This is a genomic window from Actomonas aquatica, assembly GCF_019679435.2.
Taxonomy (GTDB): Bacteria; Verrucomicrobiota; Verrucomicrobiia; order Opitutales; family Opitutaceae; genus Actomonas; species Actomonas aquatica.
Map to the genome: position 1 here is coordinate 1094980 of NZ_CP139781.1, position 57671 is coordinate 1152650.

Consider the following 57671-nt stretch of genomic DNA (forward strand, 5'->3'; position numbering starts at 1 on the left):
AACAATATCCCCAAAACCTCATTAATGAGTAACTCATCATGACCGGCTAGTACAACCTCGCGGCGATCAAACCGAATAAAAATTTGGCTTTGTTTACGCCATACCCAGCCCCTAGCGTGCAAAAGCTCTGTTAACATGCTTAAATTGCTCGGAACGCTTGAACCGAAATCCACCTTCTCGCCCCCCAAAAATTGGCCAAAATAAGCTTCCCGACTATCGCCACTCTTCTCGAAGACCCGATACTCTAACGAGTTAATAGAAGTTTGCGCATCATTCGGCACCTTCCAATCATCGACCCTAATGGATTTCCAACCTGATTTCACCCAACAATTATCTGGGGTGTGAAATGCGACACTTCTCGGCGATTCGCGACCAGGACTCCAATAAGTTATAAAAATATGCAGGTCAGACTCTGAATCAACAAAACGACCATACAAAACGTCGGTATACTTCAAAGTGTTCCTAACCTTTGACTCCATAAACTCTGTATCGCCTATACTTAATGGAACGAATCCTCGTATCTCACGAATGCGCCTCATTTTTTCTAAATACGCTTCGTTGCCCACTCCACCTACCTCAAAGCCAAGCACCGTCGGAACCGCTACCGTTACTATCACAGTTAAAACCAACAGGCCTGCCCCACAATAAACCAGAAAAAATTTAGTTAATCGCTCATTCATTTTTAAACCATCTAACGCAATGTTTTTGGACAAAAACCTTATACACTGCCTGCAGACGATTTCGCACACCAAGTGGAAATCTGTTTAGCAATTAAACTTCTGAACCTTTCCGGAGCAAACTGCTCTGATCTTCGACGACATTTTACCGATGATATACCGTGAAGACCCGATTCGAACTTCTCAATTTCCGAATTGAGACTTACAACACTTGATTCATGAAAAAACAAACCCGTTTCATTTTCGACAACAGTCTCCAAAACTCCACCTTTCCCAAGAGCAATTACCGGAGTCCCAGAGGCCATCGATTCTAACGGAGTTATTCCAAAATCCTCTATTCCCGGAAATATGAAGGCTTTCGCCCTGGAATAGATATCTATCAAATTTTCATAACTTACTCTTCCAAGAAACTCTATTGAATTACCGGCTCGATTTTGGAGTGATTTTCTCTCGGGACCATCACCTACGACGAGTAACCTACGCCCGGAAGCCGAAAACGCATCAACGGCGAGATCAATTCGTTTATAAGGAACCAACTCCGACACCACCAAATAAAAATCTTCCTTATCATCTCTGAATCTAAAGTCTGTGATCTCAACCGGTGGATGAATGACTACCGACTCCCGCTTGTAACATCGAGCAATTCGGCTGGCAACAAAATCTGAATTTGCAATAAAATAATTAACCTGCGACGCAGACCACTTATCGAAACTCCTGAGAAAGGGGACGAGCAGACGGAAAGCAACTCTACCAAACACACCTAATTCAGTTGATTTACTGACATATTCATCTTGTTGGTCCCACAAATACCGAGGAGGAGAATGACAATAACAAATATGGACAACCGACGAGCTCACCCGAACTCCTTTAATTAATGATGCGTCAGAACTAATTAATATTTCAGCATCTCCGCTCACGCGCAATAATCTAACGGCAACCGGAAAAATCGGAAGTAATTTTCTGTAGTAGGTCCCCACGTTCGGTAGAAAGTTCAGAACGGAAGATATGACCTCATGACCATGCATCCAAGGCTCCCAACGGGAACGATCTTCAAACAATGTATAAATTCTGGCCCCTGGAAACATGAGCGAAAACTCCTTAAGGACCTTTTCGCCCCCCCGGTAACCATTAAGCCAATGATGAGCTAGTGAGACTTTCATACTATTCTTGATCAAACCAATGATCCACTGGACGTGGTAACAACGCTCTATACTTAGTGTAATCGTTCATAAAAAGTCCTCGTAACCACGACCTATCTTCATTATTCAACTTCGGCTTCCCGCTTGCTCCATACTCACGGTAAAGAATTCGCTGCAGAGGGCCGCGTTTCAAAATCCCAACTATTTCATCCATTCCCCAATCGCGTACTTTATTTGCCGTATGTGTTACAAATCTTGACAACAATTGATTCCGGGCTGTTGCCGCTCCCCTTGTTACCCCAGGTATATACCCACAATTCTGCAAACCAAGATACCTTTGCAACTCTTCTGCGAAATAAGCCGAGTTACCGACAAGGTCATCGAATAAAAATATTCTAAAATTCTCTGACGGAAAGGTATTCACATATCGCGGTAGATGCTCTCCATACATACTATTTTCAACCAATTGCCCCCACCTTCCTGCAACCGCCTCCTGTAGAGATTCACTAACAAGCCCTTTTCGACGTAAATAGAGATAATGCGAGAAAGTGCGCTCAATAGGATTTCGCAAACAACAGAATACCTTTACACTGGATCCTAGGCATTCGAGAATTCGACCAGCGGCATTAGTGTCAAATAAGTAATCGTGTGACAACTCACCTACGGCTTTATGATGTGAACTAGCCCCTTTAAACTTCCCATAATACCATTCCTTGCCGCGCGAATAATAGCGGTCAAAAAAATACAAATCCTTGGATATAGGAATGTAACACTGAGGATTTCGCGCTAGAAGTTCATACATCCATGATGATCCAGCCTTATCAGGGCCAATAAAAACAAAATTCGGGACATTCACTATTAAAGCCTTTCTATTGCTGAACAAAACTCATCCACTGCGGTTAATCGGAAGAACTCGTTCAGTACTGACCTGTCTACATGAAATCCCATATCGCTATCCGCATAGCTAGCAATTTTATTTACAACATCCTGCGGCTGATCGAAATCGATCAAATTGTCGGCCGGCAAAAGTTTACCTGCAATTCCTACATTAGTTGATAAAACAATTCGTTCCGCACGAATAGCCTCTAAAAGTACTAGCTGCGATGCCTCAATTCTGGATGGCAGTAAAACACAATCAAACTTTTTCCAGGTTTTCATATCCAACTTCACGAATCCATGAAAAACGACGTGCTTACCGATCCGCGATCTATTGCATAGCACCTCCAGTCGGTCTCTATCTCGCCCATCGCCAATGAAGTGAAACACCATATTTGCCCTAGAAACTTCTCCAAGTCTTTTAATTATACTAATCAAGCGATCCTGTCCCTTCTGACGAAAATCGATTCGACCGGGCACAACTACATTAAAACACTCGTAATCGACTTGAATAGTACTCGTCGATTCTATGCCGAATTCGTCCGAATCAAAAAAGTTTTCTACATAATTCCCGGTTTCAGGAACCCAGCCCCATAGTGGCAATGATTTCTCCTGATTAGGCAGACTAACTATATTCTTCACTCCCCCTACCAACAGGCGAACACCAACACTCCGAATATATCCAAGAAACAAGCGGTGATGATGGGGTAGCGCCAAGAAGGGGGTATATACTATAAATTGCGCACGTAAGATCCTTCCTAAAGTCGTAATTGACACAGCCTGCTCCAGCCCCCCCGCAATTACCAAAGTCTTATCATGCGAAAATATTCTTTTTCCTCTAAAGAACTTCCACAAAAGATACGCGAGCTCCACGGGAAACGATAATCCTTGATATCGCCCTAGACCCGAAGAACAGGCAATTAAATTCACCTCCACACCTTTTATTGCATAAAGATCATCCAACAGAACTGAATTATACGGAGATACATAGCAAACCACCTTACGATAACGCGAAACTAAACCACGTACATACTTTACCGCCATTTTTTCATGTCCGCCATAGGTCTTTCTACTTAGAAAAACGCAGCCTAGATCGTTCGGATTATTCATTTGTTTCAAATAAGAATTTTACGACCTGCAATGCCTCGTTAGACGCATCCGTCTTAGCATTTTTCCGGCGATCGTCCAAATAACTTACATTGTTTTCAGGAAACTCCTCAATTTGCCTGATTAAGGCACTTTTTAAAGCGCCAACATGGCCCACCGGGAATACTTTATCACCAGAAGTCAAAGTTTGACGTGCGCCAACAGCCGATGAAGAAATAATAGGAATTCCGTAGGCTAGCGCCTCCGTAACCACATGACCCCATGGCTCCTCATATGAAGGAACGACCAATATATCGGTGCACATAAAAAAATCATGTTTCCTTCGCCCATCAACATATGAGATATAGTTAATTCTACGGTCCACTTCCGACGCTGCTTCAACTGAGGGAGCCAACTCCCCCTCTCCGGCTATTTGCAATATTATGCTAGGTGTATTTATTTCTGAAAAGACATCAATCAGATCCATTACTCCTTTTCTCGAATTAAGCGCCCCTATATAAGATATCACAATACAACGCTCATCGCCCCTGTATGTTCGGAACGGTATATCCCCCCCCCCATTAATTAAATTCCTTGGAAAAACTTGCCCTCCAACAAACGTACGTGCACCAGGCCGATAAGCTAAAACAAAGTTTCGTGAATCGTTAGAATAGCATAAGTATTTGGATACAGACTTGTAGAATAATCGGAACCAAAATTCTCGAAAAAGTCTCAGAAGGACACTGCTCTTTCGAATACCGACCACATTGTGACCGACCCACCCCACAAATGGGACTCCATTTCTTTGAGCATGGTGCCTCAACCATAAGTTTCCATAAAAGTTATCCAAGCCGTTATCGAGTGACACTATACAGTCTAGCGGCATCTCAACCATGGGTCGCGCAAATCTACTACCTTTACGTAAAACCGGCACCTCGTTAAACTTCCAGTCCTCTCGGTTTTGGGACCATTTTCTCCCTGCCAAGGTCTCTTTATAAAACGCAACATAAAGGCAAACGAAGTCGGATAACGCATTGAAAAATGGTATACGATAAGGCGCAGGAAAATTAGTGAATATCAAAACCTTTTTCATACCCATTGCACATATTGTATATTTCCGAGTGCTTGAAACCTATCGCCCCCCAACTAAAGTTTTTTGCAAGCTGGATCCCCCTTTTTAACCGAAGCTCAAGCTCATCATCATATTCAAAATCTAAAATACTTTGTGGTGGATTCTCCCAATCATCAAAAACGCCAACTACATCGTCTAGACCTCTCGGGCTCTCTTTCCCGATCGTGGTAAAGATAGGACATCCATGTCCGAGTGCCGCCAACAATGTCCCACGAGTATAGTTCGCGCCATCACGATAAGGAAGTAACACAGCTCTCGCAGTTAATAGTTCCGTAGATACGACCTCCTCAGTCGCGTCGAGCACGAGTCTTATTCCGAGTGCCTCACATTCCCGTTTGACAAACTCGCCATATGCTTCCTGCCCTTTCATTATGCGCCCCATGATACAAAATTGCTTATCGGATCCGGAAACGCGGGCTTCACGAACTAGATTTAGAAATCCAGCTAAACCTTTAGTATGATTCAAAAGGCCAAAGTATAAAAATTCGTTTCCGCGCTCACGAAGGAACCGATCAGCCGATTCAGGATAATTGATATTCGAACCTATTGGCACAACCACCATATTAGTATTTAAACCTAGTGCGGAAGTCCTATATTTTACTTTCTCAGCTTCGGTTGTGAATATAATACATCGAGCAGTTGAGAAAAGCATCAGAGAAAGCTTTCGCAGCAGATGCAACCGAATAAATCCATGTATTGTCACATACGCACGCCTCGAGAATATGACTGAAACTAAGTGAGGAATCAAACTCCATCCGTATGCAGCAGACGGATACTGAATATGAACAATATCTGGGTGCTTCCTCCAAACCATTGACAACCATTTTGTAACTTTCCTAAAACCCCATTCCGATCCAGAAACTATATGCACCTCATGCCCCTCATTGGACAATGCCTTATTTAGGCACTGAGAATAGTCGCCGACACCACAGGCATCTGGAGGATAACTTCCTGCAAATAGAATAATTTTCATTTGAATCTGTGTGCGGTGTGTAGGACTATGTGTGTGAGTGTGTGTGTGGGGGGGGGGCCGGGGGAACTAACGCCAAATCTTAACCTCTTCTTTGCAACGCAAACCGAAAACTTTATGTATTCTCTTTATGCGTTCTATAAATTTAATTGCATCATCAAACTCCGCCCCCCCTCGATTGCATAGCGTCCCATTTTTGAAATACAACCCACCGGATTTATACCCATCAAATAACTTCATTACCCAACGATTAGAATATTTAAATAATGACCCGCAATTCGGATATTGATATGGACGCTTGGCAACTACTGAAAGCCTATGACGAATTTCACTATCAACGGTTGCCTTCTCGCATTCCCGCAAGCGCAGTACCGCACCTAGAACTATACAATTCCCAAGATGTTGTAATTTAGTAAAGCGATAAGCCGCTTCCAAGTCACTTCTGCTCAACTCATGCAGCTTCACACCATCATGAACAATTACAGTTTCAACAAAATCGGTAAATCCCCGCACACTACCACAACCTGCATTCATTAATATGGCTCCGCCAACTGTAGCCGGTACAGAGAATAGATCTGAAATCCCACCAAGTCCGCTTTTAGCTAAATACCTAATCAACTTTTGAAGACGCACTGACGCCCCCACTTTCACATAGCCTCCCCCTAAATTCTCGATAAGATTTGATACCCCTCCCATAAATACAACTAGATCTGAAATGCCGTTTCCAGACGCAATTATGTTTGAACCATTGCCGAGTACACGAAAACTCATCCCCTCCCGTTGAATTTTCTCATAACCATTTTTAAACTCGTCAATTGAATCTGGTTTCCAAAGGGAAGCAACTCCGCCTATCTTAATAGTTGTATATTCGCTCAAATTTTCGCGTTCTATCTTCATAACATTTTCCTCCACTTCTCAATGAACCTACGTCCCTCAAGAGCTAGATTCTCCATTCCTTCAGCTATTCTTGACATATCCATGGAACCAACTGGATCAATACTATTTACAGTTTCCTCCATACTAGATGTCCCCAGATTTCGGTACCGCTCAGCCAACCCCAACTGTTCAAGCAAGAACTTAGTTTTACTTTCAGTCTCAACATATACCCGCCCAACATCTATAACATAAGCCGGGACTTTTGCTTTCAATCCGAAGATAAGTTCATGAAATGACTTTGTTATGACAAGATCAAATAGCCTAAAAGCGACGGCCCATTCAAGCGGGGAAAATATCGTTCTTAAATCATAATCGCAGTGACGGTTGGCGGTCATTGTGACCACAACCCACCCCATTCCATGAAATTTTTCGTATAGTTGTCGGTTTAGTTCGTTAGATGCAGTCGAAATCGACACCACTTTGCGCTTACCTCCATTACCCATCATACTATGCAGTTTCCGTCGAACGGATTCATCGCCGTATACGTTGAAATCATGCAATATTGTCGGATCCGGAACAAGATGCACATTATCCTTTATCCCAACAAAACGAAGTTGCTCTAGCGTATGCCGATCCCGAACACCAATCATCTCAAACTGCCGCAATGCCCGTTCTATGAACTCCAATTTTACATCCGAAAGTTTTGAATAAATCGCGCCATTCGCGGATGCGGCGTAAGAGATCTTTCTAGCACTTAACCGTTCATCAGCCATATATACATTCGGGAATGGTCTAGATGTTTCCCTCAGAGTTGAAAAAGGCGACACTGAACTACCGTGCACCTTCCACACTTCATCACTCCCAACGCACACCCAGTCATAATTCTTACTATTTAAATAGTTTATCGATCTCGTGTAGTCATCGGATCTAAACCTAGGACCATCAAAGTCAAACAACGCCCCCTGGGCGCCTTTCATACGAAAATAATCCGTAATATTCCCGCGTCTTCTTACATTCATAAGCCGCTTTTTGAGCATATTGCATTCCTGCGCAACCGTACAGATATTAGGGAGTCGAACACCCAAGCCTTCTGACTCAAGCATTTTGAGCTCTGAATAGAGCGAATACGCCTGCAATACAGCTCCCCTCCCGATATTATTAAAATAAGTAAGTAGACCGACAGTTTTCATATTCTATTTTTCATCACTGACTTTATCGATAGCCGGGTGATTGCAGGAAAAGTACGCACCCCTACCAAACGTCCAGTCCAAATAGACAGAACGATCAATATAATACTATTCGACAATCCACCAGCAAAAACTGCACCACCAATTCCTGCCCAATTTACACCATAAACTAGCACAAAAGCCGAAGGAATTATAGCTATCGAATACACAATAAGCACATGGGACTGCTTCCCAATCATCACCAAGAAAGGCACTGCAAAACCTGCTAGGCTCGAAATAAATTGAAAGCCTGATCTAACAACAGCTATACTTGCTGATTCCCGATAGTCTGACCCAAAGACAGTCTCAACAATTTCGCCCCCCCAAAGAATCAATACAACGAAAAGCACTAGACATGGCATTGTATATACAAATGCGGCCACCCCTAACAACTGCCTCAATTTGTTTTTCTGCCCTAGCCGCCAAGATTCCACAATAAACGGTGAAATAACACCTGTAAGCAATCCCATCAACGGGAAAACAATATCACCAAGTACAACTCCCGTTTTATATTTAGCAATCTCAATAGAATCAAGAAAATATCCAATAATCCATACATCCATTTGTCGAAAAGAAAATTCAATTAGCCCAACCAAAAAGACACTCCACGCGACACGAGCTACCATCATAAATTGCGATGGATACCGGTATGCCGAGGGATGAACCTTTTTCAATAACTTGTATAATGAAATACTCAGCGGGACGAGCAATGAAAGGATGGTTAATAAAAGCACCCGAGGATATGTAACACCATTGCCATATAACCAAATTAATCCGATCCCAAGTAGGAATATGGTAGTCTTAATTATCCCGGTTGGATCCATGAGAACGCCTTCCCTGAATGAACCATATCCCCGAAAAAGTAATGCGGTAGCGCCAAGAGCCCCTCGAAGCCCCCCCCATACCATTATCCCAAATGCAAAGGAATGAAGAACCTCCTCATCAAACATTTCGGAAACTGCCTTAGAAAGGCCAAAGTAGTATACAACACCAAAGGCGATTTCGATCACAAGCAACACTACAAGCGTGTCTAACAAAATTCTGGCCGAACGTAATTCTTTCCCAACAGCATTGTATTGGGCAATAAAACGCAGACCGGTCCTCCCCAATCCGAATTGACAAATTGTTCCAATGAACGTAGCTACGCTAAGTGATAAATAATACTGGCCAAGCATTACGGGTGTAAGCAGCCGCACAAGTGCAAACGTAGAAAAGAGGCCTAAAAAGTTTCCTGCGATTTTTCCAATCACGCTCCAGAATGCTCCAGATAGAATACGAGACCTGAACTCACCTTCCCGCTTCATTTCCAATTTACGCCAAAAATTTTGTTCGAAATATAGTATATTTTGTTTCTCATTTAGCTATTAAAACGAAGCAGACTCATACTTACGTGCCCCCCGATTGCATGCCCCCTCGCCACGAGACACGGTGCACCCATATGCCATCAAAAACCATATGAGCTTGCTCCCATACGCAGGCGTTGCGAGTTGCACCAAAGTGAGGGTTATTGGCATTAACAAAACAAAGGCATATACCTTAGTCAAAGACGCTGGCCATATACTTTTCCAAAATCTGGTCGTAGAATAGATAAGCAACAAAACATAGGAAAAAAAACCTAAAACCCCGAGGTCAACAAAGTACCCAAATGTCCCCGAATGAAATGCTAATTGGTGATATTTCATATATGGATGAACGAAGATTTCTGCGAACGCACCCGGCCCAATACCTGTCCAGAGATTCTCATTCACAAGATGCAAAGCTAATTCCCACTGCATTAAACGAATTTCGACGTTACTTTTCGACACATCGATAAACCCATATATCAGTTCCCGCTCAGAGGTCAGCACGTATGTAAAAACCCCAGCAATAGCTACAACCACCAGCATGCTCACAAAGCGCAATGGCCCACGCCCTCGCAATACCAATACCGCAGGCAGTAGAATCGCAAACGCAAGTGCCGAGACAATAAAATTTCTCGACTGCAGAACAAACGCCCCGAATAAGGTTATAATAAAAAATGCTATTTTTAGAGCATGCCTCCTACGAGAAATTCGGAACATCACATCAATCAAATTATAAAATATTCCAACAACGTAGCAAGCAACCGCATATCCGTTACTCAAGCCAAGGGGAACCACCTTCGGAAATGGCATCACAAACCCGAACATATTGCGCGCGCTATTCACCTCACCAAGTGGAGCGATGCCCAACGCGGTTAGACCAGCCGCAACAGCTACAACGACAACCGAAAGGCTCATGCCTTGGAAGAAGGCAATTATTCCTGTTGCCCCTTTCAACAACAGCAACCCAACGACAAAGGACAGCGCATACCCCAAGTACGCCACCGAGCCCCTCAAGGCGAGGTCAGTATAATCCGAATACGCAGTGGAAATAAACAGCGAAAACACAAAAATCGCAATCAACGCCAATGGGTAAATATGGAAACGAATCCGCTCAAGCTTAGACAAAGCAAGCACTAGAATCACAACAAACAATAGATTGCCAAGATTCAGCGAGTTATTTCCCGAAACTTTAACGCCGACTAGCCCCATGGAGAAGCCAAAGAGCCATAGGAGCTTTGATTCATCTATTAATACAATACGACTATTTTTCGGCATAGTGCTTTAAATTTGAAGATCACACCCACTCAAAGTCTCAAATCCTCAATCCGTCAGCGATTGTAGATTTTCGTATACTGGTTATCTGAGAAACCGGGCAACCCAGGGAATGATCCCCGATGCTTTTTCCCGCCATTTGGCCAGTTTGCCCAAACGCGATTGGAGCACTTTCTGCGATGCGGGCGTCGTTGCCGCGCGCTTGAGCAGCTCGTCCAACCGCGCCATACGGGCCGCGTTGGCCTCCAATTGCGGCTGAATCCGCTCCCGAAGATACGCCAACACGAGCTTACGCATCTCCAACTCCGGCGCAAACCGCTCCCGCCGGTCCTCCCCCCCCGCGACCACCTTCACCGCCCCTATCCCTCGCAGCGCCTTCAATCCGCCGCTCACCGACCCTTTGCTCAGGGCCAGCCGCTCGTTGATCTCCGCAAAACTGAGCGGCTCCGGCGTCGCATACAGCAGGCCATATATCTCCCCGTGCGACTTGGGCAGGCCGAGCGTCTGCATCATGTCCACAAAGATCGCGATCACTTCGTCCTCAAACGCTACCGCCCCCTGCCCCGCCGCCGCCGCGCCACCGCCTCTGGCGCCAGAGTTCGCATCAACTGAATATGAGTCGACCCCAGTTTCTCGGGACGGCTTCGCCGGGTTGCGTCCCTGCTCAATCGGCATTGCGGAGGCATCCTGGGCGGAGTTCGTTTTGGACAGTGGCTGGGCCACGCGGCGACCGGAACAGCACGGACGAGCCAGTTCAATTCAAAATGAACTGAACCATGTAACTTTTTTGCAATGGGGGCGGCGGCTTAGCCGCGGTGGAAAGTGGGAAAGTACGCGAAGCGTATGGTGTGAAGGTCCGGGCACGGTCCGGACGGTCCGGAAGGTCCGGACGATTGAGCGGTTGGGGCGTGCGAAGGTGGTCTTTGCGCAGCATCAACGGTTCGTTCTCCAGCAGAGCGTCGCCCTATCCTGCCAGCGCCGAGTCAAAACGCCGCGACGACATGCGTAGCCGACTGCGTTTTGCGCCTTCTTGCGGTCAATTTGCTGAAAGACTCCGCCGTTTCATTACGTTACAGAGCTTCAATAACGATGCGGGGCATCGTGGGTCTAAGAGTCTCAATGTCGAAAGGTCCGAAAGTTCCAAGCGGCGGTTTCGCCGCAACCCGGGTTATTGGAATCTCGGCGGCGTCTCCGTCAGCGCCGGCCAGAGATTTCTGAAAGTTTCCCCAGTTTCGTCGCGTTACAGAACATGATGGAACCGAATTATTTGATTCATGCCGACGTGATGGAGGGGCTGCCCGAACGACCCGATGGCTTCTTCCAAGCGATTATCGCGGATCCTCCCCACGGCAACCCACGAGGCGATGCCTCGGGTAAAACGCTGAAAGCCAAAAAATGAAAAAGCTGACACCAGACCGGCTCATCCAAGCAGATGTACTGGATGGCCTCGCGGACCTGCCGGACGATTTATTCCAATTGATCATCGCCGACCCGCCATACGGTAACGTGTTGGTGGAGGAGTCGTGGGACAATGAACTTGAAGGGGACGCATACCTCGAATGGACGGAGGAGTGGTTTCGCGCGGCACTGCGGACGCTGCGACCGGATGGGTTGTTTTTTGTCTTCGGCCAGTTGGGTCAGCGCGAACACCGCTGGATTCATGTCTGCTCCCTCCTCTGTCGGCTCGCCTGCTTCCACGATATGCTGATCTGGGACCGCGTGGTCGGCTACAATGACCGCGGCGACAGTTTTACCCCCGCCTACGAGCAGTGCCTGGTGTTGCGCAAAACCCCGGACACCCGCCCCTACTTCAACAAAGACGCCGTGCGTCTACCCTACGACGCTGCCACCATCTCCCGCTACCTGAAGGACAAACGCTATAAGGACCTGGACGCCCGCCGCACCCATCTGGAAAAAGGCAAATACGCCACCAACCTCCTCCGCGTCCCCAGCCTGAAGGGTTCAAGTCGGGAAAAAGTGGGGCACCCGTCGCAGAAGCCGGAGAAACTGATTTCGATGTTAGTCGAAAGCAGCTCACGCCCAGGTGACTGGGTGCTGGATCCGTTCTTCGGCAGCGGCACGACGGGCGTCGTCTGCGAACGCCTCGGCCGCCATTGGATCGGAATCGAAAAAGATCCCGGCTACTGCCGGATCGCAGAAGAACGGATTGCTGCTGCCCAAACCCGACTTGAATCGAAGGTGACGGAGCGCGGCAGCGCGTAGATGGTGCCTCGAGCCATGCGAGAGGTGGCCCAAAGGGCCCGTTTCGGCGGGTGCCCCCAGGGCAGCCGGAACGGCAAAAAGTCGGGCATCCCAGCCAAAAGCCCGAGCGCCTGATCGAGATGCTCGTTGCGAGCAGCTCAAAGGAAGGCGATTGGGTACTGGATCCGTTCTTCGGCAGTGGCACCACGGGCGTCGTCTGCGAACGGCTTGGCCGGAGTTGGATCGGGATCGAACGGAATCCCGACTACTGCCGGATCGCAACGACACGGCTGCGCCGCGCAAATCCTAACCCTTAACTCCTAAATCCTAATCCCTGACGGACGGAGCGCGGCAACGCGTAGAGACTAGCCGCAAAAACCGGCCAGTGATTATGAAAGGGACCCGTAGTGGAGTGCCTCGGTGCCCATGAGTAGCCGCGCTTGAGCCGCAGGTTAAAGGGTGGTCGCAGGTTGGACACTCGTTGGCCACGTTTTCGACTACGGCTCAAACGCAGCTACGTGGACCCTTGGTTTCCGGCCCCCTTTCAGCCGCTACTCCGCGTCACAGATGTCGACGATAAGGACTGCCTGCAGCGCGTCATCCACCCAGTAATCAAAAATGAAGCCATCAACCATTAGGTGAGAAACCGTTCGTCCCGTGTCATCTGGACTGCAAAAATCAGGCATTAGGAACGGGTCGGCGGCCAGTTCGTGGGCACGATCAAGTAGCTTTCGCTGACGTCGCTTGGACTGCCCAACGAAGAACGCCACCGCTGACTCGGAAAAGACGGGACGATATGAAGGCCTACTCGCCACGCGCGTACCGTTCCTCGAGCTCGCCAATCTCGGTAAACTTACCGCCCTGCATCTCTTTGATCCGCTTAGCCGTTGATTTCTTCCATGCCGGCGTTTTCCGCTTCAACTGAAGCAGATAGATCTCAATTTCCCGACGTTCCTTCAACGACAGTCGAGAAATTCCCTGCTTGATTTCGAGTACACTCATGGGAGCGCCTCAAACTTCCTGCCATCTGCGCCCAAGTCAAGCGGGTGACCAACGGAACCATTAACCCTGTAGGTGGAATTCTTGGGCGGATAGATTCGAACGGTAGCTGTTTTACGGCGCGACTTTGCCGCGTAATCCTAACACCTAAATCCTTACCAAGGGCGCACGTTAGCATCAGCCCTTCGCGTGCCTCCACGACCTTCCCCGGTTCCCGTTCGAAAGGCCGGCTGAAGACCGGCCCTACGCCACCCCTTCAAAGTCGCGGCTGCGCCGCCCTAAATCCTAACACCTCCCCCTTAAAACCGCCCCCCCTTAAAACCTAACACCTCCCGCAGACCCGCCCCCCACCTCGGCGCTGCAGCGCTCCCGCCCAAAGCCCAGATTCGGCTTTTATGATGTATTTTACCCTTTTTACTAAACTTTACTGTTTGACTCCCCCTTGAATCAGCTCTCGCTTCCGCCTCCAATAACCTTTCACTCAACGGCTTTCCTGCCTGCGTGACCGGGGATTACCGCGAAACGATATGTCAAATTACACCGTAAACCATCTCCAGCACCTCGAATCCGAGGCCATCTACGTGCTGCGTGAAACCGCCGCCCAGTTCGGACGTCCGGTGCTGCTCTTTTCTGGAGGCAAGGACTCCATCGTCGTCGCCCACTTGGCCAAGAAGGCGTTCTGGCCGGGCAAGATGCCGTTTCCGCTGATGCACGTGGATACCGGCCACAACTTCGCCGAAACCATCGACTATCGGGATCAGTTCGTCGCTGACGTCGGGGCCAACCTGGTCGTCGCGTCCGTCCAGAAGTCCATCGATGAGGGCCGCGTGCAGGAGGAAAAGGGCCCCAACGCCTCCCGCAATGGCCTGCAGACCGTGACCTTGCTCGACGCCATCGAGGAGCACGAATTCGACTGCGCCATCGGCGGTGCCCGCCGCGACGAGGAAAAGGCCCGCGCCAAGGAGCGTTTTTTCTCCCATCGCGATGAGTTTGGCCAATGGGACCCGAAGAACCAGCGCCCCGAGCTCTGGAACCTCTTCAACGGCCGCAAGGCCCCCGGTGAACACTTCCGCGTCTTCCCGCTCTCCAACTGGACCGAGATGGATGTATGGCAATACATCAAGCAGGAGAACATCCCCCTGCCCTCCATCTACTTCACCCACGAGCGTGAAGTCATCCGCCGCGGCGGCACGTGGCTGGCCGTGACCGACTTCATCACGCCGCAACCCGACGAGGTCGTCGAAACCCGCCAGGTGCGCTTCCGCACCGTCGGTGACGCCACCTGCACCGGCGCGGTCGAATCCCCCGCCGCCTCCATCGACGACGTCATCGCCGAAGTCGCCGCCGCCCGCCAAACCGAACGCGGCACGAGAGCCGACGACAAACGCAGCGACACCGCCATGGAAGACAGAAAGAAAGCCGGCTATTTCTGAGCGTGGTCGGACCACGCGGTTTAAAGGTGAGAAGGTAAAAGGTGTGCCCAAGCACAAGGTGAGAATACAGCCATGTCGTTCGCTGAGCGTTTCGAGAACTTGGAAATCTGGCAGCAGGCTCAGGAGCTCGCCGTCCAGATCTACTCTGAGTTCGGAGCATCCTCTCCTTCCGCTCGCGACCTTCGCTTCAACAGCCAAATTCAAGCGGCGGCCGTCTCCATCTCCAACAATATCGCAGAAGGATTTGATTCCGGTTCGAATCCTGAATTCGCCCGCTTCCTCCGCATCGCGAAACGCTCATGCGCCGAAGTTCGCAGCATGTTCTATCTAGCGGTACGTCTAAACTACCTTTCGTCAGCCCGATCCGGCGAGCTCCGCAACGACGCCGAAGTTCTCTCTAAACGCATCGCGGCCTTCACTCGCACCCTCAAGTAACGCCTCAGCCACCTTTCGCGAAGCGTGCCTTCCCACTTCCTCACCTTCCCACCTTACGCGCCAGCGTACTTTCCCACCTTCCCACTTTAGAATGAGTACCACGAATTACACTGACATGGAACTGCTCCGCTTCACTACGGCGGGGTCCGTCGATGACGGGAAGAGCACGCTCATCGGGCGGCTCATGTATGACACCAAGACCATCTTCGAGGACCAACTCGACTCCATCGAGCGCACCTCCAAGCAGCGCGGCGACGGCCACCTCGACCTCGCCCTGCTCACCGATGGTCTGCGCGCCGAGCGCGAACAGGGCATCACCATCGATGTGGCCTACCGCTACTTCGCCACGCCGCGCCGCAAGTTCATCATCTCCGACACGCCCGGCCACATCCAATACACCCGCAACATGGTCACCGGCGCCTCCACCGCCAACCTGGCCATCATCCTGGTCGACGCGCGCAAGGGTGTCATCGAGCAGACCTGCCGCCACTCCTTCATCGCCTCCCTGCTCGGCATCAAACACATCACCGTCGCCGTGAACAAGATGGACCTGATCGACTTCGACCAGGCCAAGTTCGACGAGATCGTGCGCGCCTACAAGGACTTCGCCAGCCGCCTCGACGTGCCGGAAATCACCTTCATCCCGATCAGCGCCCTGCACGGCGACAACGTGGTCGAGAAGTCGGCCAACACGCCATGGTATCAAGGCCCGACCCTGCTCTACCATCTCGAGACGGTTTACATCGGCACCGACGCCAACCACGTCGACCCGCGCTTCCCGGTCCAATACGTCATCCGCCCCCACTCCGACGAGTGGCATGACTTCCGCGGCTTCGCCGGCCGCGTCGCCAGCGGCGTCTTCAAACCGGGCGACGACGTCACCGTGCTGCCCTCCGGCTTCAACGCCAAGATCAAGGCCATCCACACGCACGACGGTGAACTCGACGAGGCTTTCGCCCCGCACTCCGTCGCCATCACCCTCGACCGCGAGATCGACATCTCCCGCGGCGACATGCTGGCCAAGCCCAACAACCAGCCGACGGTCGGCCAGGACATCGACCTCATGATCTGCTGGTTCTCCGAAAAGAAGAGCCTCGCCCCGCGCGGCAAATACCTCCTGCGCCACACCAGCAAGGAGTGCCGCGCCGTCGTCCGCGACGTGCACTACAAAGTCGACGTCAACACCCTCCACAAACACGAGGACGACAAGACGGTCAGCCTGAACGACATCGCCCGCATCACCCTGCGCACCTCCGCCCCCCTCTTCTACGACTCCTACCGCAAAAACCGCATCACCGGCTCCATCATCCTCGTCGACGAATTTTCCAACGAGACCGTGGCCGCCGGAATGATCCGGTAGACACGGGCTCGTTGGTCTAAAAGTCGGAATGTCTTAAAGTCTTAAGGTCACCAGCAGCGGCTTGCCTGCCTCAGGCATGGCTTAGCCGCGACCGAGAAAAACGGGGCGCGGGCCCTCCCGCAGTTTCGACCTCCGGACCTTTAGACTAAATGACCTTTAGACCCCAGCGCATCGCGCCGGTGGGGCGCGGGCCCGCCCGCCCCCTGCATTATCGAATGCGGCCGAGCCGCCGCTGATGACTTTTAGACTTGGGACATTAAGACATTTAGACTCCTCCAAACGGCCCACCCGGCCTTGAACGGGAGCAACCACAACAAATTTCACCGCCATGCTCGAAACTTTGAGATCCATCGCTGAAGCCGCGGGTCAGGAGACCCTGCGCTTCTACGGACAACCGCTGACCGTCGATGCCAAGGCCGACGACTCCCCGCTGACCCAGGCCGACCTGGCCTCGCACCGGCTCATCACGGCGCGTCTGCGCGAGGCCTTTCCAGAGATTCCCGTCGTCTCAGAGGAAGACACCGAGCGCGACGCCTCCATCGCCTCCGCCCAACGTTTCTTCGTGGTCGATCCGCTCGACGGCACCAAGGAGTTCATCAAACAAACCGGCTCCTTCACGGTGAACATCGGACTCGTCGAAAACGGCCGCCCCGTCGCTGGCATCGTGCACGTGCCCGTCTCCGGTGTCACCTACGGCGCCGACACCAACGGGGGCGCTTGGCGCGCGGAAAAGGACGGCGAACCCCAGCCCATCAAAACCTGCTCTCCGGCCGCCGAACCGCTGCGCATCGTCGCCAGCCGTGACCACGCCGGCCCCGAGGTAAAGGCGCTGCTCGAACGTTTCCCCGACGCCGAATGCCTCAGCATCGGCAGCTCGCTGAAATTCTGCCTCGTGGCCGAAGGTAAAGCCGACGTCTACCTGCGCGACGTGCCCACCATGGAGTGGGACACCGCCGCCGCCCAAGCCGTCGTCGAAGCCGCCGGTGGCGCCGTGCTCACGCACCCCGCCCAAACCCTGCTCACGTATGGCAAACCTGAATACCGCAACGGCTCCCTCCTCACCGTCGGCACCCTCTCCCTCGCCGACCGGCTGGGCGGATGACCGTAGTCGGTTAAAAGTATGAGGGTGGGAAGGTACCGGCGCGATACGCCGGCAAAGTAAAAAGGTGTAGCTTCCAAACACGCCCCCTCCCACACTCCATCACGCCACTCTACGCGCCAGCACCTCCTCCCACTACCCCACCTTCTGACCTTACGCGAGAGACGTACTTTCCCACCTTGCACGAAGCGCACCTTCCCCCCCATGAACCATCTCTACACCATCCACGACCGCCTTGTATCCCGTGCTGAAAAAGAGCAACGGCTCGGCCAGCGCGGACAGGTGATCTGGTTCTACGGCCTGAGCGGTTCGGGCAAGTCCACCATCGCCGCCGCGCTCGAACGCGAACTCCACGAAGCCGGTCGATTCACCAAGGTGCTCGACGGCGACAACATCCGCAGCGGCCTCAACGCCAACCTCGGCTTCTCCGACGACGATCGCCGCGAAAACATCCGCCGCATCGCCGAAGTCGCCAAACTCTTCGCCGACACCGGACTCATCACGCTGGTGAGTTTCATCACGCCCAAACGTGAACTCCGCGCCCTCGCTCGCGAAGTCCTCGGCGAAACCGATCTGACGCTCGTCTACGTGAAGGCCTCGTTCGAGACCTGCCAGCAACGCGACCCCAAAGGCCTCTACGCCAAGGTCGCCGCCGGCCAGGTGAAGCAGTTCACCGGCAAGGATTCCGGCTTCGAAGAACCCACCGCCGACGACACCAATATCGTCATCGACACCGAAGCCCAAGACCTACCCGCCTGCGTCGCACAAGCGCAAACGCTGCTGCGCGGCTAACGCCGCGCACGTCGGAAGGTCTTAAAGTCCTAAGGTCTGAAAGTCACCACCGACGCGGCTGCGCCGCGACCTATAAATATGGAGTGTGGGTCCTCCCTCAGACTCGACAACTAGAGCTTGGGGCACTTCGCCCCTTAAGACTCCGGCACATCGCGCCGGTGGGGTGCGGGTCCTCCCGCAGACTCGACCTTTAGACCTTAAGACCTTCGACCTTTAGACCCACCTGTCCCCGGCTTGCCGCGGCAAAGCCGCCGCTAGCGACCTTTAGACTTTTAGACACTCCGACCTTTAGACCGTTGGTTGCGGGGCATCCGCCTCAAAGGCGGATGCCCCGCAACCAACTGCGATTCGCCTGATACCACTCCGCCATGCGCCGGAAGCCGTCTTCGGGTTTTACCGTCGGCGCCCAGCCGAGCAATCGCTCCGCCTTGCTGACGTCCGCCGCCGTGTCCTGCATGTCGCCGCCGTGGAAGGGTTGTTGATCAATGATCGCCCGCTTGCCCAAGGCCTCTTCAAACAGCGCGATCAATCGCCGGATCGACATCGGCGTATTGCCCCCGCCCAGATTGATCACCTCGTAACCGAGCGGCCGCAGCGCCGCGACCGTGCCGGCGACAATGTCGTCCACATGGGTGAAATCGCGCGTCTGACTCCCGTCGCCGTAAAGCGTGAGCGGCGTGCCTTCATCGATCCACTTCAAGAAACGCAGCGGACTCATGTCCGGCCGACTTGCCGGACCATACACGGTGAAATAACGCAGCACCGAAACGTCGATGCCGTGCAGGTGGTGAAACGAATACGCCATCGCCTCCGCCGCGAGTTTTGAGGCCGCATACGGCGAAAGCGGACGGTTCACGTTGTGCGTCTCCACAAACGGCGCCGGGGCGCCCGCATAGAGCGACGACGACGAAGCCAGCACGTATTTGTTCACGCCGGATTTGCTCATCGCCTGCAGCAGATTCACCGAACCGGAAACATTGGTGGAGGCATACAACTCCGGGTGTTCGACCGAATATCGGACCCCGGCGCGCGCCGCCAAATTGATCACGGCGTCGAAGCGGTAATCCGCAAACAAACGATTCACCGCGGCCGAGTCCTCGACCTCGAGCGCCTTGAAGGTGAAGGCGCCATGCACCTCCTCGATGCCCGCGAACGCCGAATCTGTGGGGGAAGGACCGAGCCGGCTGCCGTCGCCCCCCAGCAACAGATCCAACCGGTAGTCTTTGAGGCGAACATCGTAGTAGGTGTTGAGGTTATCCACCCCCACCACCCGGTGACCCGCGGCCAACAAGGCCCGGGCTGTGTGCGAGCCGATGAAACCCGCCACCCCGGTCAACAGAATCGTCCGGGGTGAAGGAGTGAAGGAAGAGGGGTCTTTCGCCAAAGCCATGTCGCGAGCCCACTACCACGCCGCACCGACGCCCCCCGCACAAGCCGGAAACACCAAGTCGACGCGGACGCCGCCGCCGGCGGAGCCGGCGTTAGGTGTTGGGTGTTAGGCGGTAGGCTTTCAGCTTTTTACGGTGCTCTGCCTCTCGGCGTAGGCCGCGAGCTCGCTCGCCCTAATGTTGCCCCTCGGTCCCAGCGATAGGCGGCAGGATATAAGCTTTCAGCCACCAGCTAGCCACTCCACCGCAACACGCGGGCGACACGCCCGCGGCTACAACCAAACCCCAGTGTAGGTGCTGCCACCTGCCCCGCGACTGCGGTGGTCTCGGCCGCTCTCCATGCCGCTGGGCTCTGCGAAAATCTGCGTTCTCTGCGGTTAAGAAACCTCTGCCTTCCCGTGCACTACCCCCGCGGCACGCCGCAAGCGGCGGCTCTTGTTGCTACATCGGTCCGGCCGCCCCCCGCCCCACCGGTCCTCTCCACCTTTTTTGCGAGGAGAAACACCACATAATGCTGCACCGGGGGGGTCTCATCCAATCAGACGCCTCCCCCCCCGCATTGAGGATCGAAAAACTGCCTTCCGCTGGACCGGGGGGGTCTCATCCAATCAGACGCCTCCGACCCCGCATTGGGGATCGAAAAACTGCCTTCCGCTGCACCGGGGGGGGTCTCATCCAATCAGACGCCTCCCCCCCCCCGCATTGGGGATCGAAAAACTGCCTTCCGCTGGACCGGGGGGGGCTCATCCAATCAGACGCCCCGTCTCCTTTCTCGTTCATTTCCTGTTACTTACGGACCATCGCAATAAAACACCTCCCATCTTAGCCTCGAACGCACTTGGGGAAGCACCGTCCCAAAGCCCACCGGGACCGCCAAAAGTCAGGCTCTACGCTCGTCCCTAGTCCCCCTAAAAACCCCGGTTGATGGCGTCGCGACGCGAGATCCCACCCTCGGGGTGGCCCCTGCCGCCCACTCCCCCCGCACAAGCCGGACATTCCACGTAGGGTCGGTCTTCAGACGCCCCTCAATCCTGCCCCTCCGCGTAGGCTGCGAGCTCGCTCGTGCTCCCTCTGCCCGCGCGACCATTCGGTTAAAACACTCTTCAAGGAAACTTATCCCACTATTTACCATGTATTTGTATTATCCCCCATCGCGGAAACCACGGCGCCCTAGGCCCTGCAAGAGGAAACCAGCCCGCCTGCGAACTCCCAGCGCAGGTCGCCATAATTACTGTGACGGCGCCCCCAACACCTCACGCGCCGCCACAAAATAACCTGTGCTATATCTATCAATATGCCGGCGAAAAAGAATCTTCCTCATCAGAATGCAACGACTGTCCACGATGGTCAGCACCACAGGCACACGTCGCCGTTTAGCAGCGTGACCATCATGCCCACGGATGAGCCCCCCCCGGTGGGCTCGCCACAATATGGGACGATGACACCTCTGCCCCTAACCTCCACCGCCCGATCAATACGAACGCCTAACCAAATAGACCTTGCCCTGGAGTGTCCTCCGCCGGACTACCCGGAGTTGGTCGCCAAATGGAAAGCGAGTGGTCACCGCTGCGAGCTCACGCTCCTGCATCCGCACCAGCGCAGCAACGGGAACTCCTACGCAGTGCGACTGCCGCGCAAATGTGGCCGCGGGAAAAATCGCCAGATTTCCCTCTCGACCACGTGCCATGCCACGGCCTCGGCACGTCGCTTCGAGTTGATGCGCGGCATCCTTGCAGGTCAGGACATCGACCCGTTGACCAAGAGCTGGCGGCACAACCTCGTAAGCGAAGCCAATCTGGTCCGCCAGTTTCCCGATCTTTTTGTCGCTGAGCCCTCCGATGAAAGGAAGCAGGTAGCATGAGCTCCGTCGGTAATCTGCTCGCCGCCATTGCGGCACTCGAGACCCTCACCCACGCACAAAAAACAGCGCTCCTGAACGTGGTCCGGAAGCTCGCGAGATGCGCCCTGTGCGACCACACGGGAATTGACTGGTCCATCGCGCTGTCCGTCTCAATGGGGACCCTTCACCGCACCAAATTGGAGTTCGTCGGACGTCCTCAGAGCGCTGCCGCTCGAGCGAACTTCCCGCGAAAAAATGAGCTGGCGGCCTTCCGACGCTGGTATCGGGAGGACGTCGATAGCGATTTTTTCCGCGCGAATGACTGCGTGCTGCCGTCCGGATTCTTGCGATTGGCAACGTCGGCAAACAGCGGAAAATTCCACTCCCCGGGGCATCCGTCGGTGAAACCCTACCCCGCGCCTCCGACGGAGCACATCGAGTTGGTTTTTGAGCTCATCGCAATGTGCCTGGCGAACCGAAAACCGGACAGCCACTGGCTAATACTCAGTGATTTTTTTGGCGGCAAAGTGATACGGGGGAAGGGGGTCACGCTTAAGGGTCACGAGACCCGGCTCCTGAAGGTTACTCGCCAGCGGAAAGCCGCGCACGAGGCCAATGAGCTAATAGGCTTTCTCGCGGAGGACCACTTCCGCACGCGCAACCTGCTCAAGGATTTCGGCCGCGCGTTCCGCTTCACTTTGGCCACACGCGCGGGCCAAGACTACTCCGTCTGCGCAAATGAAGCAGACATGCAGCCAAGTTCCTTCCTCGCGAAATTTCAGGACGTTAATTTCCGCGACGAGGAGCTGGAGGAATACCTTCGCCTCGAGGCGCTGCTTTGAACGCACCTCAAAACTCACCATGAACCTCAAACCAAATCCATCCTCCCGGGACGCAATCGAGCATTACCTAGATAGACTCGGCTTTCCGCCAAAAAACGATCCCGCGAACGACGTCCAGCTTCGCTTACTCTATGGGTCCGCATCCGGCGAGCACTCTCAACTACGCATGGCCGACATTCTGCCGGAGCACGAGTATTCACCGGGTATCCCCACCGTGCTGGACTTGCATCGGGGATGGCGTGAGACCACGACCGGAAAGGCCCCCTATCAACGCGACGTCCTGACTGACTGTGTCTGGCTCCTGTATGTCGCGCTGCACTATCACGCGACCAACACCCATATTGTCGATAAGCGGCGGAACCTCATTCGCTCCATCGCTCCCGCCATCCTTTCCCTTCCCGTCACCGCAATCCCGTCCACCGCAGTGCGGCTATTTTTCGATCACGCTGAGTGGGCTGCGGAAGACCTCGGGATCGAGGTCACCACCACCGTCAATCAGGTTGCAGCCAACTTTTCCCTGGTTATCCGGGAGGGACAAAAGAGCCTGGGGATAGCGTATCCAAATCTCCATGACGCCGTCATCGGGGAGCGCTTCAAAATCGACCACAAGCCGGTGTCGGCACCGTCCGCCGAGAGTCTGCAGCAACTGTTTGCCACGCTCCCCGGAATTCCGCGAGACATCCAGCAATCCATCCTGCTCGCGCTGTTCACTGGTTTACGCCACCGTGAAACTCGCTTCATTCGCTGGAGCGATATTGGCCTCAGCCAAAATCCCCCGATGCTTCGCGTGCTCCAACGCGGCACCTCCATGACGAAAAACGGGCACAACCGAACAACCGCTGGCGCGCCCGGATTTCTTGAACTATTGCACCAAAAATTCTACCGCGGGCAACCGCTCGACGAACCCATTGTGTATCCACTGTCCGACGCAAAGGACGCTCTGCGCATGAAGCAAACCGTCGACTACCTCCGCGCGGTCGAACTCTACAACACTCCCAATCTCATGCACTACTGTCGCAAAATAGCGATCACCGCCCTGATCAAGGAATTCGGACTCCGCAAAGTCAGTCGCTACGCGGGACACGCCACCACGGATCTCACCGAGAAACACTATGTTTTGCGCGACTGGACCGACCACTTGGGCGACATCTACCATGACGGAATGCGGCAGTTTCTCTCCTGCTGACGTGTGAGGCTACCCAAGTTTCGTTTCTTCACCTGAGTCTCCTTGAGCGAGAGCATTCGGTGCAGAAATTGCAGCAGCTGCGCGGGTGCCCCCAATTCGCGAAATGGCCTGCCCAGTGTCATCCTCATCCACATGCAAATACCGCTGGGTGGTGGTGCAACTCGAATGCCCCATCACCACGCGGGTGAGGTTCAGGTCAAAGCGGGTCGCCTCGTAAATCCCCAGAAAAACGTCTTCAGAAGTGAGTGGGTGCCGTAGTCACCAGTTCCCTCCAACCCGGCCTCCCGTAGCACCGCGTGCACAATGTCATTGGCGCCCCACCGGGTAAGGCGCCTGCCGCGAAAGCGGCTCGGAATGCGAACGGCGTTATTTTCTGGCGGGGAAAAATCGACACGGCGGACGCGCGGAGTCGGCACCTCGTTGAGGAGCACGGTTCGCGAGCGCACGGCGCTGCGGCGCGAACCGCGCCCTCCCCTTTTCATGCGCCCGCGCCACCTTCACATGGGCGCCCACCTCTGCGCCATCCCAGACGTCTCCCACATTGAGGGAGAGCAGTTCGCCGATGCGAAACCCGGTCTGCAGCCCCACCATGACCAGCGTCAGGTCCCGGAACAAAAACTTCCGGGGGAATGGCCAGAATGAGAGACAACTCGATTGGGAATATAGCTTTAAGACCTGGCATGGCTCCATATTGGAACCTCCTTACTCTGGCAAACGCCGTCCATCTACCAAACCGGTGCCGCTGTGCCAGTGCAGCGTGCGGTGCAAGAGGTCGACCTCAATGTGCGCAGGCACCGCGGATGCGCTCGGAGCTTGTCCGGGATTTAGCGTAACCGTATTCTTGATACACCCCGCCCACCTCCGTGGCCGGTGAACGTGACCCGAAAAAACCAAGCGCGGCCGCAGCAATTCGGCGTCCAGGTAGTCCCGCAAACTCAGGTCGCCCCAATCAATGCCCTCCGGTTCCGCAATCGCAGGACCACAGCGCGCCGGCGGCTGGTGACTAAGCAGCAGATCCAGATCGCCCCACATGGGAGCATCGCCCCAATCGAGGTATCCAATCCGCAGTCCCCTGAAATCGATCACCGACTCGCCGCTCCCCAGCGTGTGGCGGCGCAAGTCCGGCAGCCAGTCGTGATACCCGTGCGGCGGATCCAGTTCACGCGCATCGTGGTTGCCCCCACAGATGAGGAGCTTGCTTTCCAGTTGGGCGGCGAGGGATCGCACTACGCAGATCTGCTCTTCCGTGGATACTGAAAGCGTGTCGTCGATCAGATCACCCGTGAGAGCCACGAGGTCATAGCGTGCCGCCTGACGGGCGGTCCACTGATACCAGGGCAGGTGCCCGTGAAAGTCAGTCACGTGGAGCATTTTCATCGCCAGCAAGTTGGGTTCGTTGGCGTCGCGTCAATCGACAGACTCGTTCGGAAGTGAGCGTTTGCGTGGAAAGCGCAGCGCTTCGACATCAGGAGCGCGCTGGAGATAGCGCCGCAGTTCCTCGTTCATAACCGGCTTCACCACTTGGCAAAGCCCGCTGCCGGCCTCGTAACCAATGTAACTCCGAGGGGAGAGTAGGTTATCACGTCGGCCTCCAGCGGGCCGCTGCCCGTTGCCGAGCAACGAATAGGATTCTGCGCGCGTGTAGCCGTAGCTCAAAAGGAACTCCACCGCCCGCCGATACACAAAATGAAGCACTCCTCGAAACTCGACCTCAACCCACCAGCCGCGGGCGTCGATGGCGATAGCTCGACCAAGATTTTCCTGTGGCGGAACAAAAATTCCGAAGGCCCAACGCCGGGTGGGCAAATAGCCCAAGCGGTGATGCTCGGCCATATCCCTGAAAGGAGCGTGCCACGGCTGATAACCGCCAAGCTGCCGCCACAGGGAATAACTGGACGCCGTTCGAGGCAACTCCCGATACATCTTGTCGGGAAGACACAGCTCTTCAATCAGATCGGGACGCACCCGAAAATGCCAGGGCTGGTCGACTTGCAGATAGTGGGCTCGGTCAGGAGAGGGAGGATATTCCATGCCCCAAGTTGGGGTTGCTCAAGACCGACGCTCGCCACGCCGAGCTCCGCCAAACTTTCGCCGTCGTCAGGATCCGGGTCGGCGTCGAGGTGAAGTGAACGGAGAAAAATGGATTTTGGTGCCCCCTACCCGACTTCGAACCACCGACGGCTCCGTCGGCTCCGTTGCCCCTCGGCGGACCGGCCCTCCCGCAGACTCGACCTTCAGACCTTAAGACTGCTTCCGCCGATGCCGTGGCGTAGACGGATGCTCCCACTGCCCCCTTTGCGTTCTTCGCGTCCCTCCTCGTCCGCCTTAGCCTCGGCGTAGGCGGATGCCGTCTTTGCGTTAAATCTCGCTGCCTCTCGGTTCCAGCGGTCAGCTTTTCGACGGCGCAATGCGCCGCCTATCCCCGCTCCGCCTCGACCATCAACGCCGCCAGGTCCGCGCCTTGCGTTTGGGCTTTCCAGCCCAACTCGGCTTTCGCCTTCGCCGGGTTGCCGCGCAAGCTGACGGCGTCCACCGGACGAAAATACCGCGGCGACACGCGCAGGACGATGGCGCCGTTGTCGCGGCGACGCGCCACTTCCTCCACACCTTGCCCCTGAAAGTCCACCGGCACGCCGACCGCCGCGAACGCGGCCGCGGCGAACTCCCGCACGGTATGGGTGCGGCCCGTGGCCAAAACAAAGTCATCCGCCCGGTCCTGCTGCAGCATCCGCCACATCGCCTCGACATACTCCGGCGCATAACCCCAGTCACGGCGACCATCCAGATTGCCCAGCTCGATGACCGCTTCGTCTCCAGCCGCAATGCGCGCCGCGCCCATACTGATTTTGCGCGTCACAAAATTTTCCCCGCGCCGCGGCGACTCATGGTTGAAGGCAATACCGTTGCACACAAACAGCCCGTGCGATTCGCGATACACCTTGCCCAATTGCATCGAGAAGACCTTGGCGCAGCCGTAGGGATTACGCGGCGCCACCGGCGTCGTCTCGTCCTGCGGATCCTCGCCCTCCGGCGCGCCGAAGATTTCCGAACTCTGCGCCAGGTAGAGCCGGGTCGACGTATCCAACTCGCGCATACTCTCCAACAGGTGGAGCGTGGCCATGCCGTTTTCCAAGCAGGTCACTTCAGGTAGTTCAAAACTCAGACCCACATGGCTTTGGCCCGCCAGATGATAGATCTCCGCCGGTTCGATCTTGTGCAGCAACCGGTGGAAGGAAGTGACGTCGTTGAGTTCACCGTAGTGCAGCACCAACCGACCCGAGCCCACGTTTTCGTCGGTGCGCAGATGATCGATCCGACTGCGATTGTAGGCACTCGCCCGCCGCACCAGGCCATGCACCGCATACCCCTTGGCGAGCAACAGCTCCGCCAGATAGGATCCATCCTGCCCAGTGATGCCGGTGATAAATGCCTTCTTCATTTTGGGGCCAAGCATGGCCTCAAAATGAAGAGGTCTAAAAGTCTTAATATCGATCCGTCTTAAGGTCTAAACGTCACCAGCAGCGCGGCTCCGCCGCGACCTACAAAAAACGGGGCGCGGGTCCTCCCGCAGACGGGACTTTCAGACTTTAGGACTAAAAGACCTTTAGACCGCAGGTGAAGGCGCGGTTCAACTGAACCGCGCCTTCACCTGCTCCAGCGTCCAGGTGTTGAGCACGTGCTTTGGCTGCAGCCAACCTTTGCGCGCGGCGCTCACGCCAGCTCGCACGTGCTGCAGGCCGTCACATTCGTGGGCGTCAGGGTTGATCGCACACAACAATCCACGTTCCGCCGCTTTGCGCCACAGCCGCCAATCCAGGTCCAGCCGCCACGGACTCGCATTGAGCTCGATGATGGTGTCATTCGCGATGGCCGCATCGATCACCTTGGCGAGGTTCACCTTGTAGGGTTCCCGGCGCAGCAGGAGGCGCCCAGTCGCGTGCCCCAACATCGTGACCTGCGGATTCTCCACCGCGCGGATGATTCGCTTCGTCATGGTGTCCTCGTCCTGCGCAAAAGCGTTGTGCACCGACGCCACGACATAATCCAACTGCGCCATCACCTCGTCGGCGAAGTCGAGCCGACCGTCGGTGAGGATATCGACTTCACTGCCGGCAAACACGTGGGTCTTAAACCGGCCGCTCTCATTCAACGCCCGGATCTCTTCGACCTGCTTGAGCAGGCGTTCCTCGTCCAACCCATTGGCTTGGAAACTCGCCTTGGAATGATCCGCGATGCCGAGGTAGTCCCAGCCCAGCGCCTCCGCCGCCGTCACCATTTCGGCCAAGGTGTTGCGGCCATCGCTGGCGGTCGTGTGATTGTGAAACGCGCCCCGCAGGTCACCAACTTCGATCAGCTGCGGCAGCTCGCCCGCCTCCGCTGCCTCGATTTCGCCCAGACCTTCCCGCAGCGCCGGCGGCACGAAGGTCATATCCAGCGCTTTAAACAATCCGGCTTCGTCTGCGACCTCCTTGCTCTCGCCGCGCTCGGCTTTCTCCTTGGCGGTGCCTTCCCCGTCGGCCGGCACCAAGCCCCACTCGGAAAGGCTCAGTCCCCGCTCCAAGGCGCGTTGGCGCATGGCCACATTGTGGTCTTTCGAGCCAGTGAAGTGATGCAGCGCAAAAACAAACTGCCCCGGCGGCACGATGCGCAGATCCGCCTGCAGCCCACTTTCAAAACGCACACTGGATTTGGTCTCACCGCGCGCAGTCACCTCCTTTACTTCCGGCAGTTCGCAAAACCACGTCATCACCGGCGCCGGTTCATCACTGGCCACGATGAAGTCGAGATCGCCCACCGTTTCCATGCCCCGCCGCAAACTTCCGGCGGCCTCCGCGCGTTTCACTTCCGGGCGCTCCCGGAGCCCGGCTACGATGGGTTGCGCGACCTCGTTGGCCAACCACCAAAGGTGACGTTTGCCGTAGGCCTCCCGGTTCTTGATGCCCTCGGCGATCTTCGCCGCCGACTTCGCTCCAAACCCCGACAGCTCCGCCACCCGCCCATCGACGCACGCCGCCGCGAGTCCTTCCATCGTGTCGATGCCCAGCTTTTCGTGGATCGCTTTGATCTTCTTCGCGCCCAATCCCGGCACCTCAAGCATCTCCACCAACCCGGGCGCGATCGAAGCCTTCAGCTTGTCATAAAAGCCCAGGGCGCCGGTCTCATGCAGTTCGCCGATCTTCTGGGCCAGCGCCGCGCCGATGCCTTTGACCGAGTCCAGTTTGCCGTCCGCCACCAACTGTTCGAACTCGTCGGACTCCAACGATTCCAACACCCGCGCGCCACTGCCGTAGGCGCGGATCTTGAACGGGTTTTCGCCCTTCAATTCCAGCAACACGCCGATCTCTTCCAGAATCTCCGCGATCTCGTTCTTGGTCATGAGAGGAGCATTCAGCACTCAGCGATCAGGGGTCAGCTTAAAACTCGGGGTGAATCCGAGAGGCAGGGCTGTTTTTAACCACCGATTTCACGGATAAACACAGATCCGGGAGGCAGTGATTGGATAAGCGTAGATAAGGTGGACGCCGACCTCTGGTCGGCGTTTGACGTGGGTCGGGGACTGCGCATAGGCGTTGGATTTTGACGCAGAGACGCCAAGACGCGGAGGCGCAGAGGAAGTAGGTGAACCGACTTTTAGACCTTTAGACTTTCCGGCCTTTAGACTTCAACTTCCGCATGGGTCGCCCCTTCACCTATTCCCGCACGATTCACTTCCCGGACACCGACGCGGCCGGGGTCGTGTTTTTTGCCCGCTATCTGAGCATCGTGCACGAGGCTTACGAAGAGTCTCTCGCCGCCGCCGGTTTGCCCCTCGCCACCTTCTTCGCCGATCACGGGGTGGTCGTGCCCATCGCCAAAAGTGAAGCCAGCTACCTGCGCCCGCTGCTGACCGGCGACCGTATCGAGGTCGAGCTCACCCCCACCCGCCTTTCGGAACACAGCTTCGCCCTCGAAGCCACGCTCTGGAAACAGATCAGTGGCACCCGCAAACGCGCCGCGGTCACCCGCACCGAACACGTCTGCATCCATTCCACCACGCGCGAACGTCTCGCTCTCCCGGACGCCCTCGCCACCTGGGTGGACGCTTCGTAATTCGGCACCGGACAAAGGGTCGGCCGAAGACCGACCCTACGCCACTCCACCGCAACACGCGGGCGACACGCCCGCGGCTACATCCCCCGTCTGATTGTGGCAGCTGCCGCCTGTCCCGCGACTGCGGTGATCTCGGCCGCTCACCGTGCCTCTCGGCCCCCTTTTCAGCCTTTTAGCTTTTCAGCGTTTCAGCTTTTTAAACGTCTCTCCGCCTCCGGCTTTCAGCGCTTCCAGGCGGCCGCTGCTGCCGTAAGCGCGGCGCGATTGATTTTGCCCATCGCGTTCACCGGCCACGGCACCACCGGCACCACGAGCTTCGGGCGCTTAAAACTCGCCAGACGTTCGCGCACCGCACCCGCAACCTCCTCCAAGCGCGTCACCAGCTCTTCACTACCGACGCACGCCACCACCCGATGGCCCCACTCCGCATCCGGCAGGCCGATCACGACGATGCGCGGATCACCCGCCAACTCGCGCAACACCGTTTCCACTTCGTGCCCGTCCACTTTTTCGCCGCCGGAAATAATCAGATCATCCACCCGCCCGAGCAACTGCACCCGACCGTCAACGGAACGTCTCGCCCGGTCGCCGTTTTCCCACGCGTCGTCATCCCGCCAATCCGGCCAGTATCCACGAAACAAGGACGCGCCGCTGATTCGCAGTCGACCCTCGCCTACGACGTCCATTTTCAGATGCGGCAACACCGCATAACCCTTCTCGAGTTCCCCGCCCGCAAACTCCGGCACCGCCGCCGCCAACGCGCCGGTCTCCGTCATGCCAAAACTCAATACGATCGGCAGCCCCGCGTCCTGCGCCGCCGACACCAAATCCGCTTCGGTCGCAGCCCCGCCAATCAGGATACGCTTAAACTGCCGCAACCAAGCGACACCCTCGGCCTGACCCAACATCCGTCGCAACTGCGTGGGCACGAGAGAAACCGTGGCCGCCTCTGGCACCCGTTCCACAAACCGGCCTTCACTCCACGCACGCCAGGAGCCGTCGACGTAGTCGCCGCCGGTCAACACACAGCGCAACCAACCCATCAATCCCCCCACGTGATGCAGGGGCAACACGCCCACGCCATTCACCACCCGCTCCTCAAAAAACGACGCATACCCCTGCACCGCCGCCGCCAGGGTGTGCTGATCGTGCCGCGCGAGTTTCACCCCGCCCGAGCTCCCGCCCGTTGGAATCAGCAACCAACCCGTCTCGGCGTCAGCCAACGCCCCGGCGTGATCGCGCAACGCCAGCAGCCGATCAAACTCCGCCCGTTCCTGCGTTCCCCAGTCCGGATTGGCCAGTGCCACCCGTCCGCCTTGCGCCACGGCTTGCGCAAACGCCGCGCGAAACGCCACTGGATCGCGCTCGCACACGACCACCAGCTCCTGCCGCCCGGGCTCGCCCTCCGCCACGTTCACGCCACTGCGCACCAGCGCGTTTAGGAATTCACGCCGTTCCATACCGCCTCCGCGTTTAAAGCTGTTACATCCGTCCATCGCACAAAGGGCATCGCCGTCGGTCCGTTCGCCCACCTCGCGCCAAACAACGGCCAAACGCCCATGCCCAGCGCCCGCCGCGCCTCGTGCCGCTCCAGCGCAAACGCGAGGGCATACACGCTTCGCGCGCCCACCGCCGTTTCCAACGCGGTCGAAATCACCACATCGAGCCGATGCTGCGCGATCCGCTTCGCCAGCCTCGCCGGATCGCCCATCAGCGCCGCCTTCAGCACCCACACGCCCGGCCAGCCGAGTTCCAGCCAACGCTGCAGATCGGCCTCACCGACCAACGATTCATCCAACGCCAGCGGCGTCGGATAATCGCCCGCCAACCCCAACAACAGATCCTCCGCCTTGGCACCGCCCGCCGCCACCGGTTGCTCCACAAATTCGATCATTGGCCGCTCCGCGCAGCACTCCAGCCACGCCTCCGCCTGCCGTCGATCCCAGGCCCCGTTGGCATCGAGCCGCAACCGACTTTCGCTCGGCAACTCGCCCAGCAGGTCGTCCAGCATCACGCGTTCGTCCCGCGGATCCCCCACGCCCACCTTCCACTTGAAGGTGCGAAACCCCAACTCCGCCCGCTCCACCGCGACTCGGATCGCCGCGCGTCCCGCGGGCAACAAGGCCGCCACCGGCAAATATTCGTGCATCGGACCCTCTCCCACCACCGCTCGCCCCTCCGCTTCCGCCCGCGCCGCCGCCAACGCGAACCCCAACGCTCCGCCCTGCCCGATCACGTGATCCAGCTCCTCCTCCCCGCTTTCACGGCCCAAGCGCCGCAAGGTTGCATCCATTTCCGCCAGACTCGCGCCCCCAAACCCCGGCACCGGCGCCGCCTCCCCGAACCCCACCCCGCCCTCCGCCGTTTCCAGGCGCACCAGCAAACCCTCCCGCTCACTCCACAACCCATGCGCCGTGCGCAGCGCCTGCCGAAACGGCAACGAGTAGGATTTGAAGCGAAGACGATACATCGCCCCCACCATGGGCAGACCGCACTAACGTAAAAAGCTGAAATGCTGAAAAACGGAAACGCTGAAATCCCCACCTCGCACCTCTCCGCCCAGCACCGACCGCAGCCCAATTTCAGCTTTTTAGCGTTTTAGTTTTTCTGATTTCCAGCAGTCCGTTCCGGGCTGCCGCCACTTTCCCCTTCCCTTCCCGGCACACGTCCCTACTACGTTCCCGGCAACTCATGACAAAGGTTGCTACGTCCCCCGCCGCTGCGTTCGACGCCGATTTCTACCAAACGGCCGACGCGTTCTTCGCCGCCAACCGTCCTGTCGGACTGACCTTCGACGACGTCTCCCTCGCGACGCTCTACTCGGAGATCCTGCCCAAGGATGCCGAAACCTCCACCACGCTCTCCGAGCAGGTGCGCCTCTCCATCCCGATCATTTCGTCGGACATGGACACCGTGACCGAGGCCCGCATGGCCATCGCCATGGCCCTCAACGGCGGCCTCGGCCTCATCCATTACAACATGCCCGCCCGCGAGCAGGTGAAGGAAGTCGCCCGCGTGAAGCGCCACATCCACGGCCTCATCCAGGACCCGATCACCGTCCGCCCCGATCTCCACATCGGCGACGTGCTCGATCTCATCGAGGCCAAAAACTACGAGTTCCGCACCTTCCCCGTCGTCAACGAGAAGGGTAAACTCGTCGGCCTGCTCTCCGGCTCCTCCGTCCGCGAGCGTTACCGCGCCAAGCCCGTCGCCGAGGCCATGACCGCGCGCGCCGACATCCACACCGTTTCCGTCGACGCCCTCAAAAACGACCCGATCGCCGCCGCCGACGCCTTCTTCACCCAACATGTCGGCATCCACAAGATGCTCGTGGTCGACAACGACGATCACCTCCGCGGCCTCGCCACCATTTCCGACATCGAGCGCATCACCACCGAGGCCGGTTCCCGCCGCAAAGCCGCCCGCGATGCCGACTTCCGCCTCATCGTCGGCGCCGCCCTCGCCCCCGTCCGCCAAGCCGACGGTTCCCTCGATCGCGACCGCATCATCGACCACGTCTCCCAACTCGTCGCCGAGCACATCGACTGCGTGGCCGTCTCCACCGCCCACGGCCACACCGCCGGCGTCGGCGACATGGTCCGCCTCGTGCGCGATGCCTTCCCCCATCTCACCATCATCGCCGGCAACGTCACCAGCGGCGCCGGCGTTGAATACCTCGCCGATTGCGGCGCCAACGCCATCAAGGTCGGCCAGGGGCCGGGCTCCATCTGCACCACCCGCATCGTCGCCGGTGTCGGCATCCCGCAGCTCACCGCCCTCCACGTCGCCGCCAACGGTGCCCGCGCCAAGGGCGTCAAGATCATCGCCGACGGCGGCATCACCAAGAGTGGTGACATCGTCAAGGCGCTCACGCTCGCCGACGCCGTCATCCTCGGCGGCCTGCTCGCCGGTTGCCGTGAAGCCCCGGGCGAGATCATGGAGATCAACGGCAAGATTTATAAACAATACCGCGGCATGGGCTCCCTCGCCGCCATGAAGGACGGCTCCGCCGCCCGCTACGGCCACAACAAGGACGACAAGACCCGCAAGCTCACCGCCGAAGGCATCGAAGCCCTTAAAGAGGTTTCCGGTTCCCTCGACGACGTGCTCGGCAACCTCGTCGGCGGCCTCCAGAGCGGCATGGGTTACCTCGGTGCCGGCAACCTGCCGACCCTGCGCCAGAACGCCCGCTACATCCGCGTCAGCCCGGCCGGCCAAAAAGAGTCCACCCCGCACGACGTCATCGAGATCAAAGCCGGCGTTTCGAGCTGAGGCGGCGCGCTCACGCACCACGTCCGAAAACGCACTGTAGGCTGCGAGCTTGCTCGCGCTCGCGGCTTCGTGCGCGGTGTGTTCCGCGCTGGACCGGCGCGCCCAAACCGTGCCACTGTCCGCGCTTTGCCCGGCCATCGCGTTTGGGCGCAGGTCCATCCCGGGCCTCCTCTTTCAGCTTTTTAGCGTTTCAGTCTTTCAGCTTTTCCCTCCGCCCATGTCCCTCCTCCCCTTCTCCAGCCAGATCATCGCCGATGTTGGCATTTCCCTCGGTGACGAGGGCAAGGGCCGCCTCGTTCCCGAGGTCTGCCAGGAACTCGCCGACACGGCCCACCCGGTCTCCACCGTGCTCAAGGTCAACGGCGGCGCCAACTCCGGCCACACCGCCGCCGGCGTGAAGCTCAACCTGCTGCCCTCCGGCGTCGTCGAAAAGGAGATCGCCCACCTCGCCATCGGCTGCGGCGTCGTCGCCGATCCGCGCAAGGTCTGGTGGGAGGCCGCCCCGCTCGAGCACAAGGGTTATCAGGTCATTTCCCGCCTCGCCATCGACGAGCGCACCATGGTGAACGACTTCATTCACCGCCTGCTCGACCTCGCCTGGGAGCACTACCGCGTGCACGTCCTGCAGGAGGAACCGCGCGGCTCCACCGGTCGCGGCATCACCCCGGCCTACCTCGACGAGGTCGGCCAATGGCAAATCACTTACTCCGACTTCCTCGCCGGTCCCAACTTCTACGCCCGCAAGGTCGCCCAACGCGCCGATCGCGCCCTGCGCACCATCCAGCACGTCTGCCAGGTCGACGCCGACACCTTTGCCGGTTTCTTCGACCAACTCAGCGCGGCCGAAAAACGCGCCAACGCCGAAGCCATCGCCATCGGCGTGCTCGACGAGGCCGAGTTCGACTTCACCGTCTTCCGCGGCGACGAACCGTTCACCCTCAACCTCGAAAAGCTCACCGCCACCTACTGGGCCGCCGGCACCCGCCTCGCCCCGCAGATCGTCGAAGTGCGCGAACTCATCCGCCGCGAGCTCGGCGCCGGCCACACCATCCTCGGTGAGTTCGGCCAAGCCTATTGGTTGGACAAACGCCACGGCTTCTCGCCCAACGTCACCGCCTCCCACACCTTCACCCCGGAGATTTTTGAGAGCGCCGGCATCCCGACCCAACCCGTCCACACCTTCGGCGTCGCCAAGGCCTACGACACCAAGGTCGGCACCCATACCTTCCTCACCCAGATGGACGACGCGCACCCGTTGGCCATTCTGCTCAAAAAGCTCGAGTTCGGCACCAGCACGGGCCGCCAGCGCATGGTCGGCTGGTTCGATGCCGTGGAAAAGGGCGACGCCCTGCGCTACGGCGGTTTCCAGGATCTGATGATCAACAAGACCGACGCTCTCACCTACCGCGGTGACTGGAACGGCGACCTGCTCATCTGCACCGCTTACGAAGACGCCGACGGCAAACGCTACCACCACGTGCCGCGCAACGAAGCCGTGCGCAAAACCCTGCGCCCGGTTTACAGCCGTCATCCCGGATGGACCGAGGACATCTGCGACGTGCGTCACTTCGCCGACCTGCCGCAGAACGCGCAGGCCTACATCGCCGCGATGATGCGGACCACGCTCGAAGTCGCCTACGAAGGCGGCGCCTGGCCCGCCGATGACCAGCTGCCCAACCTGCGCTACCTCGGCGTCGGCCCCGAGCCCTCCCAGCTCATCAAAGACGTCCCGGCCACCGCCGAACTCATCAAACTCTAAGCGGCGCGCTAGTATTTAGATTTAACGCAAAAAAGAGCAGAAAGGTGGACGCGGACGTCTCGGCCGCGTCGTCCCATCTGCCCCTCCGCCTGATCCATCCCGCATCCCGTATCCCGTATCCCATGTCCGAAAAGAAAGTCCCCATCTGCCCTTACACCGAAACCGACGGCCTCGTCTATTTTGCCCGGTCGTTGAACAAGATCCGCCTGCACACCGCGGGTGAGTTGCGTGAGGATTTCCAGGCCAATCTCGGCAAGGCGATTGACGCCTTCATGTGCGATTACCTGCGGATCGACTACCCCGCGCTGCGCGACCGCACCCTGCAGGGCGGCACCGACGCGGAGGTTCTCGCGTGGGTGCAGGAGACCTCCGGTCGCGACCTGAGTCCCATCGACAAGCGGGTCTGGAATCACTTCGTGACGAAGCTCGGTTGGAAAGACGACATGACGGATCGTTTTGAATTCCGCCGCAACGAAGCCGGTTTGAAGGACAACCCCCACGTCCTCACCATCTTCGACGTCCTCGACTACGACGAAGGCCGCAAGTAAGCGGCGAATCGCGCCGGCGGCGAGGTGAAGGGGAAAGATTAAGTTTAAGGGCACCGTCGAACGCGGGCGACACGCCCGCGGCTACAACCCGTCCTAGTGTAGCAGCGGCCGCCTGTCCCGCGACCGCGGAGATCTCGGCCGCTCTACATCGCCTCTCCGCATCTCTGCATCTCTGCATCTCTGCATCTCTGCGTCTCTGCGTCTCTGCGTCTCTGCGTCAAAACACGCTGCCTCTCCGCCCTCGCCGCCTGATTCAAAAATCCTGCAACCGCGCTTCGTTTTCGCCGCGCAAGGGCTCCAGCCGCTCCAGCACTTCACCCGCGAGGTAGATCGATCCGGTCACCACAATCGGTTCATCGCTGCCATCCGCGCGAAAGCGTCCCTCCACCCCAAACAGACCCTCGACCGTCGATTCCACGACTTCACCGGCGTAGTCCGGCGGCAGCTTTTCCCGCAGCTCCGCAAACGAGCAGGCCCGCGACTGGTTGGGCACTAGGAGGTGAATGCGCGCCGCATGTCGCGCCACCACTTCCAAGAGCGCCCCGGCCCGCGCCGCGCCCAAAGCCCCCACGACGATCACCGGCGCCGCCTGTCCCTGCGCACGCAGGCGTTGCAGGTTGAGCTCCAGGGTCTCGGCGCCTTCGGGGTTATGCGAGGCGTCCAGCACCAGTTCGTGGCGACCGAGTTGAAAATGTTGCCAACGGGCCGGCCAATACGCCGCCGCCAGTCCGCGGGTGATCTCCGCTTCACTCGGCGCCAACCCTTCCGGCAACGCCCGCGCAATGAGCGTCGCGGTCGCCGCGTTCCACCGCTGACACGCCCCTTCCAATCCGGGCTGAGGGTAACCTTCTACATCCTCTCCGAACGTTTCGCGCACCGAATACAACCGGCACCCCAGCTCGGCGGCTCGCGCCCGCACCACCGCCTCGGCCTCCTCCGGCAAGCGCCCCATCACCACCGGCACGCCCGGTTTGATGATCCCGGCTTTGGCTTGGGCGATCTCGGCGTGGGTGTGTCCCAGAATCTCGCAGTGATCGAAACCGATCGAGGTGATCGCACACACCGTGGGTTGCACGACGTTGGTGGCGTCGAGCTCCCCGCCCAAGCCGACCTCAGCCACCGCCACGTCGCAGCCTTTCCGCGCAAACTGCAGAAAGGCCATCGCGGTCATAAATTCAAAGAAACTCGGATGGTCCTCCGGATCCTGTTCCGCCAACCGTGCCGCCACCGGCAGCAACTCGCGGGTGTAGGCCACGATCTCGGCTTCGCTGAGCGCCACCCGATCGACCTGCACCCGCTCGCCGAGGCGCACCAAATGCGGTGAGGTGTAGAGCCCCACGCGCTTGCCGGCCGCCCGCAGGATTCCGTCGAGCATGGCCGCGGTGGAGCCTTTGCCATTGGTGCCCGCCAGATGAATCACTGGCACCTGCCGCTCGGGATGATCGAGGGCTCCGGCGAGCGCCCGCATGCGATCGATGCCGAAGCGCACACCCTTGGCCTTCAGGCCGAAGAGGTAGTCCTGCACGGCCGCGTAATCCGTCAACGCGTCCACGGTTTCCGTCATATCGCGCAAAAAAGCCTAAGACTCCGAATACGGCAACAGTCTCACCGCCGCGAGGTCAGCTCGCCGCCACGGGAGACGGAGACTCCGCCGCGGTCGCAGGCTTGGCCGCAGCAGCAGACGCCGCGGCTGGCCGGGGGGCCGTCGCTTTCTTGACGTAGAGCGCCGAGAGCAGGTCGCGCAGGCGGTCGCGCAGGTCGAGCCGACTTACGATTTGATCGATGAGCCCCTTTTGCAGGAGGAACTCCGCGGTCTGGAAACCAGGCGGCAGGGTCTGCTTGGTGGTCTCTTTGATGACGCGCGCACCGGCAAAACCGATGAGGGCACCCGGCTCGGCGATATTGATGTCGCCCAACACCGCAAAACTCGCGGTCACGCCACCCATGGTCGGGTGCGTCAGCACGGACACGAAGGGCAGCTTGGCTTCGCTCAGCCGACCGAGGGCCGCGCTGGTTTTGGCCATCTGCATGAGGGAAAAAATGCCTTCCTGCATGCGTGCGCCACCGGAGGCGCTGAAAATGATGCAAGGCGTCTTTTGCTCGAGCGCCCGCTCGATCGCGCGAGTGATCTTCTCACCAGCGGCCGAACCCATGGCGCCGCCGCAGAAACGGAAGTCCATCACCGCCACCGACACCGGAATGCTGTGGATATTGCCCGTGCCGCTGATCACCGCCTCCGGCAGGCCACTGACCTCCTTGTATTTGGCGATGCGCTCGGGATAGGGCTTGGAGTCGACGAACTCCAGCGGGTCGGCCGACGTCACGCCGGCATCGGTCTCGACGAAGCTACCCGGATCGAGCAGCCCCTCCAGACGCTGACGCGCCCCGATCGGGAAATGGTAGCCGCTCTTGGGCACCACCATCTGATTGGCTTCCAGTTCCTTGTTGAAAACGATTTCACCGGAGATCGGACACTTGGTCCAGAGCCCCTTAGGGATATCCTTCTTCTTGGGAACGACAGTCGAGTATTTCGGCTTGCTGAAAAGCGACATGGGCGTGGGAAACGGCGCGGAACGGGGCGACTTGGGGATCTAACCGTGAGCGAAGGTGATGACATCAATACTCACCGCCCCCGCACGTCGCAAGGCGTGTGCGCAGGCATTGAGCGTGGAACCTGTGGTGAAGACATCATCTACCAAAATGTAACGTGATTCGGCGGTTATGGCGGTCCCCTCCCGCCCTGCAAAGGCATTTTTCATCCGCTTCCGGCGCGTGCGCCGATCGTAAGCCGTTTGCGATTCGCTATCTTGCACACGTTCAAGCAGCTCGGAGACCGGTCCGGCCTCCGGCACAGCCTGGGCGATCTCCTCCGCCCAGAGCACCGATTGGTTAAATCCGCGGTCCCGAAATTTCCGTGGATGCATCGGCACCGGCACCAAGGTCGCTCCGGCGACCAACTCCACCAACTCCTCGTTCATGGCCAGCAAAGCCCCCATGTCGCGCAGCACGTGCAGGCCTTCGTGATACTTCAGCTCAATCACCATGCGCCGCGCGACGCCTTTAAACAGGGTCACCGTCTTGGCAGTCCCGTAGGCCGGAAAAAGCCCCTCGCAATGCGGACAGATCCGCTCGCCCTCCACCTCGCCGAAGAAGGGATGCCCGCAGGTTTCGCAGTGCGGCCGGCGCACCCGCGTAATGGTGGGCACACAATGCTCACACACATGCCGCAAGGGACTCGTCGCCTCGCACACGCCCCCGCAGCCCAAACACACCGGCGGAAACACCAAGTCCTGCACCGCCTGCGCTCCGGCGCGCATCGCGCCCGCCCAGCCCGCGGTCGACTTGGTGGGCGCGTCACTCATGCGTAAAACACCTTCTCCAAAAACAGCCCCTGTGGCGGACAGGTCTCCACCTCGGCCGTGCGCACCTGGGCGTCCAGGAGCCGCTGCACGTCGGCGACCGAGAGCCGGCCCTCGCCCACCGCGACCAGTGCGCCCGTCAGACTGCGCACCATTTTGTAGAGGAAGCCATTGGCCTCGAAGGTGAGTTTTACGCTGCGCCCGGACGCGGCCAGGTCCAGTCGCCGCAACTCGCGCACCGGACTCTCCAGCTCCCCGCCGTTGTCCGCCGCATACGCCGAAAAATCATGCCGCCCGCGCAAAACCGCCGCCGCCGCCACCATGGCCGCCGTATCCAATCGCTGAGGACGCTCCAGACACCACACGAACGGCCGGCGAAACGGATCCGCGTCGCCCTGATAAAGGTGGTAGCAGTAACGCTTCCCGGTAGCCGAAAGCCGCGCGTGAAAATCGGGCGCAGCTTGGCAGATCGACTTGATCTGGACCCCCGGCGGCAAGCCGACCTTGAGCGCCTTCCGCAACTTGTCGGGCTCATGTCGCCACTCGGCATCGAAATGAAAGACCTGACCGCGCGCATGCACTCCCGCATCGGTGCGCCCGCTGCCATGGATGCGTATCGGCGTTTTAAATACCGCCGCCAACCGCGCCTCGATGTGATCCTGCACCCCGTTGCCATTGGGCTGGCTCTGCCAACCGGCAAAGGACGTGCCGTCATAGGCGCACAGAGCCCGCCAACGCTGCGCGCAATGCTCCCTCGCATGCTTACTCATGGATATCCCCCAATATTGGACCGGAATATTCCTCATATCCTCCAGTAGCGCTGAATTCCCGGCCAATACCGCTCAAGCGGAGCGGTAACGTGCCGTTCCGCGGAAGCGCAAACCGCTCCCGCATGTCCCAAACCAGATCGAAATTAAGTCTGCGCCAACGCATGGTGCTCTCCATTGGATCCGCCTTGTTGGCGGGTTTGGCAACGCTGTTGGTGGTCGTCACCTTGCGATCAAGCGCAACCGTCGAACGTGAGGCCTTGGAAACCGGCCATACCACGGCCGAAGCCGTAGGCCAGAAAGTCGCAGCTCAGCTCAACCGGGCTTTGGAAACGACCCGGACTCTGGCCGACGCCCTCAACGGGATCAGATCGAACGGTGGCGACACGCGCGCCCCCGCCGCCGAGCTCCTGCGTCGCACCCTCGAGCGCTCGTCGGACATCGCCGCAATTTGGACCTGTTGGGAACCCGACGCCTGGGACCACAATGACGCCGCCTTTACGGCGGATCCGGCCTATGGCGCGCAAGGACGCTTCAGCCTCGTTTGGGATCGTCGCGATGTCGGAGTCAGCAGACGGCCCCGTCTCGATTACCAAGACCAGGACTACTATCGACTACCCGCGCAGCGGGCGCAGGAGACCATTCTGGAACCCTATCTCACCTCGGCGGCTGGCTCCGCCAAATCAGGATCCGACGAAAAACGATTGATGACTTCCATCGCAGTCCCGGTGCTCGAAGGCAGCAAGGTGATCGGCGTGGTCGGCATTGACCTTGAGCTTACTCGATTCAGTCAACAACTCGCCGGAGCCACGTTGGGTGATCTGGGCTATCTCACCATCGTGTCCTACAATGGTCTTTACGCCGGCCACCCCAAGGCGGAACGGCGCGGCCAATCCTTCCTCGAACATGACCCTTGGGCGGAAGCGTATTTGAGCCAGCTGAAGTCGGGGCAACCTTTCGAAGCACGCAATGAATCGCGCACCTTGGGAGGCCCCGCTATCCGCATCGCCGGCCCCATCGAAATCGGTCACACCGGCACCCCGTGGACTGCCATCGTCAATTTGTCGCGCACCGAGATGATGCAGCCCGTGCGCGAACTGCGCAATCTGAGTATCGGCATCGGCCTCGGCGTGCTTCTGCTCATGTTGGGATTGGTTTACCTTCTCGCCGGCAGCATCGCCAAACCCATCAACCGTCTCGCCGATCGGCTGCGCGCGGGTTCGCGTGAGGTTACGGTAGCCGCCGACGATATCAATCGCGCCGGCACCACCTTGGCCGAAAATGCCAGTGCCCAAGCGGCGTCCATCGAGGAAACCAGCGCCTCGTGCGAGGAACTAAATGCCGTTGTTCAATCCAACGCCGACACCGCCAAAGCCACCCGAGACCTGGCCGAAACCAGCCGCCGGCGTGCGGAAACCAGCGAAAAGGAAATGCGAGACATGGTCAGCGCCATGAACGACATTCAGGAATCGGCCCAAGCGGTCGCCCGCATTGTCGATTCCATCAACGAGATCGCCTTTCAAACCAACTTGCTCGCCCTCAACGCCGCCGTTGAGGCCGCTCGCGCTGGTTCCGCTGGAGCTGGATTTGCCGTCGTCGCAGAAGAAGTCCGCACCCTCGCCCAACGCGCCGCGAAGGCCGCGCAAGAATCCAGTGAACGCATCGAGGTCTCTGTCGAACGCGCCAACCGCGGCAGTGCGATTTGCGGACGCGTCGAAACGGCTTTCAGCGACATTCGCCGCGCCGCCTCGGAAGTCAGCAACTTGACCGACAACATCGCCAGCGCGTCTCAGGAGCAGGCCGAAGGCATCAAACAGATCAACGCCGCCATCATTCAAATCGATCACCACGTGCAAAACTCGGCCGCCCAGACCGAAGAAACCGCCAGCGCTTCTTCCGAACTTCACGCGCAAGCGGTTTCGATGTCGGACAGCGTCAGCGAGTTGGTGGCACTGGTAAATGGGCAACGTGCTCGAAGCGGATCCGGCTCCAGCGCCAATTCCTCACCCGCCACGCGGCCATCCTCCTCGCGCCCGGCAACGACGTTTCACGTCGCAGGGCGCTAAGTAGAGTCCCGGTAAAACTCGCCGCTTCGTCCGTAACGGCTCAGCCGAGATCGTCCGGAAACGGCGCCAGCTCCGGCGGGAAGCGCTGGTCCAAGTAATCCTGCAAGATCAGCGCCGCCGCGCGCGAATCGATCACGCCGCTGGCGCGCATGTCGCGCAGCTTGTGTTTGGGCAAGGTCGACTCCGCCGCATGGGAGCTGAGCCGTTCGTCCACCAGGTGCACCGGCAACCCGGTTTCGTGACCGAGACGCTCGGCAAAGGCCTCCGCCTCTTTCGCCTTCGGGCCGACCGAATCGTCCATGTTGAGCGGATACCCCACCACCAACTCGTCGATGCGTCGGCGGCGGATCTCTTCCAGCAGCGCGCCCCAACGCAGGTCGGCGTCGGCCTGCGTCAGCGCTGGCAGCGGCGAAGCGAGTCCAAGCTCGTCGCCGCTGGCCAGGCCGATGCGTTTGGTGCCGGGATCAATGCCCAGGAAGCGCATGGGATTTCAAATTACGCCGCGCGGCACCTTCAGGTGTAACGCTTCGCGTCCGGGTGGGCGTAGACCTGCTTGAGCAGCGCTTTGATTTCCTGGGCCTTGCCCTTGGGACAAACCAGGGTGGCTTCCGGCGTATGCACCACGATGAGGTCGTCGACCCCCACCACCGTGACGAGGTGCTTGCCCTCGCTGAACACGATGTTGCCGTTGGCCTGCTCCACCATGGCTTCGCCGCGGGTGACGTTGCCGGCCTTGTCGGCTTTAAAATGACGCGCCACCGCCGGCCACGCGCCGACGTCGTCCCAGTCAAAGGTCGAGGGCAACACGACCACGTTGTCGGACTTCTCCAGCAGCGCGTAATCGACCGAAATCTTCTGCAGGTCCGGATACACCTTTTTCAACACCGGACCGAGGCGGCGGCCCTTGGCGAGCGCGTCGCGAATGAGCTGGAGCCCGGCGTCGAGCTCGGGCGCAAACTTCGCGATGGCGGTTTCGACCACGCCGACGCTCCAGACAAACATGCCGGCGTTCCAGAAATAGTCTCCAGATTTTAGATACTTCTTGGCGGTCTTGAGATCCGGCTTCTCCACAAAACGCTTCACCTCGTAAACCTCGCGACGACCCACCTTCTTCCAAACGTCGGCGCGCTGCACGTAGCCAAAACCCGTGGCGGGTTCCGTCGGCGTGATACCGATGGTCACCATGACCGGCGCCTTCTTGGCGGCGGCAAAGGCGGCTTTCAGATCGGCCTGATACTTTTTGCCGTTGTGGATCACGTGGTCGGCCGGCAGCACCGCAAAAACCCCATTGGGATCGCGGGCGCCAACAATGGCGGCGGCGAGCCCCACAGCCGCAGCGGTATCGCGGCCCACGGGTTCCGCGATGACGTTTTCCTTCGGTAGATCCTTACAGACCTTGCGCACGCCCTTTTCCTGCACAGCGCTCGTGATCACGAAGATGTTTTCCTTCGGCACGATCGGGAGCACGCGCTCCACGGTCTGCGTGAGGAGCGGCTTGTCGCCCACCACGGGCAGCAAGTGCTTCGGACGCTCCGCGCGGCTCTGCGGCCAGAAGCGTTCTCCTTTTCCTCCAGCGATGATTACGATGTAGGGATTTGCCATATGAACCCAATGCATAGCTAGACCTATGCCGTCGCAAATAATCATTTGCGACGATTCCGGAACATGCGTCTGTTTCGGCCCTTTCCGTATCCGCCCTGCCATCATGTCCGATCTCACGCCTGCCGAACTCGCCCGCTACAGCCGCCACGTGCTGTTGCCGGAAATCGGTGTCGCCGGACAAACCAAACTCAGAAACGCCAAGGTGCTCATCATCGGTGCCGGCGGACTCGGCAGCCCGGCCGCGTTGTATCTGGCGGCGGCCGGCGTCGGCACACTTGGCATTGCCGACTTTGATAAAGTCGAAGCGCACAACCTCCACCGCCAGTTGCTGCACAGTGACGCCACCATCGGCCAACCCAAGACCACGTCAGCCGCGCAACGCCTGCAGGAGACTAACCCCTTTTGTGAGCTGATTGAGCATCGCGACGGCGTTACCCACGACAACGCCGTCGAGCTTTTCGACGCTTATGATGTGATCGTCGATGGCACCGACAACTTTACCGCCCGCTATCGCAACAACGACGCCGCGGTCCGCGCTCAGCGTCCCCTGGTGTTTGGCAGCGTCTATCGTTTTGAGGGCCAGGTGAGTGTCTTCGCTCCGCATCTGGGCGGCCCCTGTTACCGCTGCCTCTTTCCCGAACCGCCCGCCGCTGGCAGCGTGCCGGGGTGCGGCGAAGTGGGCGTGCTCGGGGCTTTGTGTGGCGTGATCGGGAGCTGGCAGGCCCTCGAGACGATCAAACTCATCACCGGCTGTGGCGAACCGTTGCTCGGTCGCCTGCTCACTTACGACGCCCTGAGCCAACGCGTCGAAACCCTCAATTTCCCGCGCCTGCCGGACTGTCCCGGCTGCTCCGCCGCGGCGCAGGCCTCACCCTTGCCGCCGGAACCCGACAGCGCTGCGACGTGCGCGCCTGCCATTTCAACCGAACCGACCACCATGCCTGAATCCGATTCCTTCCCCTTCGAAATCTCCGTGCAGGAGGCCAAGACCTTGCTCGCGCAAAATCCCGACACCTGTCGTCTCATCGACGTGCGCGAACCGCATGAGTGGGACATCTGCCACATCGAGGGCGCCGAGCACATTCCGATGCGCCAGATCCCCGAGGCCGCCACCGAACTGCCGCGCGACCAGCACCTGCTCATCCAATGCCATCACGGCGGCCGCAGCATGCGTGTCGTGCAGTTCCTGCGCGCGCAGGGTTTCGCGGCGGTCACCAATGTCGCCGGTGGTATCGATGCCTGGGCCCGAGAAATCGATCCCAGCCTCCTGCGCTACTGAGAACCACGGGCTCGTCCGCCCGGCTCCGAGCTCAAACGCGCAGGTCCTCGCGGCCGCTCAAATGCTCAGCGGCGTAAGCTTCAAACGCCGCCTTCAGCACTCGGCTCCGGCTCTCCGCTCCAACTCGAAAGCGGTGTTCATCAATCTGTCCCACCGGCTGCACATCCTTGGTGCTGGAGAGTAACATCGCCTCATCCATCGTCGCCAAATCGTCCGGGAGCACGCTGCGTTCCACCGGCCGCAGCCCCGCACGGCGGGCTACCTCGGCCAGAATCAATCGCCGCGTCACGCCGGCCAAAATCCCCGCGCTGAGGGGCGGAGTGATCCATTCGTCACCGCGCACAAATGCCAGATTGGCCGTCGCCGCCTCCGTCAGCTCCCCGGTCCGGTTGAGGATCACGACATCGTCCGCCCCGCGTTCGCGGGCCTCAGCCAAACAGAGCATATTGTTGAGATAATTTCCGGTCTTCCATGCCGGATCCAGTGCGCTCGGATCGTTGCGGTGCAAGCGTCGCGCCGTGACGAGATGCAGGCCTTCCGTGAGATGTCGCTCGCTGAGTTCGGGCACCGGTTTCACCAGTATCACATAACCCGCCTGATCCGCATATTCCGGACTTAACCCGATTTCGCCTTCACCTCGATATACCTGCAATCGCACATATACATCGCCTGTATACGTCAATTTTTTGCGAAATTCGGCGACCGTGCGTTTTATTTCAGGCAATAACGCCTCTGGGCCTATAGGTATATTCAGGCCTATAGCTAGCGCGGAGCAGGTCATGCGCTCCCAATGCTCTGCCCAGCCGAACAGCACGCCTCCGTAGCTGCGCCATACTTCGTAGATGGCATCGCCATAAAGAAATCCGCGATTTAGCGGTGAGAGGCTGGCCTCGGCCGCATCATGCAGGCGACCGTTGGTATTGGCTTGAACGAAAGCAGACATCGGTAAGAGCCGGCCACCATGCCTACCTGACAAATCGGCGTCAAAGCCGGTCACAAAAAAGCCCTGCGGAAATACCGCAGGGCTTGAAATTTGCGAAATGCAGGGAGTTCAGGACTCGGTCGAGGCGGGAGCGCTGTCGCTTCCGCGCGGCTTCACCAAACCGAACTCCTTCTTGATGTTCTGCACGCTCGGCACGGAGATACCAAAACGCTCGGCAATCGCCGCGCCGGTTTCGCCCGCTTCCACCGCCTCTTTCACCTGAGCCTTAAGCTCGTCGGTGATTTTGGCGCGGGAGCGCTTGGCCGGCTTGGCCGCCTTCGGAGCGCCCTTGGCCTTGCGTCCACGCTTCTTGCCAGTCGTTCCAGCAGCGGACTTCAGGGCCTTAATAAAGGCGTTCAGATCGGTATAACCATACTTGGCGGGCAGGGCAGCCAATTCACGGGTCCGCTCAACTTCAATCGCTTCTTGCAATTGAGCAGCCTTAGCTTGGAGCTCCTGCAGTTCTTTAATTTTGTCGGTCACCATAACGATAAGAGCAAAACCCCGTAACAGGATCGTTATCAAGTCCTATATCATCTTTTTCAGGGAAGTGATTAGGTTTTCCATATATACCATTCAGCGCCCTTGCCCGGGACGCCCCCACTCCTAAGGTCCGAGCATGCCTTCGGTCCATTCACTCGACGCCTCCTCTCTCGTTCATCGCTGGGACAATGCGGTGCCCGCCCGTCTTACCATCGCCCCCGGCGATACCATTGAATTGGAGATGGCCGATTCCAGCGGCTTTCAGGTTCAACCCGACTGGACCAAGGAGACGTTCAAAGCGCAGTTTGATGCCCTCAAGGTGCACGCCCTGACCGGTCCTGTCGCCATCGACGGAGCCGAACCGGGCGACCAATTGGTCATTCATATCGAAGACTACGCGCATCGCGGCTGGGCTTGGACGAGTCTGATTCCCGGGCTCGGTTTGTTGCCGGAGGATTTCCCCGAACATCATCTCTTTATCTGGAAACTCGCCGACGGTCAGACGACGTCCTTCCCGGGCGTGACCTTGGACCTGCATCCGTTCGCGGGTATCATCGGCGTGCAACGCGCCGAGGCTGGCGAATTCCGCACCCGCGCGCCCGGGCCCTTTGGCGGCAATATGGATGTGCGCCACCTCTGCGCCGGCACCACGCTGCACCTGCCGGTCTTTACCAAGGGCGCCAACCTGCTGGCGGGCGACTGCCACGCCGCGCAAGGTGACGGCGAGGTCTGTATCAACGGCATGGAAGCCCCGATGGGCGGCCGCTTCCGCATCGAGTTGCTAAAGGACAAGCCCCTCTCCTCGCCCTACGCGACCCTGCGCACGCCGCTCGTGCCGCCCCGCTATCAGGAGAAGCCCTGGCACCTGTTTATCGAGTCCGATGAGAATCCCCGCACCGCCGCCAAAAACGCCGTGCGCCGCGCCATCGAATTCATCATGCAACGCACCGGCGTGACCGCTGAAATGGCCTATACTCTGTGCAGCGTCGTGCTCGATCTGAAGATTTCCCAGTTGGTGAACCAGCCCACCACCACCGTCACCGGCTACCTGCCCGAAGCCATCTTCGACTGATTCCAAACCGGAGTATTGGCAGGCGCCTCCGCGCGGCATAACATCCGAACAACCCCAACAAGGAGGATGTTATGTTCACGATCAAAATCCACCTCGACCCCGCGGAACATGCCGTGATCGGTCGTCTCGCCGACAAACTCCACGTCAGCCCCGAAGACCTCGCCTACGCCGGACTCGACCACCTCATGAACCACTGCCGCGACGAAGCAGTGCAACGTTCGGTGGTCGAAATCAAAGCCTGGCGCGGAGAAAACCTGCCCGATTGGGCCGACACCGAACGCTCCGTGCACGCCTACGAAGGTTCGGCCGACGACCAGCCCGAGCAACGCCTGCGCTTCTGAAGCGCGACCGCGTCCCACCACGCGCATATAAACGAAATCGCCGCGCCCGAGAAACCGGACGCGGCGATGGTGAATTCTGTGCGCTTAGACCGCTGAGTGCGTTCAGGCTTTGCCCACGCCAAACGCGGTGAAACCGAGTTCGCGCAGCGCGTCGAGATCGAGCAGGTTGCGCCCGTCGAACAGGAACGCCGGCTTCGGCATGCCCGCCAACACCGCGGCGAAGTCGATCGTCTTAAACTCGTCCCATTCGGTCAGCACCGCTACGGCGTGCGCGCCCTGAGCGGCTTCCTCGGCGGAATTGACCACGATCAGACGTTTGCCCGCTTCGCCTTCTTCGGCGCCAAGCACATCACGGCGAATCTGGTCTTCCGGCACCTTCGGATCGTAAACCACCACCTCAGCCATCTCGGCGAGCAGATCACGGCAGACCGAAATCGCCGCCGTTTCGCGGGTGTCGTTGGTGTCCTTCTTGAAGGCAAAGCCCCAGATCGCGATGCGTTTGCCCGCGACGGTGTTGAAGAGGGTTTTGACGATGCGCGTCGCGAAACGCGTCTTCTGCCAGTCGTTCATCTTCACCACATTCTGCCAATACTCGGCGACCTCCGGCAGACCGAAGCTTTCGCAGAGGTAGACGAGATTCAGAATGTCCTTCTGGAAACAGGAACCACCAAAGCCGACCGAGGCTTTGAGGAATTTCGGACCGATGCGGCTGTCATGACCAATCGCACGCGCGACTTCATCGACGTCGGCTTCGGTCGCTTCACACAGCGCCGAGATCGAGTTGATCGACGAAATGCGCTGGGCGAGAAAGGCGTTGGCCACGAGCTTCGACAGCTCCGAAGACCACAGGTTGGTCGTGATTATGCGCTCCCGCGGCACCCAGTGGGCATACACGCTGGAGAGGGCTTCCACCGCCGCCTGACCTTCGGGGGTCTTTTCACCGCCGATAAGCACGCGATCGGGATTGTGCAGGTCCACTACAGCCGTGCCTTCCGCGAGAAATTCCGGGTTGGAGAGCACTTGGAAGGACAGACCACGGGAATTGGCGGCGAGGATCTTCTTAATCGTTTCGGCCGTCTTCACCGGGATGGTGGACTTTTCCACGATGATTTTCCCGGAGGTCGCCACATCGGCGATGGTGCGAGCCACCGACTCGATAAAACGCAGATCCGCCGCCCGACCTGCCCCCACGCCGTAAGTCTTGGTCGGCGTATTGACCGCGACGAAGATGATATCCGCGGCGTTAATTTCATCGGCGACGGCCGTGGAGAAGAACAGGTTGCGCCCGCGGCTTTCCTTCACGACTTCGTCGAGACCCGGCTCATAAATCGGCAGAGTATCGGAATTCCACGCGTCGATCCGCGCTTGATTCATATCCACTACGGTCACGCGAACGTCAGGGGCCTTTTGGGCGATAACCGCCATGGTGGGCCCACCTACGTAACCAGCTCCGATGCAACAAATCTTCATAAGAAAGAGCGCAGCGTGGTAAGCGCCCCCTGCCCTTCCAAGTCTCTTTTAGACTTTTACGCTACAATTTGGCGACACCGCGAACTGCTGTGCCACCGCGCAAAAGCGACGTCCGGCCTCGGCCAGCTGCGCTTCCGCCAATACGCCAAAACTCAGGCGAATCGTATCGCTCGGCGCATCGTCACCAAAACACAACTCGCCCGGCACATAGAGCACGCCAGCTTCGACGCAGGCCTGACAGAAAGCGGATTCCAAACTCGTATCGATACCTTCCGGTGCCCGCAGCCACAGATACAAGCCACCAGCCGGTCGCTCCCAGGTCCAGCCGAGCTCGGGCAGGCCGCCGTCGCGCAGCGCTGTATCCAGTGCGATCATTTTCTTTTGGTAAGCCGGTCGAATCACCGCGAGTTGCTCCAACAGACCGCCGGTTTCCATCACCGCTTCCATGACGCGCTGATTAAAGTTGGCCGTGCCAAAATCATGGTGCGCCTTTACGTGCAGCATCTTTGCCCGCCACTCGATGTCGGAGCAGGTGGCGAAGCCGACTTTCAGGCCCGTGGCGAACGGCTTCGTGAGTGTCGAGGTATAGAGACGCGGAAACGCCGCCCACTCCGTCATGCTCAACACGCTGGGCGCGGGCCAGGGCTGCTCGTAATAAATATCCCGATACGCCGCATCTTCGATCACCGGCACGATCGCTTGATGCGCCTGTAACTGCCGCGCGATCGCCGCTTTCTCGTCCCGCGTGAGGCTGCGGCCCGAGGGGTTGGAGAAGTAGCTGACAAAATACACCGCCTTCACTTGCGCCAACTCACCGCGCTCGCCCATCGCACCGAGCATTTTCCCGAACGCTTCTTCGTCGACCAGGCCCGTCGTCTCATCGACCGGAATCGAACGAGACTCGATCCCGAGCCCTTTCAGCATCTCCAAAAACACAAAATAGCTCGGCCGATCCACCAACACGATGTCGCCCGGATCACACAGCACCTGCATCGCCAGATACAACGCCTGCTGGGAACCGTTGGTGATGAAGCAGCCTCGCTGCACGTCGTGGTAATCCAACTCCGGCTCGAGCGCGCAGAGGTGCTGACTCAACAGCCGCCGCAATTCCGGCCGACCATGGTTGCTGCCGTATTGCAGGTATTCGTTGCTCCTATCCTCCTGCGCCAGACGACGCACCACCGCCTCGACCTGAGCCACCGGCAGAGTGGCGTTATCGGTAAAACCGGCGGCGATCGACAGAAGCGCCGGATTCTCCAGGGCCATCGCCATCAGGCGCGCGATCGTGGGCGGCTGCGCACGATCGCCGAGAGCGGAAAACGAAGGAGAAACAGAAGAGGACATAACGGAAAAGGCCGCCGAGCGTGGCGGGCCGGACGCAAACATGCGAAACGAAAAACGACGCAGGCATCACACCTGCGTCGTCGAAGTTAAATTACAATCAGCTGCCGGGAGGGTCGGCCGATCAGGCCGGATGCGGAGCAGCGGAACCGAGACCGGTTTCCGGCTCGTCCTTATCCTTGCTCTTCTTCTCGCCATCGGAATCGGCCGAGGGCTTGGACTCCACGTCGATCGGCTTGGAGGAAATCACCGGCGACTGGATTTCACCGTGTTCGAGGATTTCCAACACGTGCTTACCCTCGATGGTTTCATACTCCATCAGGGCGTCAGCCACCGCCTCGAGCGCAGCGCGGCGTTCGGTGAGGATCTTCGTCGCCCGCTCGTATTGTTCGTCGACGATCTTGCGGATCTCGTGGTCGATCTGACGTGCGGTCTCCTGGCTGTAGTTCTCGTGACGGGTGATTTCGCGGCCGAGGAAAACGGTGTCCTGATTGTCGCCGTAAGCGATCGGACCGAGCGGGCTCATACCCCAGTCACACACCATGTGACGGGCCATGCTGGTGACCTGCTTGATGTCGCCAGAAGCGCCGCTGGAGATGTCATCGAAGCAAAGCTCCTCAGCAATACGACCGCCCAGAGCCATCGCGATCTGGTCGAGCACGCGCTTCTTGTAAGCGCTGAGCTGCTCCTTGCGCGGCACATACATGGCCATGCCGAGCGCCTGACCACGCGGGAGAATCGTGACCTTGTGAATCGGGAACCACTCGTCGAGCAACAGCGCGCCGATGAGGGCGTGACCAGCTTCATGGACCGCCGTCTTGCGCTTGTCCTCGTCGTCCATCACGCGGCGGCGTTCGCGACCGAAGAGCACCTTTTCGCGAGCGTCTTCGATGTCGATGGCCTCGACCTTCTTCTTGTTGCGACGGGCGGCCAGCAGCGCGCCCTCGTTGAGCAGATTGGCCAGCTCGGCACCGGACATGCCGGAAGTGGCGCGGGCCACGGAGCCGAGGTCGACGTCGTCGGAGAGCGCGATCTTGCGGGCATGCACGCGCAGGATCTGTTCGCGGCCGACGAGGTCGGGCAGATCGACATGAATCTGGCGGTCGAAACGGCCCGGGCGCAGCAGGGCGTTGTCGAGCACGTCGGGACGATTGGTCGCCGCAACGATGATCACGCCGTCGGTCGTGTCGAAACCGTCCATCTCCACGAGCAGTGAGTTGAGCGTCTGTTCGCGCTCGTCGTTGCCGCCGCCGAGACCGGCGCCACGTTGGCGACCGACCGCGTCGATTTCGTCGATAAAGATGATGCAGGGCGCGTTCTTGCGACCTTGTTCAAACATGTCGCGCACGCGGCTCGCGCCGACACCCACAAACATTTCGACAAAGTCGGAACCGGAAACACTGAAGAACGGCACGTCCGCTTCGCCCGCCACGGCCTTCGCCAGCAGGGTCTTACCGGTGCCAGGAGGGCCGACGAGCAGGATACCCTTCGGGATCTTGCCGCCCATGCGCTGGAACTTCTTCGGGTCGCGCAGGAAGTCGACGACTTCGGCGATCTCTTCCTTGGCTTCGTCGCAGCCGGCGACGTTCTTGAAATTCACCTTGTCGCGATCGCGGTGCAGCATCTTGGCCTTGCTCTTGCCGAAGCTGAGCGCGCCCTTGCCCGCGTTGCGCAGCTGTCGCACGAACAGGAAATAAAGCAGGCCGATGATGATCACGAACGGGATGATCTGCCCCGCCAGTTGCGACCACGTGTTGGTCGCCTCGATCTCGCGGAAAATCCCGGTCGCCTGAAGTTTCTCAAGATTGGAATCGGTGAGACGGCCCTTGGAGCGGAACTCCGCCGTGCTCTCGCCCTTGGCATTGGTGAACTGCTTTTCGTTCGTCTCGCCCGTGATGACGACCCAGTCGCGTCCGCCGGCCAATTCATTCTTAATCGTGCCCGATTTGATCACGCCCTGCTCCGCTTGCTCCATCACGTCGGCGATCTTGATGTCGGCCGCCGGAGAGACGTTGGCAGGATTGAGCTGCCACACCACGACCACCAGGCCGATTACTATGATCCAGACCAAGAACACCTTAGGCATTTGGAAACGGTCGGGAGACGGAGGACGGAGCGGCTTGCGCTTCTTATCAGGATCGTTTTCGGGCATCAAATCTAGGGACTAAACGGTAACGGTGTGGGTTCCCTCGCCATAAGTCAACGAGGCCCGCCCGCGTAGTTTTGCGAACGGGTGGCAGTGTGTGATACCCCGAATCACGCCGAGAGTTTCTGAAAATACAACTTCCCTCGCCGGATTCGCACGAAGCCGCCCCGCCCCAGACTGAAGCGCTGCGTGCGACCGGCCATCGCTTTCGCGAGCAAATCCTCAAACCCTGCCCGTGACAGATCCCCGGGATCGTCCTGCAACGCCAGCCAACGGTGTAGTGCGCGCCGCCATACAGCCACCGGTTTGCCACCCAAACGCTCCAGGCACAGCACTCCCTCGTCATCGATCGGCGCCAACTCATCCACCCAGGCGTCCAAGGCGACAGCATCCTCCTCCAAACGCGCCCGACTGAGCGCCGCTCCGGCCACCACGTCGCGCTCTCCGGCGGCCGCCGCCCACGCCGGCAACACGTCCGCCCGCATGCGGTTGCGCAGAAAGGTGTCGGCCGCATTAGACTCATCCTCTCGCCAACGCCCGCCAGCCGCCTGCAGCTCCTCGCGCAAAGCGGTCCGCGACCAGCCAAGCAAGGGGCGCAAGCGCCAACGCCCATCAGCCCCCATCTGCACCGGCCGGGGAGCCGCCAACCCCTCCGTGCCGCTGCCCCGCGCCAGCCTCATGAGCAGGGTCTCGGCAATGTCATCTTGTTGGTGCCCCGTCCAAATGACCCGCGCGCGATGTCGCCGGCACACCTCCGCCAAAAAGGTCTGCCGCGCCGCCCGCGCCTGCGCTTCGCTGGGACGAGTCGGACGCGCTTCCCACCGGGCGCTTTCAAAACGCAGCCCCAGTCCGTCGGCCAATCGCGCACAAAAGCGCGCGTCGGCGGTCGAGGCGCGCCCCCGCAGTCGATGATCGAAGTGCGCCAGCACCAACTGATCGCGTTTGCGCGGCCAGTGTGCCCCAACCGTCAATACCAACGCCACCGAATCCGCCCCGCCCGAACAAGCGAGCACCCAGCGACCACGTCCGGCGGGCTGCCCCGGCGCGACAAACGCCCGCACCGCCGCGTCCAACGAGTTGACGGGCAAGCGTTCCGCCAGCGCCGCCGCTACCTCGGGCCAGGACGGAGTGCGCGAGCCTGGCATCGGGGCGGAGGGCTGAAGGCTGGAGGTGTGCCGACGAGCGTGCGGCGACTCAGCCGAAACGCACGGTGTCGCGACCGAAATACGGCACGAGCGCCGCCGGCAGTTTCACCGAGCCGTCGGCCTGCAGGTTGTTTTCGAGCAAGGCCGCCAGCACGCGCGGCACCGCGAGACCCGAGCCGTTGAGGGTGTGCACCAGCTCCGGCTTGCCTTCGCTGCCCGCGCGGAAGCGGATCTTCGCCCGGCGCGCCTGGAATGCCTCGAAGTTCGAGCAGCTCGAAACCTCCAACCAGCGCTGCTGGCCGGCCGCCCAGACTTCGAGGTCATACTTCTTCGCCTGGGCAAAACCGAGGTCACCGCCACACATGAGCAGCACGCGATAGGGCAGCTCGAGTTTCTGCAGGAGACGCTCGGCGTCGCCGCGCAGGGCTTCGAGTTCGTTGTAGCTCTGCGTCGGGTGGACCCACTTGAGCAGCTCCACCTTGTCGAACTGATGGAGGCGGTTGAGCCCGCGCACGTCCTTGCCATGGCTGCCCGCCTCACGGCGGAAACACGGCGTGTAAGCGCAACGCTTCACCGGCAGTTCGGCCTCTTCCAGGATCTCATCGCGGAAGAAATTCGTGAGCGGCACTTCCGCCGTCGGCACCGCGTAGAGTTGGTCGTTCACCGTCTCATACATCTGGCCTTCCTTGTCAGGGAGCTGACCGGTGGCGGTGGCGCTGGCTTCGTTGACGAAGATCGGCGGGTTCACCTCGGTGTAACCGTTGTGACCGGCTTCATCCAAAAAGAAGTGCAACAGGGCCCGCACCAACTTGGCGCCGTCGCCGATGTAGAACGGGAAACCGGCGCCGGTCACCTTCGAGCCGCGCGGAAAATCGAAGACCTTCTCAAAGCCCGGGATATCCCAATGGGCTTTCGCGTCGGGCGACACCGCGTTCACGTCGCCGTGGGTGGCGTGCACCACGTTATCGTCGCCGTTCTTGCCTTCCGGCACGCTCTCGTGCGGCAGGTTCGGCAGCTCGAGCATGGCAGCCCTCCAAGCGGCTTCGGTCTCGCGCAGCTCGTCTTCCTTGGCTTTCACGCCCACCTTCAACTGCTTCATCTCGCCCACCTTGGCCATGAATTCGGGCGAGCCCTTGGCGAGTTGGGACATTTCCCCGTTCACCGCCTTTTGCTGCGCGCGCAGCGTTTCGACTTCGGCGAGCTGCTGACGCCAGCGCGTATCGAGCGCGCTGACCGCGTCGAGATCGACGTTGAGGTGCTTCTTGGCAATCGCCGCGCGGACGAGATCGGGCGATTCACGGAGGAGTTTGGGATCGAGCATGGCGAAACGGAAAAGTTTGCCAGCAAAGAGCACCACCCCGCCGCATGCCAACCTCGAAAGCAGGGTTCCCCCAGGTAGGGACGGACCGCCGGGCCGTCCGCCGCGGTATCCCCGCTTTTGCCTTCCCCCGCACGGCCTCCCTTCCCAACGTCAACGCCGTCGCCGCATGTCCACCACCGCTTCCGCATCACCTTCCCCCTCCACGGCTTCCCGCGCCTGGACCATTTTTCGGCAACCCCACTTCAGTCCCTACAAGTGTTACCTGCGGCGTGATCTGGGACTCGGTGTGCTGCTCAATCCCAAGGTCGGCTCCACCGCGTTCCGCAAGGTCCTGGTTGAAGGTCTCACCAACGCCGGCGCTCGCCCGCAACTCGGCCCGTGGTGGCCCGTCAGCCGCACGCGCCGCTACACCACCGCGCCGCTGCCCGACTATTTTCACGCCTTCAACCACCAGGACGCCTACGATTTCCGCTGTTTCGTGCGCAACCCCTACGCCCGCGTGCTCTCCGCTTGGAACGACAAGCTGGTGAAGGGTTTCAACTCCCCCGACTACCCGCGCTCCATGCGTAAACTCGTCCCGCAGCTGCGCCGCTTCGCCGCCGAGCGCGACCTGCCCGGCGCCGCCGACGACGCCCCCTTCCCTTTTCCGTCCTTCCTCAGCTACATCGAATCCCAGGCCGAGGGCACCCGTAACCAACATTGGGATACACAACGTTCGGTCCTGCTGGCCGACCATGTGCGTTACCGCCACACCTTTCACATGGAGACCGAGTTTGTGAGCGGCATGGCCGACACCCTCGCTCTCGTCGGCATCCCGGCCGATTGGACCGCCCAAAAACTCGCCCGCCCCACCAACGCTTCCGGCAAAATCAAAGAGCCGGTCTACACCGACGAACTCGCCGAACGCGTCTATCAACTCTACGCGGTCGACTTCGAACGCTTCGGTTACGACCGCGATTCCTGGCAGGGCATGTAAGCCCTCCACTCTGCCCTCGTCCCCGCCGCCCATGAGTCCGCGCAAACGCGACACCGCTCCGCTCTACCACCCGAAGTTTTGGCCCATGTGGTTCGGCTTGGGCATCTTTTGGCTGCTCAACCTCCTCCCGTGGCCCATCAAGCGCGCCCTCGCGACCGTCCTTGGCACCTTCATTTATTACGTCATTCCGGTCCGTCGCCGCGTCACCCTGATCAACCTCCGCCTCGCGTTCCCTGACCTCAGCGAGAGTGACCGTCGACGCCTCGCCCGCGCCCACTACCGTTCGCTGGCGCTGGGTTTGTTTGAAACCTGCGCCGCCTGGTGGTCGCCGCTGAACCGTCTGCCGCCCTTTCGTATCATCGGGCGCGAGCATTTCGAAAAAGCCGCCGCCGCCGGGAAAGGCGCCCTCGTCGTCACCGCCCACCTCACCCTGCTGGAAATGGGCGCGCGCATCATCAACGAGCAGATCGAGTTCAACG

The 57671-nt window shown here is 58.8% G+C and carries 53 protein-coding genes (2 of these 53 only partly in view); 21 read left to right on the top strand and 32 right to left on the bottom strand.

Features of this window, described 5'->3' with window-relative positions; all coding sequences use genetic code 11:
• The 11 genes from K1X11_RS04145 to K1X11_RS04195 form a co-directional block, all read right to left on the bottom strand.
• Positions 1-713 carry the 5' portion of a hypothetical protein gene (locus K1X11_RS04145; RefSeq protein ID WP_221033317.1) on the bottom strand. Its footprint begins 13 nt before the window's first position, so only the first 713 of its 726 coding nucleotides appear in the window; the start codon lies at positions 711-713; the stop codon falls past the left edge of the window.
• Positions 714-718: 5 nt separating this feature from the next.
• Positions 719-1837, bottom strand: a complete 1119-nt coding sequence (locus K1X11_RS04150; RefSeq protein ID WP_225919755.1) for a glycosyltransferase — start codon at positions 1835-1837, stop codon at positions 719-721.
• Position 1838: 1 nt separating this feature from the next.
• Positions 1839-2672, bottom strand: a complete 834-nt coding sequence (locus tag K1X11_RS04155) for a sulfotransferase domain-containing protein (protein ID WP_324726083.1) — start codon at positions 2670-2672, stop codon at positions 1839-1841.
• Between the two features lie 2 nt (positions 2673-2674).
• A complete protein-coding gene (locus tag K1X11_RS04160) occupies positions 2675-3802 on the bottom strand; it encodes a glycosyltransferase (protein WP_324726084.1) in 1128 nt (375 codons plus the stop codon).
• On the bottom strand, positions 3795-4877 hold the full coding sequence (locus tag K1X11_RS04165) for a glycosyltransferase family 4 protein (protein WP_324726085.1): 1083 nt from the start codon (positions 4875-4877) through the stop codon (positions 3795-3797). The genes K1X11_RS04160 and K1X11_RS04165 overlap by 8 nt, the downstream gene beginning before the upstream one ends.
• A complete protein-coding gene (locus K1X11_RS04170) occupies positions 4846-5883 on the bottom strand; it encodes a glycosyltransferase family protein (protein WP_221033326.1) in 1038 nt (345 codons plus the stop codon). The genes K1X11_RS04165 and K1X11_RS04170 overlap by 32 nt, the downstream gene beginning before the upstream one ends.
• A 66-nt stretch (positions 5884-5949) precedes the next feature.
• The gene (locus tag K1X11_RS04175) at positions 5950-6777 is read right to left on the bottom strand and encodes an FAD-binding protein (RefSeq protein WP_324726086.1); all 828 of its coding nucleotides are present in this window, start codon (positions 6775-6777) and stop codon (positions 5950-5952) included.
• Positions 6774-7946 carry a polysaccharide pyruvyl transferase family protein gene (locus K1X11_RS04180; RefSeq protein ID WP_221033301.1) on the bottom strand — a complete coding sequence of 391 codons (1173 nt, stop codon included), beginning with the start codon at positions 7944-7946 and terminating at the stop codon, positions 6774-6776. The genes K1X11_RS04175 and K1X11_RS04180 overlap by 4 nt, the downstream gene beginning before the upstream one ends.
• Complete coding sequence (locus K1X11_RS04185) at positions 7943-9286, bottom strand: lipopolysaccharide biosynthesis protein (RefSeq protein WP_221033300.1); 1344 nt, start codon at positions 9284-9286, stop codon at positions 7943-7945. Before K1X11_RS04185 ends, K1X11_RS04180 begins: the two co-directional genes overlap by 4 nt.
• Before the next feature lie 60 nt (positions 9287-9346).
• Positions 9347-10600, bottom strand: a complete 1254-nt coding sequence (locus tag K1X11_RS04190; protein WP_221033299.1) for an O-antigen ligase family protein — start codon at positions 10598-10600, stop codon at positions 9347-9349.
• A gap of 81 nt (positions 10601-10681) precedes the next feature.
• Positions 10682-11272, bottom strand: coding sequence for a GbsR/MarR family transcriptional regulator (locus tag K1X11_RS04195; protein ID WP_221033298.1), 591 nt, complete (start codon positions 11270-11272; stop codon positions 10682-10684).
• Positions 11273-11846: 574 nt separating this feature from the next.
• Between K1X11_RS04195 and K1X11_RS04200 the strand changes: the two genes are divergently transcribed.
• Genes K1X11_RS04200 through K1X11_RS23415 form a run of 3 tightly spaced genes read left to right on the top strand, consistent with a single transcriptional unit; the run spans position 11847 to position 13116 of the window.
• Positions 11847-11996 (top strand): hypothetical protein, encoded by a 150-nt coding sequence (locus K1X11_RS04200; protein WP_221033340.1) that lies wholly within the window; start codon positions 11847-11849, stop codon positions 11994-11996.
• On the top strand, positions 11993-12820 hold the full coding sequence (locus K1X11_RS04205; RefSeq protein ID WP_324726087.1) for a DNA-methyltransferase: 828 nt from the start codon (positions 11993-11995) through the stop codon (positions 12818-12820). The genes K1X11_RS04200 and K1X11_RS04205 overlap by 4 nt, the downstream gene beginning before the upstream one ends.
• Positions 12821-12870: 50 nt before the next feature.
• Complete coding sequence (locus K1X11_RS23415) at positions 12871-13116, top strand: DNA-methyltransferase (protein ID WP_221033332.1); 246 nt, start codon at positions 12871-12873, stop codon at positions 13114-13116.
• 487 nt (positions 13117-13603) lie between these two features.
• Here the strand turns inward: K1X11_RS23415 and K1X11_RS04210 are convergent, their stop codons facing one another.
• Positions 13604-13801 carry a hypothetical protein gene (locus K1X11_RS04210; protein ID WP_324726088.1) on the bottom strand — a complete coding sequence of 66 codons (198 nt, stop codon included), beginning with the start codon at positions 13799-13801 and terminating at the stop codon, positions 13604-13606.
• A 524-nt stretch (positions 13802-14325) separates the two neighbouring features.
• Here K1X11_RS04210 and cysD point away from each other — a divergent pair.
• The 5 genes from cysD to cysC all read left to right on the top strand — a co-directional run bounded on the left by cysD (position 14326) and on the right by cysC (position 18917).
• On the top strand, positions 14326-15231 hold the full coding sequence (gene cysD / locus K1X11_RS04215; RefSeq protein ID WP_221033321.1) for a sulfate adenylyltransferase subunit CysD: 906 nt from the start codon (positions 14326-14328) through the stop codon (positions 15229-15231).
• Positions 15232-15303: 72 nt separating this feature from the next.
• Positions 15304-15666: a four helix bundle protein gene (locus K1X11_RS04220; RefSeq protein WP_324726089.1), complete on the top strand. Its 363-nt coding sequence runs from the start codon at positions 15304-15306 to the stop codon at positions 15664-15666.
• Between the two features lie 91 nt (positions 15667-15757).
• Positions 15758-17026: a sulfate adenylyltransferase subunit CysN gene (gene cysN / locus K1X11_RS04225; protein ID WP_324726090.1), complete on the top strand. Its 1269-nt coding sequence runs from the start codon at positions 15758-15760 to the stop codon at positions 17024-17026.
• Positions 17027-17366: 340 nt separating this feature from the next.
• On the top strand, positions 17367-18128 hold the full coding sequence (gene cysQ, locus K1X11_RS04230; RefSeq protein WP_221031704.1) for a 3'(2'),5'-bisphosphate nucleotidase CysQ: 762 nt from the start codon (positions 17367-17369) through the stop codon (positions 18126-18128).
• Between the two features lie 201 nt (positions 18129-18329).
• On the top strand, positions 18330-18917 hold the full coding sequence (gene cysC, locus K1X11_RS04235; RefSeq protein WP_221031705.1) for an adenylyl-sulfate kinase: 588 nt from the start codon (positions 18330-18332) through the stop codon (positions 18915-18917).
• Between the two features lie 316 nt (positions 18918-19233).
• On the opposite strand, the gene K1X11_RS04240 is transcribed toward cysC, so the two are convergent.
• Complete coding sequence (locus K1X11_RS04240; RefSeq protein ID WP_221031706.1) at positions 19234-20307, bottom strand: NAD-dependent epimerase/dehydratase family protein; 1074 nt, start codon at positions 20305-20307, stop codon at positions 19234-19236.
• Between the two features lie 1619 nt (positions 20308-21926).
• On the opposite strand from K1X11_RS04240, the gene K1X11_RS04245 reads away from it, so the two are divergent.
• Genes K1X11_RS04245 through K1X11_RS04255 form a run of 3 tightly spaced genes read left to right on the top strand, consistent with a single transcriptional unit; the run spans position 21927 to position 24173 of the window.
• On the top strand, positions 21927-22166 hold the full coding sequence (locus K1X11_RS04245) for a hypothetical protein (RefSeq protein WP_221031707.1): 240 nt from the start codon (positions 21927-21929) through the stop codon (positions 22164-22166).
• Positions 22163-22987 carry a hypothetical protein gene (locus K1X11_RS04250; RefSeq protein WP_221031708.1) on the top strand — a complete coding sequence of 275 codons (825 nt, stop codon included), beginning with the start codon at positions 22163-22165 and terminating at the stop codon, positions 22985-22987. Before K1X11_RS04245 ends, K1X11_RS04250 begins: the two co-directional genes overlap by 4 nt.
• Positions 22988-23006: 19 nt before the next feature.
• Positions 23007-24173 carry a site-specific integrase gene (locus K1X11_RS04255; protein WP_221031709.1) on the top strand — a complete coding sequence of 389 codons (1167 nt, stop codon included), beginning with the start codon at positions 23007-23009 and terminating at the stop codon, positions 24171-24173.
• Positions 24174-24875: 702 nt separating this feature from the next.
• Here K1X11_RS04255 and K1X11_RS04260 read toward each other — a convergent pair.
• The 4 genes from K1X11_RS04260 to polX form a co-directional block, all read right to left on the bottom strand.
• The gene (locus tag K1X11_RS04260; protein WP_221031710.1) at positions 24876-25550 is read right to left on the bottom strand and encodes a metallophosphoesterase family protein; all 675 of its coding nucleotides are present in this window, start codon (positions 25548-25550) and stop codon (positions 24876-24878) included.
• A 30-nt stretch (positions 25551-25580) separates the two neighbouring features.
• Entirely contained in the window at positions 25581-26204 is a 624-nt protein-coding gene (locus K1X11_RS04265; protein ID WP_221031711.1) for a hypothetical protein, read from the bottom strand.
• Positions 26205-26589: 385 nt separating this feature from the next.
• Positions 26590-27612 carry a GDP-mannose 4,6-dehydratase gene (gene gmd / locus K1X11_RS04270; RefSeq protein WP_221031931.1) on the bottom strand — a complete coding sequence of 341 codons (1023 nt, stop codon included), beginning with the start codon at positions 27610-27612 and terminating at the stop codon, positions 26590-26592.
• Between the two features lie 189 nt (positions 27613-27801).
• Positions 27802-29550: a DNA polymerase/3'-5' exonuclease PolX gene (polX, locus tag K1X11_RS04275; protein WP_221031712.1), complete on the bottom strand. Its 1749-nt coding sequence runs from the start codon at positions 29548-29550 to the stop codon at positions 27802-27804.
• A gap of 296 nt (positions 29551-29846) precedes the next feature.
• On the opposite strand from polX, the gene K1X11_RS04280 reads away from it, so the two are divergent.
• Positions 29847-30263, top strand: coding sequence for an acyl-CoA thioesterase (locus tag K1X11_RS04280; RefSeq protein ID WP_221031713.1), 417 nt, complete (start codon positions 29847-29849; stop codon positions 30261-30263).
• Positions 30264-30484: 221 nt separating this feature from the next.
• On the opposite strand, the gene K1X11_RS04285 is transcribed toward K1X11_RS04280, so the two are convergent.
• Positions 30485-31723, bottom strand: coding sequence for an AMP-binding protein (locus tag K1X11_RS04285; RefSeq protein ID WP_221031714.1), 1239 nt, complete (start codon positions 31721-31723; stop codon positions 30485-30487).
• The gene (locus K1X11_RS04290; RefSeq protein WP_221031715.1) at positions 31702-32733 is read right to left on the bottom strand and encodes an o-succinylbenzoate synthase; all 1032 of its coding nucleotides are present in this window, start codon (positions 32731-32733) and stop codon (positions 31702-31704) included. Before K1X11_RS04290 ends, K1X11_RS04285 begins: the two co-directional genes overlap by 22 nt.
• A gap of 221 nt (positions 32734-32954) precedes the next feature.
• Between K1X11_RS04290 and guaB the strand changes: the two genes are divergently transcribed.
• The 3 genes from guaB to K1X11_RS04305 all read left to right on the top strand — a co-directional run bounded on the left by guaB (position 32955) and on the right by K1X11_RS04305 (position 36842).
• The gene (gene guaB, locus K1X11_RS04295; protein WP_221031716.1) at positions 32955-34535 is read left to right on the top strand and encodes an IMP dehydrogenase; all 1581 of its coding nucleotides are present in this window, start codon (positions 32955-32957) and stop codon (positions 34533-34535) included.
• A gap of 217 nt (positions 34536-34752) precedes the next feature.
• On the top strand, positions 34753-36294 hold the full coding sequence (locus K1X11_RS04300) for an adenylosuccinate synthetase (RefSeq protein ID WP_221031717.1): 1542 nt from the start codon (positions 34753-34755) through the stop codon (positions 36292-36294).
• Between the two features lie 122 nt (positions 36295-36416).
• Positions 36417-36842, top strand: coding sequence for a DUF5069 domain-containing protein (locus K1X11_RS04305; protein WP_221031718.1), 426 nt, complete (start codon positions 36417-36419; stop codon positions 36840-36842).
• A 253-nt stretch (positions 36843-37095) separates the two neighbouring features.
• Here K1X11_RS04305 and K1X11_RS04310 read toward each other — a convergent pair whose 3' ends face one another.
• Genes K1X11_RS04310 through truA form a run of 4 tightly spaced genes read right to left on the bottom strand, consistent with a single transcriptional unit; the run spans position 37096 to position 41007 of the window.
• Positions 37096-38406: a bifunctional folylpolyglutamate synthase/dihydrofolate synthase gene (locus K1X11_RS04310; protein ID WP_221031719.1), complete on the bottom strand. Its 1311-nt coding sequence runs from the start codon at positions 38404-38406 to the stop codon at positions 37096-37098.
• Between the two features lie 55 nt (positions 38407-38461).
• Entirely contained in the window at positions 38462-39394 is a 933-nt protein-coding gene (gene accD, locus K1X11_RS04315) for an acetyl-CoA carboxylase, carboxyltransferase subunit beta (protein ID WP_221031720.1), read from the bottom strand.
• 39 nt (positions 39395-39433) lie between these two features.
• Positions 39434-40204, bottom strand: coding sequence for a ComF family protein (locus K1X11_RS04320; protein ID WP_225919541.1), 771 nt, complete (start codon positions 40202-40204; stop codon positions 39434-39436).
• The gene (gene truA / locus K1X11_RS04325) at positions 40201-41007 is read right to left on the bottom strand and encodes a tRNA pseudouridine(38-40) synthase TruA (protein ID WP_225919542.1); all 807 of its coding nucleotides are present in this window, start codon (positions 41005-41007) and stop codon (positions 40201-40203) included. The genes K1X11_RS04320 and truA overlap by 4 nt, the downstream gene beginning before the upstream one ends.
• A gap of 86 nt (positions 41008-41093) precedes the next feature.
• Between truA and K1X11_RS04330 the strand changes: the two genes are divergently transcribed.
• Positions 41094-43034, top strand: coding sequence for a methyl-accepting chemotaxis protein (locus K1X11_RS04330; protein WP_221031721.1), 1941 nt, complete (start codon positions 41094-41096; stop codon positions 43032-43034).
• A 40-nt stretch (positions 43035-43074) separates the two neighbouring features.
• Here K1X11_RS04330 and ruvX read toward each other — a convergent pair whose 3' ends face one another.
• Together ruvX and K1X11_RS04340 are read right to left on the bottom strand one after the other, a co-directional pair.
• A complete protein-coding gene (gene ruvX, locus K1X11_RS04335; protein ID WP_221031722.1) occupies positions 43075-43518 on the bottom strand; it encodes a Holliday junction resolvase RuvX in 444 nt (147 codons plus the stop codon).
• A 29-nt stretch (positions 43519-43547) separates the two neighbouring features.
• A complete protein-coding gene (locus K1X11_RS04340; RefSeq protein WP_221031723.1) occupies positions 43548-44636 on the bottom strand; it encodes a mannose-1-phosphate guanylyltransferase in 1089 nt (362 codons plus the stop codon).
• Positions 44637-44739: 103 nt separating this feature from the next.
• On the opposite strand from K1X11_RS04340, the gene moeB reads away from it, so the two are divergent.
• Positions 44740-45915 (top strand): molybdopterin-synthase adenylyltransferase MoeB, encoded by a 1176-nt coding sequence (gene moeB, locus K1X11_RS04345; RefSeq protein WP_221031724.1) that lies wholly within the window; start codon positions 44740-44742, stop codon positions 45913-45915.
• 31 nt (positions 45916-45946) lie between these two features.
• On the opposite strand, the gene K1X11_RS04350 is transcribed toward moeB, so the two are convergent.
• Together K1X11_RS04350 and K1X11_RS04355 are read right to left on the bottom strand one after the other, a co-directional pair.
• The gene (locus K1X11_RS04350) at positions 45947-46858 is read right to left on the bottom strand and encodes an aminotransferase class IV (protein ID WP_221031725.1); all 912 of its coding nucleotides are present in this window, start codon (positions 46856-46858) and stop codon (positions 45947-45949) included.
• Positions 46859-46966: 108 nt separating this feature from the next.
• Positions 46967-47383: a helix-turn-helix domain-containing protein gene (locus K1X11_RS04355; protein WP_221031726.1), complete on the bottom strand. Its 417-nt coding sequence runs from the start codon at positions 47381-47383 to the stop codon at positions 46967-46969.
• Positions 47384-47516: 133 nt separating this feature from the next.
• On the opposite strand from K1X11_RS04355, the gene K1X11_RS04360 reads away from it, so the two are divergent.
• Positions 47517-48452 (top strand): acetamidase/formamidase family protein, encoded by a 936-nt coding sequence (locus K1X11_RS04360; RefSeq protein WP_221031727.1) that lies wholly within the window; start codon positions 47517-47519, stop codon positions 48450-48452.
• Between the two features lie 71 nt (positions 48453-48523).
• Complete coding sequence (locus K1X11_RS04365) at positions 48524-48793, top strand: hypothetical protein (protein WP_221031728.1); 270 nt, start codon at positions 48524-48526, stop codon at positions 48791-48793.
• A 102-nt stretch (positions 48794-48895) separates the two neighbouring features.
• Here K1X11_RS04365 and K1X11_RS04370 read toward each other — a convergent pair whose 3' ends face one another.
• From K1X11_RS04370 to serS, 5 genes are all read right to left on the bottom strand, one after another.
• Complete coding sequence (locus tag K1X11_RS04370; protein ID WP_221031729.1) at positions 48896-50263, bottom strand: UDP-glucose 6-dehydrogenase; 1368 nt, start codon at positions 50261-50263, stop codon at positions 48896-48898.
• Between the two features lie 48 nt (positions 50264-50311).
• Positions 50312-51607 carry an aminotransferase-like domain-containing protein gene (locus tag K1X11_RS04375; RefSeq protein ID WP_225919543.1) on the bottom strand — a complete coding sequence of 432 codons (1296 nt, stop codon included), beginning with the start codon at positions 51605-51607 and terminating at the stop codon, positions 50312-50314.
• A 121-nt stretch (positions 51608-51728) separates the two neighbouring features.
• Entirely contained in the window at positions 51729-53756 is a 2028-nt protein-coding gene (ftsH, locus tag K1X11_RS04380) for an ATP-dependent zinc metalloprotease FtsH (protein ID WP_221031731.1), read from the bottom strand.
• Between the two features lie 104 nt (positions 53757-53860).
• Positions 53861-54895, bottom strand: coding sequence for a tRNA lysidine(34) synthetase TilS (gene tilS / locus K1X11_RS04385; protein WP_221031732.1), 1035 nt, complete (start codon positions 54893-54895; stop codon positions 53861-53863).
• Between the two features lie 49 nt (positions 54896-54944).
• A complete protein-coding gene (serS, locus tag K1X11_RS04390; protein ID WP_221031733.1) occupies positions 54945-56216 on the bottom strand; it encodes a serine--tRNA ligase in 1272 nt (423 codons plus the stop codon).
• A gap of 166 nt (positions 56217-56382) precedes the next feature.
• Here serS and K1X11_RS04395 point away from each other — a divergent pair, with 166 nt between their 5' ends.
• Together K1X11_RS04395 and K1X11_RS04400 are read left to right on the top strand one after the other, a co-directional pair.
• The gene (locus K1X11_RS04395; protein WP_221031734.1) at positions 56383-57192 is read left to right on the top strand and encodes a sulfotransferase family 2 domain-containing protein; all 810 of its coding nucleotides are present in this window, start codon (positions 56383-56385) and stop codon (positions 57190-57192) included.
• Positions 57193-57223: 31 nt separating this feature from the next.
• Positions 57224-57671 carry the 5' end (the start) of an LpxL/LpxP family acyltransferase gene (locus tag K1X11_RS04400; RefSeq protein ID WP_221031735.1) on the top strand. Its footprint extends 470 nt past the window's final position, so the window shows 448 of its 918 coding nt (coding positions 1-448); it begins with the start codon at positions 57224-57226; its stop codon lies beyond the right edge, outside the window.

Excerpts from the sequence above, each read along its gene's own strand:
- K1X11_RS04150 (WP_225919755.1), bottom strand. The coding sequence starts at position 1,837 with ATGAAAGTCTCACTAGCTCATCATTGGCTTAATGGTTACCGGGGGGGC.
- K1X11_RS04160 (WP_324726084.1), bottom strand. The coding sequence starts at position 3,802 with ATGAATAATCCGAACGATCTAGGCTGCGTTTTTCTAAGTAGAAAGACC.
- K1X11_RS04165 (WP_324726085.1), bottom strand. The coding sequence starts at position 4,877 with ATGGGTATGAAAAAGGTTTTGATATTCACTAATTTTCCTGCGCCTTAT.
- K1X11_RS04170 (WP_221033326.1), bottom strand. The coding sequence starts at position 5,883 with ATGAAAATTATTCTATTTGCAGGAAGTTATCCTCCAGATGCCTGTGGT.
- K1X11_RS04175 (WP_324726086.1), bottom strand. The coding sequence starts at position 6,777 with ATGAAGATAGAACGCGAAAATTTGAGCGAATATACAACTATTAAGATA.
- K1X11_RS04180 (WP_221033301.1), bottom strand. The coding sequence starts at position 7,946 with ATGAAAACTGTCGGTCTACTTACTTATTTTAATAATATCGGGAGGGGA.
- K1X11_RS04185 (WP_221033300.1), bottom strand. The coding sequence starts at position 9,286 with ATGAAGCGGGAAGGTGAGTTCAGGTCTCGTATTCTATCTGGAGCATTC.
- K1X11_RS04190 (WP_221033299.1), bottom strand. The coding sequence starts at position 10,600 with ATGCCGAAAAATAGTCGTATTGTATTAATAGATGAATCAAAGCTCCTA.
- K1X11_RS04195 (WP_221033298.1), bottom strand. The coding sequence starts at position 11,272 with ATGCCGATTGAGCAGGGACGCAACCCGGCGAAGCCGTCCCGAGAAACT.
- K1X11_RS04200 (WP_221033340.1), top strand. The coding sequence starts at position 11,847 with ATGATGGAACCGAATTATTTGATTCATGCCGACGTGATGGAGGGGCTG.
- K1X11_RS04205 (WP_324726087.1), top strand. The coding sequence starts at position 11,993 with ATGAAAAAGCTGACACCAGACCGGCTCATCCAAGCAGATGTACTGGAT.
- K1X11_RS04210 (WP_324726088.1), bottom strand. The coding sequence starts at position 13,801 with ATGAGTGTACTCGAAATCAAGCAGGGAATTTCTCGACTGTCGTTGAAG.
- cysD (WP_221033321.1), top strand. The coding sequence starts at position 14,326 with ATGTCAAATTACACCGTAAACCATCTCCAGCACCTCGAATCCGAGGCC.
- K1X11_RS04220 (WP_324726089.1), top strand. The coding sequence starts at position 15,304 with ATGTCGTTCGCTGAGCGTTTCGAGAACTTGGAAATCTGGCAGCAGGCT.
- cysN (WP_324726090.1), top strand. The coding sequence starts at position 15,758 with ATGAGTACCACGAATTACACTGACATGGAACTGCTCCGCTTCACTACG.
- cysC (WP_221031705.1), top strand. The coding sequence starts at position 18,330 with ATGAACCATCTCTACACCATCCACGACCGCCTTGTATCCCGTGCTGAA.
- K1X11_RS04240 (WP_221031706.1), bottom strand. The coding sequence starts at position 20,307 with ATGGCTTTGGCGAAAGACCCCTCTTCCTTCACTCCTTCACCCCGGACG.
- K1X11_RS04250 (WP_221031708.1), top strand. The coding sequence starts at position 22,163 with ATGAGCTCCGTCGGTAATCTGCTCGCCGCCATTGCGGCACTCGAGACC.
- K1X11_RS04255 (WP_221031709.1), top strand. The coding sequence starts at position 23,007 with ATGAACCTCAAACCAAATCCATCCTCCCGGGACGCAATCGAGCATTAC.
- K1X11_RS04260 (WP_221031710.1), bottom strand. The coding sequence starts at position 25,550 with ATGAAAATGCTCCACGTGACTGACTTTCACGGGCACCTGCCCTGGTAT.
- K1X11_RS04265 (WP_221031711.1), bottom strand. The coding sequence starts at position 26,204 with ATGGAATATCCTCCCTCTCCTGACCGAGCCCACTATCTGCAAGTCGAC.
- gmd (WP_221031931.1), bottom strand. The coding sequence starts at position 27,612 with ATGAAGAAGGCATTTATCACCGGCATCACTGGGCAGGATGGATCCTAT.
- polX (WP_221031712.1), bottom strand. The coding sequence starts at position 29,550 with ATGACCAAGAACGAGATCGCGGAGATTCTGGAAGAGATCGGCGTGTTG.
- K1X11_RS04280 (WP_221031713.1), top strand. The coding sequence starts at position 29,847 with ATGGGTCGCCCCTTCACCTATTCCCGCACGATTCACTTCCCGGACACC.
- K1X11_RS04285 (WP_221031714.1), bottom strand. The coding sequence starts at position 31,723 with ATGGAACGGCGTGAATTCCTAAACGCGCTGGTGCGCAGTGGCGTGAAC.
- K1X11_RS04290 (WP_221031715.1), bottom strand. The coding sequence starts at position 32,733 with ATGTATCGTCTTCGCTTCAAATCCTACTCGTTGCCGTTTCGGCAGGCG.
- guaB (WP_221031716.1), top strand. The coding sequence starts at position 32,955 with ATGACAAAGGTTGCTACGTCCCCCGCCGCTGCGTTCGACGCCGATTTC.
- K1X11_RS04300 (WP_221031717.1), top strand. The coding sequence starts at position 34,753 with ATGTCCCTCCTCCCCTTCTCCAGCCAGATCATCGCCGATGTTGGCATT.
- K1X11_RS04305 (WP_221031718.1), top strand. The coding sequence starts at position 36,417 with ATGTCCGAAAAGAAAGTCCCCATCTGCCCTTACACCGAAACCGACGGC.
- K1X11_RS04310 (WP_221031719.1), bottom strand. The coding sequence starts at position 38,406 with ATGACGGAAACCGTGGACGCGTTGACGGATTACGCGGCCGTGCAGGAC.
- accD (WP_221031720.1), bottom strand. The coding sequence starts at position 39,394 with ATGTCGCTTTTCAGCAAGCCGAAATACTCGACTGTCGTTCCCAAGAAG.
- K1X11_RS04320 (WP_225919541.1), bottom strand. The coding sequence starts at position 40,204 with ATGAGTGACGCGCCCACCAAGTCGACCGCGGGCTGGGCGGGCGCGATG.
- truA (WP_225919542.1), bottom strand. The coding sequence starts at position 41,007 with ATGAGGAATATTCCGGTCCAATATTGGGGGATATCCATGAGTAAGCAT.
- K1X11_RS04330 (WP_221031721.1), top strand. The coding sequence starts at position 41,094 with ATGTCCCAAACCAGATCGAAATTAAGTCTGCGCCAACGCATGGTGCTC.
- ruvX (WP_221031722.1), bottom strand. The coding sequence starts at position 43,518 with ATGCGCTTCCTGGGCATTGATCCCGGCACCAAACGCATCGGCCTGGCC.
- K1X11_RS04340 (WP_221031723.1), bottom strand. The coding sequence starts at position 44,636 with ATGGCAAATCCCTACATCGTAATCATCGCTGGAGGAAAAGGAGAACGC.
- moeB (WP_221031724.1), top strand. The coding sequence starts at position 44,740 with ATGTCCGATCTCACGCCTGCCGAACTCGCCCGCTACAGCCGCCACGTG.
- K1X11_RS04350 (WP_221031725.1), bottom strand. The coding sequence starts at position 46,858 with ATGTCTGCTTTCGTTCAAGCCAATACCAACGGTCGCCTGCATGATGCG.
- K1X11_RS04355 (WP_221031726.1), bottom strand. The coding sequence starts at position 47,383 with ATGGTGACCGACAAAATTAAAGAACTGCAGGAGCTCCAAGCTAAGGCT.
- K1X11_RS04360 (WP_221031727.1), top strand. The coding sequence starts at position 47,517 with ATGCCTTCGGTCCATTCACTCGACGCCTCCTCTCTCGTTCATCGCTGG.
- K1X11_RS04365 (WP_221031728.1), top strand. The coding sequence starts at position 48,524 with ATGTTCACGATCAAAATCCACCTCGACCCCGCGGAACATGCCGTGATC.
- K1X11_RS04370 (WP_221031729.1), bottom strand. The coding sequence starts at position 50,263 with ATGAAGATTTGTTGCATCGGAGCTGGTTACGTAGGTGGGCCCACCATG.
- K1X11_RS04375 (WP_225919543.1), bottom strand. The coding sequence starts at position 51,607 with ATGTCCTCTTCTGTTTCTCCTTCGTTTTCCGCTCTCGGCGATCGTGCG.
- ftsH (WP_221031731.1), bottom strand. The coding sequence starts at position 53,756 with ATGCCCGAAAACGATCCTGATAAGAAGCGCAAGCCGCTCCGTCCTCCG.
- tilS (WP_221031732.1), bottom strand. The coding sequence starts at position 54,895 with ATGCCAGGCTCGCGCACTCCGTCCTGGCCCGAGGTAGCGGCGGCGCTG.
- serS (WP_221031733.1), bottom strand. The coding sequence starts at position 56,216 with ATGCTCGATCCCAAACTCCTCCGTGAATCGCCCGATCTCGTCCGCGCG.
- K1X11_RS04395 (WP_221031734.1), top strand. The coding sequence starts at position 56,383 with ATGTCCACCACCGCTTCCGCATCACCTTCCCCCTCCACGGCTTCCCGC.